Source organism: Microbacterium sp. STRO-2N, from assembly GCF_057747775.1.
Genome location: NZ_CM173223.1, coordinates 3,687,540 through 3,743,518 on the forward strand (window position 1 = coordinate 3,687,540; position 55,979 = coordinate 3,743,518).

56 protein-coding genes and 1 riboswitch (2 of these 57 cut by a window edge) are annotated in these 55,979 nt (G+C 71.6%); of the genes, 21 read left to right on the forward strand and 35 right to left on the reverse strand.

The genetic code is table 11. The annotated features are described in order from the left end of the window. From AC3ANN_RS16930 to AC3ANN_RS16950, 5 genes are all read right to left on the reverse strand, one after another. Positions 1 to 2, reverse strand: partial view of a bifunctional 2-methylcitrate synthase/citrate synthase gene (locus tag AC3ANN_RS16930; protein WP_488338547.1) — a 2-nt sliver only. It extends 1,186 nt beyond the left edge of the window; only 2 of the gene's 1,188 nt are visible here; its start codon straddles the left edge of the window (only 2 of its three bases are visible, at positions 1 to 2); the stop codon falls past the left edge of the window. Between the two features lies 1 nt (position 3). Then, positions 4 to 906: a methylisocitrate lyase gene (prpB, locus tag AC3ANN_RS16935; RefSeq protein ID WP_488338548.1), complete on the reverse strand. Its 903-nt coding sequence runs from the start codon at positions 904 to 906 to the stop codon at positions 4 to 6. A 124-nt stretch (positions 907 to 1,030) separates the two neighbouring features. Further along, the gene (locus AC3ANN_RS16940; RefSeq protein WP_488338549.1) at positions 1,031 to 2,557 is read right to left on the reverse strand and encodes an MmgE/PrpD family protein; all 1,527 of its coding nucleotides are present in this window, start codon (positions 2,555 to 2,557) and stop codon (positions 1,031 to 1,033) included. An 8-nt stretch (positions 2,558 to 2,565) separates the two neighbouring features. Beyond that, a complete protein-coding gene (locus AC3ANN_RS16945) occupies positions 2,566 to 3,201 on the reverse strand; it encodes a GntR family transcriptional regulator (RefSeq protein ID WP_488338550.1) in 636 nt (211 codons plus the stop codon). A gap of 327 nt (positions 3,202 to 3,528) precedes the next feature. Beyond that, on the reverse strand, positions 3,529 to 4,500 hold the full coding sequence (locus AC3ANN_RS16950) for a hypothetical protein (protein WP_488338551.1): 972 nt from the start codon (positions 4,498 to 4,500) through the stop codon (positions 3,529 to 3,531). Between the two features lie 349 nt (positions 4,501 to 4,849). On the opposite strand from AC3ANN_RS16950, the gene AC3ANN_RS16955 reads away from it, so the two are divergent. Genes AC3ANN_RS16955 through AC3ANN_RS16970 form a run of 4 tightly spaced genes read left to right on the forward strand, consistent with a single transcriptional unit; the run spans position 4,850 to position 8,486 of the window. Next, positions 4,850 to 5,809 carry an ABC transporter ATP-binding protein gene (locus AC3ANN_RS16955; protein ID WP_488338552.1) on the forward strand — a complete coding sequence of 320 codons (960 nt, stop codon included), beginning with the start codon at positions 4,850 to 4,852 and terminating at the stop codon, positions 5,807 to 5,809. Further along, entirely contained in the window at positions 5,806 to 7,422 is a 1,617-nt protein-coding gene (locus tag AC3ANN_RS16960) for an ABC transporter permease (protein WP_488338553.1), read from the forward strand. Before AC3ANN_RS16955 ends, AC3ANN_RS16960 begins: the two co-directional genes overlap by 4 nt. A 37-nt stretch (positions 7,423 to 7,459) precedes the next feature. After that, positions 7,460 to 7,930: a GbsR/MarR family transcriptional regulator gene (locus AC3ANN_RS16965; protein WP_488338554.1), complete on the forward strand. Its 471-nt coding sequence runs from the start codon at positions 7,460 to 7,462 to the stop codon at positions 7,928 to 7,930. Positions 7,931 to 7,940: 10 nt separating this feature from the next. After that, positions 7,941 to 8,486 carry a ribonuclease H family protein gene (locus tag AC3ANN_RS16970; RefSeq protein ID WP_488338555.1) on the forward strand — a complete coding sequence of 182 codons (546 nt, stop codon included), beginning with the start codon at positions 7,941 to 7,943 and terminating at the stop codon, positions 8,484 to 8,486. Positions 8,487 to 8,529: 43 nt separating this feature from the next. On the opposite strand, the gene AC3ANN_RS16975 is transcribed toward AC3ANN_RS16970, so the two are convergent. Then, positions 8,530 to 9,996 carry an aminotransferase-like domain-containing protein gene (locus AC3ANN_RS16975; RefSeq protein WP_488338556.1) on the reverse strand — a complete coding sequence of 489 codons (1,467 nt, stop codon included), beginning with the start codon at positions 9,994 to 9,996 and terminating at the stop codon, positions 8,530 to 8,532. A gap of 157 nt (positions 9,997 to 10,153) precedes the next feature. On the opposite strand from AC3ANN_RS16975, the gene AC3ANN_RS16980 reads away from it, so the two are divergent. Next, a complete protein-coding gene (locus AC3ANN_RS16980; protein WP_488338557.1) occupies positions 10,154 to 10,354 on the forward strand; it encodes a hypothetical protein in 201 nt (66 codons plus the stop codon). Here the strand turns inward: AC3ANN_RS16980 and AC3ANN_RS16985 are convergent. From AC3ANN_RS16985 to rlmN, 6 genes are all read right to left on the reverse strand, one after another. Further along, complete coding sequence (locus AC3ANN_RS16985) at positions 10,330 to 10,692, reverse strand: VOC family protein (protein ID WP_488338558.1); 363 nt, start codon at positions 10,690 to 10,692, stop codon at positions 10,330 to 10,332. The two genes, AC3ANN_RS16980 and AC3ANN_RS16985, sit on opposite strands and share 25 nt — an antisense overlap. Positions 10,693 to 10,764: 72 nt before the next feature. Further along, positions 10,765 to 11,244: an NUDIX hydrolase gene (locus AC3ANN_RS16990; protein WP_488338559.1), complete on the reverse strand. Its 480-nt coding sequence runs from the start codon at positions 11,242 to 11,244 to the stop codon at positions 10,765 to 10,767. 25 nt (positions 11,245 to 11,269) lie between these two features. Then, on the reverse strand, positions 11,270 to 12,283 hold the full coding sequence (locus AC3ANN_RS16995; RefSeq protein WP_488338560.1) for an aldo/keto reductase family protein: 1,014 nt from the start codon (positions 12,281 to 12,283) through the stop codon (positions 11,270 to 11,272). Between the two features lie 117 nt (positions 12,284 to 12,400). After that, a complete protein-coding gene (locus AC3ANN_RS17000) occupies positions 12,401 to 14,473 on the reverse strand; it encodes an ABC transporter ATP-binding protein (RefSeq protein ID WP_488340863.1) in 2,073 nt (690 codons plus the stop codon). Positions 14,474 to 14,532: 59 nt separating this feature from the next. Next, a complete protein-coding gene (locus AC3ANN_RS17005) occupies positions 14,533 to 16,266 on the reverse strand; it encodes an ABC transporter ATP-binding protein (protein ID WP_488338561.1) in 1,734 nt (577 codons plus the stop codon). A gap of 267 nt (positions 16,267 to 16,533) precedes the next feature. Continuing rightward, the gene (gene rlmN, locus AC3ANN_RS17010; protein WP_488338562.1) at positions 16,534 to 17,802 is read right to left on the reverse strand and encodes a dual-specificity RNA methyltransferase RlmN; all 1,269 of its coding nucleotides are present in this window, start codon (positions 17,800 to 17,802) and stop codon (positions 16,534 to 16,536) included. Between the two features lie 97 nt (positions 17,803 to 17,899). Here rlmN and AC3ANN_RS17015 point away from each other — a divergent pair, with 97 nt between their 5' ends. The 3 genes from AC3ANN_RS17015 (at position 17,900) to AC3ANN_RS17025 (ending at position 19,997) form a co-directional block, all read left to right on the forward strand. Continuing rightward, the gene (locus AC3ANN_RS17015) at positions 17,900 to 18,370 is read left to right on the forward strand and encodes a GNAT family N-acetyltransferase (protein WP_488338563.1); all 471 of its coding nucleotides are present in this window, start codon (positions 17,900 to 17,902) and stop codon (positions 18,368 to 18,370) included. 104 nt (positions 18,371 to 18,474) lie between these two features. Continuing rightward, a complete protein-coding gene (locus AC3ANN_RS17020) occupies positions 18,475 to 19,110 on the forward strand; it encodes a LysE family translocator (protein WP_488338564.1) in 636 nt (211 codons plus the stop codon). Then, on the forward strand, positions 19,110 to 19,997 hold the full coding sequence (locus tag AC3ANN_RS17025) for an HAD family hydrolase (RefSeq protein ID WP_488338565.1): 888 nt from the start codon (positions 19,110 to 19,112) through the stop codon (positions 19,995 to 19,997). Before AC3ANN_RS17020 ends, AC3ANN_RS17025 begins: the two co-directional genes overlap by 1 nt. Before the next feature lie 6 nt (positions 19,998 to 20,003). On the opposite strand, the gene AC3ANN_RS17030 is transcribed toward AC3ANN_RS17025, so the two are convergent. The 4 genes from AC3ANN_RS17030 to AC3ANN_RS17045 form a co-directional block, all read right to left on the reverse strand. Next, positions 20,004 to 20,381 (reverse strand): VOC family protein, encoded by a 378-nt coding sequence (locus AC3ANN_RS17030; protein WP_488338566.1) that lies wholly within the window; start codon positions 20,379 to 20,381, stop codon positions 20,004 to 20,006. A gap of 24 nt (positions 20,382 to 20,405) precedes the next feature. Beyond that, on the reverse strand, positions 20,406 to 21,260 hold the full coding sequence (locus AC3ANN_RS17035; protein ID WP_488338567.1) for an SDR family oxidoreductase: 855 nt from the start codon (positions 21,258 to 21,260) through the stop codon (positions 20,406 to 20,408). Between the two features lie 105 nt (positions 21,261 to 21,365). After that, positions 21,366 to 22,160: an enoyl-CoA hydratase/isomerase family protein gene (locus AC3ANN_RS17040; protein WP_488338568.1), complete on the reverse strand. Its 795-nt coding sequence runs from the start codon at positions 22,158 to 22,160 to the stop codon at positions 21,366 to 21,368. A 136-nt stretch (positions 22,161 to 22,296) separates the two neighbouring features. Continuing rightward, positions 22,297 to 23,058 carry an SDR family NAD(P)-dependent oxidoreductase gene (locus tag AC3ANN_RS17045; RefSeq protein WP_488338569.1) on the reverse strand — a complete coding sequence of 254 codons (762 nt, stop codon included), beginning with the start codon at positions 23,056 to 23,058 and terminating at the stop codon, positions 22,297 to 22,299. Positions 23,059 to 23,332: 274 nt separating this feature from the next. Here AC3ANN_RS17045 and AC3ANN_RS17050 point away from each other — a divergent pair, with 274 nt between their 5' ends. The 3 genes from AC3ANN_RS17050 to AC3ANN_RS17060 are packed head-to-tail and all read left to right on the forward strand — an operon-like array spanning position 23,333 to position 24,940. Further along, entirely contained in the window at positions 23,333 to 23,683 is a 351-nt protein-coding gene (locus AC3ANN_RS17050; RefSeq protein WP_488338570.1) for a DUF488 domain-containing protein, read from the forward strand. 28 nt (positions 23,684 to 23,711) lie between these two features. Continuing rightward, the gene (locus AC3ANN_RS17055; protein WP_488338571.1) at positions 23,712 to 24,437 is read left to right on the forward strand and encodes a phosphotransferase; all 726 of its coding nucleotides are present in this window, start codon (positions 23,712 to 23,714) and stop codon (positions 24,435 to 24,437) included. Further along, on the forward strand, positions 24,434 to 24,940 hold the full coding sequence (locus AC3ANN_RS17060; protein WP_488338572.1) for an SRPBCC domain-containing protein: 507 nt from the start codon (positions 24,434 to 24,436) through the stop codon (positions 24,938 to 24,940). Before AC3ANN_RS17055 ends, AC3ANN_RS17060 begins: the two co-directional genes overlap by 4 nt. Here the strand turns inward: AC3ANN_RS17060 and AC3ANN_RS17065 are convergent, their stop codons facing one another. The 3 genes from AC3ANN_RS17065 to AC3ANN_RS17075 all read right to left on the reverse strand — a co-directional run bounded on the left by AC3ANN_RS17065 (position 24,941) and on the right by AC3ANN_RS17075 (position 27,834). Continuing rightward, positions 24,941 to 25,732: an energy-coupling factor transporter transmembrane component T family protein gene (locus AC3ANN_RS17065; RefSeq protein WP_488338573.1), complete on the reverse strand. Its 792-nt coding sequence runs from the start codon at positions 25,730 to 25,732 to the stop codon at positions 24,941 to 24,943. Then, complete coding sequence (locus AC3ANN_RS17070; protein WP_488340864.1) at positions 25,729 to 27,108, reverse strand: ABC transporter ATP-binding protein; 1,380 nt, start codon at positions 27,106 to 27,108, stop codon at positions 25,729 to 25,731. The genes AC3ANN_RS17065 and AC3ANN_RS17070 overlap by 4 nt, the downstream gene beginning before the upstream one ends. A gap of 84 nt (positions 27,109 to 27,192) precedes the next feature. Continuing rightward, the gene (locus AC3ANN_RS17075; RefSeq protein ID WP_488338574.1) at positions 27,193 to 27,834 is read right to left on the reverse strand and encodes an ECF transporter S component; all 642 of its coding nucleotides are present in this window, start codon (positions 27,832 to 27,834) and stop codon (positions 27,193 to 27,195) included. Then, positions 27,825 to 27,936: riboswitch (TPP riboswitch) on the reverse strand. It overlaps the preceding gene by 10 nt. Before the next feature lie 38 nt (positions 27,937 to 27,974). Between AC3ANN_RS17075 and AC3ANN_RS17080 the strand changes: the two genes are divergently transcribed. Beyond that, positions 27,975 to 29,561 carry a D-alanyl-D-alanine carboxypeptidase family protein gene (locus AC3ANN_RS17080; protein ID WP_488338575.1) on the forward strand — a complete coding sequence of 529 codons (1,587 nt, stop codon included), beginning with the start codon at positions 27,975 to 27,977 and terminating at the stop codon, positions 29,559 to 29,561. Positions 29,562 to 29,579: 18 nt separating this feature from the next. Here the strand turns inward: AC3ANN_RS17080 and AC3ANN_RS17085 are convergent, their stop codons facing one another. From AC3ANN_RS17085 to AC3ANN_RS17100, 4 genes are all read right to left on the reverse strand, one after another. Continuing rightward, positions 29,580 to 30,506, reverse strand: a complete 927-nt coding sequence (locus AC3ANN_RS17085; RefSeq protein WP_488338576.1) for a J domain-containing protein — start codon at positions 30,504 to 30,506, stop codon at positions 29,580 to 29,582. 66 nt (positions 30,507 to 30,572) lie between these two features. Continuing rightward, complete coding sequence (locus AC3ANN_RS17090; protein WP_488338577.1) at positions 30,573 to 31,121, reverse strand: hypothetical protein; 549 nt, start codon at positions 31,119 to 31,121, stop codon at positions 30,573 to 30,575. Next, positions 31,118 to 31,957, reverse strand: a complete 840-nt coding sequence (locus tag AC3ANN_RS17095; RefSeq protein ID WP_488338578.1) for an LssY C-terminal domain-containing protein — start codon at positions 31,955 to 31,957, stop codon at positions 31,118 to 31,120. The genes AC3ANN_RS17090 and AC3ANN_RS17095 overlap by 4 nt, the downstream gene beginning before the upstream one ends. A 12-nt stretch (positions 31,958 to 31,969) precedes the next feature. Next, positions 31,970 to 33,049 (reverse strand): enoyl-CoA hydratase/isomerase family protein, encoded by a 1,080-nt coding sequence (locus AC3ANN_RS17100; protein WP_488338579.1) that lies wholly within the window; start codon positions 33,047 to 33,049, stop codon positions 31,970 to 31,972. Between the two features lie 122 nt (positions 33,050 to 33,171). On the opposite strand from AC3ANN_RS17100, the gene AC3ANN_RS17105 reads away from it, so the two are divergent. Together AC3ANN_RS17105 and AC3ANN_RS17110 are read left to right on the forward strand one after the other, a co-directional pair. Further along, on the forward strand, positions 33,172 to 34,938 hold the full coding sequence (locus tag AC3ANN_RS17105; protein ID WP_488338580.1) for an ABC transporter ATP-binding protein: 1,767 nt from the start codon (positions 33,172 to 33,174) through the stop codon (positions 34,936 to 34,938). Further along, positions 34,935 to 35,753, forward strand: coding sequence for an ABC transporter permease (locus AC3ANN_RS17110; protein ID WP_488338581.1), 819 nt, complete (start codon positions 34,935 to 34,937; stop codon positions 35,751 to 35,753). The genes AC3ANN_RS17105 and AC3ANN_RS17110 overlap by 4 nt, the downstream gene beginning before the upstream one ends. Positions 35,754 to 35,760: 7 nt before the next feature. Here the strand turns inward: AC3ANN_RS17110 and AC3ANN_RS17115 are convergent, their stop codons facing one another. After that, positions 35,761 to 36,222, reverse strand: coding sequence for a hypothetical protein (locus tag AC3ANN_RS17115; protein WP_488338582.1), 462 nt, complete (start codon positions 36,220 to 36,222; stop codon positions 35,761 to 35,763). Positions 36,223 to 36,325: 103 nt separating this feature from the next. Between AC3ANN_RS17115 and cofG the strand changes: the two genes are divergently transcribed. From cofG to AC3ANN_RS17140, 5 genes are all read left to right on the forward strand, one after another. Next, positions 36,326 to 38,794, forward strand: a complete 2,469-nt coding sequence (gene cofG, locus AC3ANN_RS17120) for a 7,8-didemethyl-8-hydroxy-5-deazariboflavin synthase CofG (RefSeq protein ID WP_488338583.1) — start codon at positions 36,326 to 36,328, stop codon at positions 38,792 to 38,794. Continuing rightward, positions 38,791 to 40,278, forward strand: a complete 1,488-nt coding sequence (locus AC3ANN_RS17125; RefSeq protein ID WP_488338584.1) for a flavin-containing monooxygenase — start codon at positions 38,791 to 38,793, stop codon at positions 40,276 to 40,278. The genes cofG and AC3ANN_RS17125 overlap by 4 nt, the downstream gene beginning before the upstream one ends. Further along, on the forward strand, positions 40,275 to 41,288 hold the full coding sequence (gene fgd / locus AC3ANN_RS17130; protein WP_488338585.1) for a glucose-6-phosphate dehydrogenase (coenzyme-F420): 1,014 nt from the start codon (positions 40,275 to 40,277) through the stop codon (positions 41,286 to 41,288). The genes AC3ANN_RS17125 and fgd overlap by 4 nt, the downstream gene beginning before the upstream one ends. Continuing rightward, entirely contained in the window at positions 41,285 to 42,049 is a 765-nt protein-coding gene (cofC, locus tag AC3ANN_RS17135; RefSeq protein WP_488338586.1) for a 2-phospho-L-lactate guanylyltransferase, read from the forward strand. Before fgd ends, cofC begins: the two co-directional genes overlap by 4 nt. 76 nt (positions 42,050 to 42,125) lie before the next feature. After that, complete coding sequence (locus tag AC3ANN_RS17140) at positions 42,126 to 42,557, forward strand: cupin domain-containing protein (protein WP_488338587.1); 432 nt, start codon at positions 42,126 to 42,128, stop codon at positions 42,555 to 42,557. A gap of 4 nt (positions 42,558 to 42,561) precedes the next feature. Here the strand turns inward: AC3ANN_RS17140 and AC3ANN_RS17145 are convergent, their stop codons facing one another. The 11 genes from AC3ANN_RS17145 to AC3ANN_RS17195 all read right to left on the reverse strand — a co-directional run bounded on the left by AC3ANN_RS17145 (position 42,562) and on the right by AC3ANN_RS17195 (position 55,008). Beyond that, positions 42,562 to 43,305, reverse strand: a complete 744-nt coding sequence (locus AC3ANN_RS17145; protein WP_488338588.1) for a sulfite exporter TauE/SafE family protein — start codon at positions 43,303 to 43,305, stop codon at positions 42,562 to 42,564. Position 43,306: 1 nt separating this feature from the next. Next, positions 43,307 to 44,290 (reverse strand): 2-phospho-L-lactate transferase, encoded by a 984-nt coding sequence (gene cofD, locus AC3ANN_RS17150; protein WP_488338589.1) that lies wholly within the window; start codon positions 44,288 to 44,290, stop codon positions 43,307 to 43,309. Between the two features lie 7 nt (positions 44,291 to 44,297). Further along, complete coding sequence (locus AC3ANN_RS17155; protein WP_488338590.1) at positions 44,298 to 45,140, reverse strand: uroporphyrinogen-III synthase; 843 nt, start codon at positions 45,138 to 45,140, stop codon at positions 44,298 to 44,300. A 158-nt stretch (positions 45,141 to 45,298) separates the two neighbouring features. Next, positions 45,299 to 45,577: a DUF3618 domain-containing protein gene (locus AC3ANN_RS17160; protein WP_488338591.1), complete on the reverse strand. Its 279-nt coding sequence runs from the start codon at positions 45,575 to 45,577 to the stop codon at positions 45,299 to 45,301. After that, positions 45,567 to 45,968: a phage holin family protein gene (locus AC3ANN_RS17165; protein WP_488338592.1), complete on the reverse strand. Its 402-nt coding sequence runs from the start codon at positions 45,966 to 45,968 to the stop codon at positions 45,567 to 45,569. Before AC3ANN_RS17165 ends, AC3ANN_RS17160 begins: the two co-directional genes overlap by 11 nt. Position 45,969: 1 nt before the next feature. Then, positions 45,970 to 46,356: a hypothetical protein gene (locus AC3ANN_RS17170; RefSeq protein ID WP_488338593.1), complete on the reverse strand. Its 387-nt coding sequence runs from the start codon at positions 46,354 to 46,356 to the stop codon at positions 45,970 to 45,972. 99 nt (positions 46,357 to 46,455) lie between these two features. Further along, positions 46,456 to 47,973, reverse strand: coding sequence for a protoporphyrinogen/coproporphyrinogen oxidase (locus AC3ANN_RS17175; protein ID WP_488338594.1), 1,518 nt, complete (start codon positions 47,971 to 47,973; stop codon positions 46,456 to 46,458). Between the two features lie 52 nt (positions 47,974 to 48,025). Then, positions 48,026 to 48,847, reverse strand: a complete 822-nt coding sequence (locus AC3ANN_RS17180; protein WP_488338595.1) for an ABC transporter ATP-binding protein — start codon at positions 48,845 to 48,847, stop codon at positions 48,026 to 48,028. Then, on the reverse strand, positions 48,844 to 49,878 hold the full coding sequence (locus tag AC3ANN_RS17185) for an ABC transporter ATP-binding protein (RefSeq protein ID WP_488338596.1): 1,035 nt from the start codon (positions 49,876 to 49,878) through the stop codon (positions 48,844 to 48,846). The genes AC3ANN_RS17180 and AC3ANN_RS17185 overlap by 4 nt, the downstream gene beginning before the upstream one ends. A gap of 4 nt (positions 49,879 to 49,882) precedes the next feature. Further along, positions 49,883 to 52,627 carry an FtsX-like permease family protein gene (locus AC3ANN_RS17190; RefSeq protein WP_488338597.1) on the reverse strand — a complete coding sequence of 915 codons (2,745 nt, stop codon included), beginning with the start codon at positions 52,625 to 52,627 and terminating at the stop codon, positions 49,883 to 49,885. Next, positions 52,624 to 55,008, reverse strand: a complete 2,385-nt coding sequence (locus tag AC3ANN_RS17195) for an FtsX-like permease family protein (RefSeq protein ID WP_488338598.1) — start codon at positions 55,006 to 55,008, stop codon at positions 52,624 to 52,626. The genes AC3ANN_RS17190 and AC3ANN_RS17195 overlap by 4 nt, the downstream gene beginning before the upstream one ends. Before the next feature lie 99 nt (positions 55,009 to 55,107). Here AC3ANN_RS17195 and AC3ANN_RS17200 point away from each other — a divergent pair, with 99 nt between their 5' ends. Then, positions 55,108 to 55,695, forward strand: coding sequence for an HhH-GPD-type base excision DNA repair protein (locus AC3ANN_RS17200; protein ID WP_488338599.1), 588 nt, complete (start codon positions 55,108 to 55,110; stop codon positions 55,693 to 55,695). A 67-nt stretch (positions 55,696 to 55,762) separates the two neighbouring features. Next, on the forward strand, positions 55,763 to 55,979 hold the 5' portion of the coding sequence (locus AC3ANN_RS17205) for a DUF1801 domain-containing protein (RefSeq protein ID WP_488338600.1). 206 nt of this gene lie beyond the right edge of the window; the window shows 217 of its 423 coding nt (coding positions 1–217); its start codon is at positions 55,763 to 55,765; its stop codon lies beyond the right edge, outside the window.

A 55,979-nucleotide genomic window follows, 5' to 3' on the forward strand; every position in this document is an offset into this window, starting at 1 on the left:
ATGTCAGTCCTTCGTGATCGTGAAGTTGAACACCGAAGTGTCGAAGTGGTTGTACTGCTCGTAGTCGATCAGGTCGTACAGGTCGGCGCGGTGCTGCATCTCACCGAGCTGGGAGGTGAGGTGCCCCTCGTCGATGAGCGTATCGAGAGCGCGGGATGCCGCGCCCATCGCGATCCGCAGCAGCGACACCGGCCAGATCACGATGTTGACGCCGACGTCGCGGAGCTGGTCGACCGAGAACAGGTCGGACTTCCCGAACTCGGTCATGTTCGCGAGGATCGGCACATCGACGGCGGCGCGGATGGCGGCGAACTCCTCGAGCGTCCCCATCGCCTCCGGGAAGATGGCGTCGGCGCCGGCGTCCACGAGCGCCTTCGCGCGGTCGATCGCGGCATCCATCCCCTCCACGGCGCGGATGTCGGTACGCGCCATGATGAGGAAGTCCGGGTCGCGACGCGCATCGACGGCCGCCCGGATGCGCTTGATCGCGGTGTCCTCGTCGACGACGGCCTTGCCGTCGAGGTGTCCGCAGCGCTTGGGGTTGATCTGGTCCTCGATGTGCGTGCCGGCGAGCCCGGCGTCCTCGAGGGTCTGGATGGTGCGGGCGACGTTCATCGGCTCACCGAACCCGGTGTCGGCGTCGATGATCGCCGGCAGGTCGGTCATGCGCGCGATCTGCTGGCCGCGACCGGCCACCTCGGTGAGAGTCGTCAGCCCGATGTCGGGCAGGCCCAGGTCGGCGCTCAGCACGGCGCCCGAGATGTAGACGCCTTCGAAGCCCTTGCGCTCGATGAGCCGGGCGGAGAGCGGATTGAACGCGCCGGGGAATCTCAGCAGCTCCCCGCTCGCGAGCCGTTCCCGGAACGCGCGGCGCTTCTCGTGCACCGGCACGGTGGAGTACAGCATCAGTCCTCCCTTCCTCGCCACGAGTGCGCACAACTCAGGCAGAATCCCGCGGATGTGGCACCGCAGCGGCGCGTATCCAGCGAATAGCCTGAGTTATGCGCAGTGGGGCGCTTCGAAGGTCCCATCAGAACAGGCCCTTCGGCGCGGGAGCGCTCGCGAGCACGCCGAAGTCGGCGACGATCGTGAGCTCCTGCACCTCTTCGGGGCTGAGCTCGGCCAGGCGCTGCGCGAGGTCGAGGAAGCGCTCGATCTCGTCGGCCGCGAGCACGCCCTCAGCGAGCGTGCGGAACTTGCGGACGTAGTCCTCGCGCGCGAACGGACGGGCCCCGAGCGGGTGCGCGTCGGCGACGGCGATCTCGTCCTCGATGACGGACCCGTCCGTCAGTCGGATCTCGACGCGGCCGCCGAAGGCCTTCTCGTTCGGGTCGTCGGAGTGGTAGCGGCGCGTCCACTCCGCGTCCTCGGCCGTGGTGATCCTGCGCCACAGCTCGACGGTGTCGGCGCGGCCCGCGCGCGCGGGGGCGTACGAGTCGACGTGGTGCCATCCGCCGTCCTGCAGCGCGACGGCGAAGATGTACGGGATGGAGTGGTCGAGCGTCTCGCGCGAAGCCTTCGGGTCGTACTTCTGCGGGTCGTTCGCACCCGAGCCGATGACGTAGTGCGTGTGGTGCGACGTGTGCAGCACGATCGACTCGACGTTCGCCGGGTCGGTCAGCTCCGGGTGCTCGCCGTGGAGCTTGCGCGCGAGGTCGATCCAGGCCTGCGCCTGGTACTCCGCCGAGTGCTCCTTCGTGTACGAGTCGAGGATGCCGCGCTTTGGCTCGCCCGCAGCCGGCAGCGGCACGTCGTACGAGGCATCCGGGCCGTCGAGCATCCAGGCGATCACGCCGTCCTCGCCCTCGTAGATCGGGCTCGGCGACGTCTCGCCGCGCATCGCACGGTCGACGGCCTCGACCGCCATCTTGCCCGCGAAGGCGGGGGCGTGCGCCTTCCACGTCGAGATCTCGCCCTTGCGTGACTGCCGCGTGGCGGTCGTGGTGTGCAGCGCCTGCCCCACGGCCTGGTAGATCGTCTCGACGTCGAGCCCGAGCAGCGTGCCGATGCCGGCTGCAGCCGACGGACCGAGGTGCGCGACGTGGTCGATCTTGTGCTTGTGCAGGCAGATGACACGCACGAGGTCGATCTGGATCTCGTACCCCGTCGCGATGCCGCGGACGAGGGCGGCGCCGTCGGCCCCCACGTGCTGCGCTACGGCGAGGATCGGCGGGATGTTGTCGCCGGGGTGCGAGTAGTCGGCCGCGAGGAACGTGTCGTGATAGTCGAGCTCGCGGACCGCGACGCCGTTCGCCCATGCCGCCCACTCGGGGCTCGTCCGGCGGTCGAGGGCGCAGCCGAACACGGTGGCGCCCGACCCGCCGACCGACACGGCGTGGTCGAGGGCCTGCTGGCGCGCCGCGCTCACGGGTGCGCGGGTGAGGGAGGCTGCGGCCACCGCGGCGTTGTCGATGACGCGGTTGATGATCATGTCGACGACGTCGGGCTCGACCGCGACGGGGTCGGCGGCGACTTCGGCGATATGCCACGCGAGCTGCCCCTCGCGCGCGAGGTTCTCGTCGCTGCGGTGGACTCGGAGGTGGTGGATGACGGTCATGCTCGTCCTCACGTCAGGGATTGCAGGATGTTGGTCAATGCGTTGTGCAGGTGCACGTGCGTCGCGTGGGCGGCGAGGTCGGCGTCACGGGCGGCGATCGCCGATGCGATGAGCCGATGCTCGGCGACGGATGCCGCGAGCCGGTCCGGATTGTCGCGCGCGAGGCGCCGCACGCGCACGAGGTGGGTGCGAACGGTGCGCAGCGCCGCGGTGAGGTAGTCGTTCTCGACGGCCGCGTCGAGCGTCTCGTCGAACCGCGCGATGAGGCCGTAGTAGTCGTCACGCCCGTCGCCGTCGCTCCCGCCGCCGAGGTCGACCTCGGCGAAGGCGCGCGCGAGCCCCTCGAACGCCGCTGCGTCTCCCCGCTCGGCGGCCAGGCGTGCAGCGGACTCCTCGAGGGCTCGGCGCACCTCGAAGATCTCGCGGATGTCGTCGGCGTCGATGGCGGTCACCACCGTGACGCGCGGCGACTGCTGAGCCACGAGCCCGTCGGCGGCGAGGCGGCCGAGGGCTTCGCGCAGCGGAGTGCGGCTGACACCGAGGCGCGCGGCCTGCTCGACCTCGCCGAGCACCGCGCCGGGCCGCAGGACGCCGGACTGGATCTCGTCCAGGAGGGTCGCGTACGCGCGGTCGCTCGCTCGCATCCCACATCACCTCCTCGTCACGAGACTCGGCCAGTGTATACATTGATCGTCTATTCTGCGACCTGCCCCTGGGTTGCCAGGGTTTAGGTATACATTTTGCGGGTGGTACGTCGCCGCAATCTCGGGGGAGAGGCGGACCCGATGTCGGATCGCCCGCTCAGCACGTCCCGCAGCGCCGGTCGCGCGACATCGTCGAGAAAGCCCGGGCGCACGTTCCCGAGCTTGGCACCGGGTCTGGCCCGCGGCGCGCGCGTCGAAGTTGTCGAATTCGGCGCGCCCGAGCGGCGCACACGGCCTGCGCGGGCAGCGCCCCTCGGCGCGGGAGGATCAGCCGACGCGATCCGTTCGGTGCACTCGAGCCCGAGCGGCGCGTACGCGTGCCGCGGCCAGCACGCTCAACCCCGCCGCGAGCAGTCCAGCACCCCACATGACGGCTGCAGGGTTCGCGCCGGTCGGAGGCAGCTCGGCCTCGGGAACCGGTGGCGTCGGCGGCGGGGGCGTCGGCGGCGGGGGCGCAGTGAATGTCACGTCGCCTTCGCTGAGCACAGCGTCCTGCGCGGTGACGACGATGCGGGTGACACCGAACGGCACCGGCAGGGAAACCTCGCTGGTCGTGCCGGCATCCACCTCGACCACCTGCGTCTGCATTGTGCCGTCCGGAAGTGTCGTGGCAATCGTGAACGACACGGTGGGCGTCGCCGAGACTGCGGACGCGACGAGCGTGACGGCCGCCGCGCCGCCAGTGGCGGTCGCGGCGCCGGGAGCGATGGATGCCGTAGAGGCGGCGGATGCCGGCACCTCGAAGTCATAGAAGTACTCCGCCGTCGTGCCGTCGCGCACGAGCACTGCGTCGGCGAACCCGACCGCGCCCGCCGGCGCGCCCGAGCCGATGCCGACCTGAATCATGCCCCAGCCGCCGCCTGGGTACTGGGCTGCGAACTCGCTCAGCGTACAACTGGCCGCGATCGTGCAGAAGCCGTCGGAGGCGTTGGACTGAATCACGATCGAGTCCGGGCCGAGTTCCCACGTCTGCCAGACGCCGCCCTCAACGGTGCCGTTGCGACTCGGTTCGAAGGACAGCGTCGTGAAGCCGGTGGGTGTCGGAGTCAACGACTGATAGCCGACGAGCCGCAGCGTCGGGACACGGGATGCCACGTCCGCCCCGTCGGCCGTGTAGGTCGCGTACGACGCACTGAGTCCCGACCACGGCACGGGCGTGGGCAGGTCCTGGCCCGGCGCGCCGGTCGGAACGGCGAAGGCGAGGGCGATGTCGCTCGGTGTCGGAGCGGAGATCGACAAGCTGCCGCGGCCCAGGGGCGGCGTCAGGGGGCCCTCGACAAGTCCGATGACGGACGCGCTGCTCGTGTCAGGATGGCGTCCCCATCCCGCTCCCGCTCCAACTTGGATGGGATCACTCAAGGTGTCGACGACTTCCGGCGGACTGCCGGGAGGCGCAAAGAAGCTGATCGAGGCCACAATCGGCGCCAACGCCGCCAGCATCCGGTTCATAAGGAGCACACTCCCTTTCCCGTCTGCCGAGCCACCATACTCGCGGGCGTCTCATCGGACAAGCGTTTTCCATGCCGACGGCACAAAGGAACCAGATGTCATCTTCACGGATTTGTGAATTCAGTGTACGCTCGCCGCCATGACCACCGTCATCCGCACGAGCGGCCTCACGAAGCACTATGGCCGCGTCCACGCCCTCGATGGGCTCGACCTCTCCGTCGACGAAGGGCAGGTCCACGGTTTCCTCGGCCCCAACGGCGCGGGGAAGTCGACCACGATCCGCGTGCTGCTGGGGCTCGCGCGCAAGACCGGCGGCGAGGTATCCGTCTTCGGCGGCGACCCGTGGCGCGACGCCGTGGCCCTCCACCGCCGCATCGCGTACGTCCCCGGCGACGTCAGCGTGTGGCCGAACCTGTCGGGCGGCGAGGCGATCGACCTCATGGCCCGGCTGCGGGGTGCGCCCCGGCGAGACGCCGCCTACCGCGCCGAGAAGGAGCGCCTCATCGACGCGTTCCAGTTCGACCCCCGCAAGAAGGGTCGCGCGTACTCGAAGGGCAACCGCCAGAAGGTCGCGCTCATCGCCGCGTTCGCGGTGCCCGCCGACCTGTACATCCTCGACGAGCCGACGAGCGGCCTCGACCCGCTCATGGACGTCATGTTCCGCCGCGAGGTCGCCCGCGCGCGCGCCGCGGGGGCCACCGTGCTGCTGTCGAGCCACATCCTCTCGGAGGTCGAGCAGCTGTGCGACCGCGTCTCGATCATCCGGGCCGGGAGGATCGTCGAGTCCGGAACGCTGTCCGAGCTGCGTCATCTCACGCGGACCGAGATCTCGTTCGAGGGGACGGATGCCGCGGGCGCCGCGGGCATCGCGGGCGCACACGATCCGGTGGCCGAGGACGGGCGGGTGCGGTTCACCGTCGACAGCGACGTCGTGGCATCCACCCTTCCCGAGCTCGGCCGGCGGAACGTCGCGGGCCTGCGCATCGCCCCGCCCTCGCTCGAGGAGCTGTTCCTGCGCCACTACGGCGACGAGCTCAGGATCGATAGGACGGCGGTCGGCGAGCAGAGCTCTCTCGAGGCGTCCGAGGCGACCCGATGAGGTTCCTGGCGCTCCTCGGTCAGCGCGCGCGGCGCGACTGGCTGCAGATCGTGCTGTGGGCGGCCGGCACCGCGCTGCTCGCGTACGCCTCGTTCGTGGGTGTGAGCGACGCGTACGGCACGGAGCAGGATCGCACGTCGCTGTTGGCCGCGGCCCTCGCGAACCCCGTGATCCTGCTGTTCCGCGGCCTGCCATCGGGCACCGCCGAGGGTGCGTTCATGGTCTTCCTCATCTTCCCGTGGCTCGCGATGCTCGCCGCGTTCATGAGCACGTTCCTCGCCGTCCGCCACACCCGAGGCGACGAGGAGGCCGGCCGAGCAGAGCTCGTCGCCTCGACGCCGGCGGCGCGCACGCTCCCCTTCCTCGCCACTGCGACCCACGGTCTGCTGGCGAACCTGCTCCTCGGGGTGCTCACCGCCGCCGCATTCCTGGCGGTGGGGCTCGACGCCGAGGGCGCCCTCCTCGCCGGCGCGGCCGTCGGCGCGGTCGGCGTGACGTTCCTGGGCGTCGGTCTCTTCGCGGCTCAGCTGATGCGCACGTCTCGCGGGGCGAACTCCGTCGCGGTGTGGGTGCTCGTCGGCACGTTCGTGATCGCGGGCCTGGGCAACGCCATCGGCACGCCCAGCGACGATCTCACCCGCATGGAGAGTTCATGGCTGACCTGGCTCTCCCCGTTCGGCTGGGGTGAGAACACGCGAGCGTTCGACGAGAACCTGTGGTGGCCGGTGATGCTGTGCACGGGCGTGGGCGTTCTCCTCGCGGCAGCCTCCACGGCGCTCGTGTCGGCGCGGGACCTGGGCGGCAGCTTCATCGCGGAGCGCGCCGGCCGGTTGAACGCCACGGCCGCGCTGTCGACCCCTTTCGGGCTCGTGTGGCGGCTCACCCGCGGCGCCGTGATCGGCTGGACGGTCGGCGGGCTCCTCGTCGGGGTGCTGTCGACCTCGCTCGCATCGATCGTGGCGGAGATCGGCGCGTCCAACCCGGCCGTCGAGCAGGTCCTGCAGCAGATCTCGGGTGAGGGGAGTGTCGAGCAGGGCACCGTCACCACGTTCTTCACCATGCTCGGCGTGCTCGCCGCCTGCTGTGCGGTGCAGGTGGTGTGCCGAGCGCGACAGGAGGAGGTGCACGACACCGCCGAACCCGTGCTCGCCGCGCCGATCGGACGGGTCCGCTGGCTGTCGGGCTATCTCGTCGTCGCGCTCGCCGGCATCGTGCTGGTGGTCGCCGCCGCGGTCGGCGGCGCCGCGATCGGCATCGCCGGCCAGGACGGCGACTGGGACCTCATGCGCACCGTCGCCGTGACGGGCGCGGGCCAGGTGGCCGCGGCATCCGTCTTCCTCGTCGTGACGGCTCTCGCCTTCGTGCTCGCGCCGCGCCTGACCATCGTGCTCGGCTGGTCGCTCGTGCTGCTCGGCATGACGCTCGGGCTCTTCGGCCCGCTCTTCCAGTTCCCCGACTGGCTGGTGCACCTGTCGCCGATCGCCGCCACGCCGCTCGTCGACGGCGATGACGTCGACCTGCGCGGGCTGGGGTGGCTCGTGCTGGCGAGCGGCGTCGGGGCCGCGGCGTCCCTCGCGCTCATGCGCCGCCGCGAGCTCGCGCCGGGCGGCTAGCCGGCGCACGGCCGATAGATTCGAGGGGGGAGGCAGGATGACGCGCACGCACCCGGGGATCGAGCCGGCCGAGCAGGCTGCGGCGATGCTCGCGGCGGCCGGAATGGCGCGCATGCCCGCACGCGTCATGATGGCCCTCGTCGGCTCGCCCGACGAGGGGTACACCGCCGCCGAGCTCGCCGATCGCCTGGGCGTCTCGGCGGCCGCGGTGTCGGGGGCGGTGCGCTATCTCGTGTCGATGCGCCTCATCCAGCGCCTCTCGCGGCCGGGCGACCGCCGCGACCGGTACGACCTCACCGACGATGCGTGGTCGGGCATGATCACGTCGAACGCTCCGCTGTACGCCGCGCTCGCTGCGCACATGGACCGCATCGCGGACGAGAACACCGACGCCCCGATCTCGGTCGCACGCGCGCGCGAGATCGCCGACTTCCTGCGGTACCTCACCGGACGGATGCCGCAGCTCGTCGACGAGTGGCGCGCCGAGCGGGCGTCGGGAGCACGGTAGCCTTGCCCGAGTGACCGACGCACCCCGCTCCTCAGAGGCCCCCTACATCGTGGCCACCGATGGGGCCTGCAAGGGGAATCCCGGCCCGACCGGGTGGGCGTGGGTCGGCGAGGACGGGCACTGGGCGGCGGGCTCCATCCCGGTCGGGACCAACAACATCGGCGAGCTCACCGGGCTGCTGAAGGCGATCGAGGATCACGCCGACGTCGCGCACCTCGTCGTTCAGGCCGATTCGCGGTACGCGATCGACACTTACGAGAAGTGGATGGACGGCCACCGCCGTCGCGGCTGGAAGACTTCGACCGGCGCTCCCGCGAAGAACATCGACCTGCTCGAACAGCTCATCGCCGCCCGCGACGCCCGTCGCGCGGCGGGCCTTCCCGACGTCGTGCTGGAACACGTGCGCGGACACTCCGGGCATGTGCTCAACGCCTGGGCCGACGAGCGCGCCGTCCGCGCCTCGGAGCATGCGGCGAAGGGCGTCGCGAGCGCGTGGTCGTCACTCGGCGCGCAGGACCGGATCGACGTGGCGGAGCGCCCGAAGAACGGCCGCTGACCCCGGCCTCGACCCACCGGATGGCCGCGCGTCGGGCTCCTCGTCAGAGCTGCGAGCGGTACTCGCGCCAGGCCTCGCCGAGGCGTCGCATGCCCTCGTGCAGCATGGCCTCGGGCGCGGTGTACGGCAGCCGGATGTGGTCGTCGTAGGTGATGGATGCCGTGAACTCGGTGCCACCGGCGACCGAGACGCCGTGCATGGCGGCGACACGTGCGAACGCGGTCGCCGAGCCGACCGGCAGCCGGGCCCACATCGCGAGGCCGCCACGGGGCGGGGTCGCCTGCCACCCCGGCAGATGCTCGTCGATCGCCGCCGCGACCTGCGCGGCGGCGATCGCGTGCGTCTCGCTCACCGCGAGGCGCAGCGCGTGTGCCTGGTCCACGAGATCGAGCGCGAGCAGCTGGGCCGGCACGCTCGTGGACTGGTCGACGAGCTGCCGCACACCGCGAAGACGCCGCACCAGCACGGGATCGGCCCGCAACCAGCCGACCCGCAGGCCCGACCAGCACCACTTCGACAGCGAGTCGACCACGATGACGGGGGCGTCGCGACGGAGGGCGGCGAGCGTCGGCGGCACGACGCCGTCGAACGAGATATGTGCGAGCACGCGGTCTTCGAGCACCGGCACGCCGTACTCGGCCGAGAGGTCGGCGAGCCGCTGCCGCGCCGGCGCGGGCAGTCGCGTGCCGGTCGGGTTGTGATGGTGCGGGTTGACGGCGATGAGCACGGGCCGCAGGGCCACGATCGCGGCCTCGAGCTCGTCGACGTCGACGCCGTCGGGACCGATCGTGATCCCGTGCACGCGGCCTCCGCGGCGACGCACCGAGTCGGCCAGCCCGGGCCACGTGACCGACTCGGTGAGCACGACGTCCCCCGGCGACACCATTTCGTCGACGACGAGGCTGATCGCCTGCTGCGCACCGTGCGTGACGAGGATCTGGGCGGCCGTGGCGGGCGTGCCCTCTTCTTCGAGCAGGGTCGCGATGCGGGCGCGGAGCATCGGCAGCCCGGCTGGATCGGTCTCGGCGAGCGTGATGGGATCGAGCGTGGGCGAATGGGCGGCCACGATGTCGAGGGCGAGCTGCGGCATCGCCGGCACCGCCCGCAGCAGGTCGATGCCCGACGGCAGGGCCGAGAACAGTCCCTCGCCGCGCGCGGTGCGCTCGCGCGCCGGCAGCGCAGCGCCGACATGACCGGCGACGCGCGTACCGCTCCCCTGCCGCCGTTCGACGAGGTCGTCTTCGGCGAGGAGCGCGTAGGCGGCGACGACGGTCCCGCGTGAGACCGAGATCGCCGTCGCGAGGCTCCGCTCGGCGGGCAGGCGGTCGCCCGGGCGCAGCTCACCCCCTTGAACGAGACCGGCGATGGCCTGCGCCAGCCGAACGGTCAGCGTGCCGTCGCCGTGCGCCCAGCGTCCGAGTCGTGCGGCGAGTCGAGATGCCTCCACCGTGCCGCCGAGGGCCATCCGATGGTCCACCAGCCGCTCATTGGCCCTGTCGACAGTTGTCATCACACCGCATTCTGGTCCAATGTTCCGCACTCACACCAGTCTTCCCGCTCCTCTCGGTCCAGTTTCCACCGATTGGACCATTCGCAAACTCCTGGCATGGATCGCGGCGGACGACGCCCGGTGCCACGACGAATCGCTGCGTTCCGTGCTCTCCGCCGTGACAGACGCACTCGACCCGAGCGACGGGCTCCGCCCGGCGTCGCCGATCGTGCTCGTGCGCACGCTCACCGCGCGCCTGGAGGCCGAGCCGGCGCTGCGCGACCTGCGCGTGCGCGACATCGTCGCACGCACAGCGCTTTCGGGTCAGCCCCGGATGCGCGAACCGCGACGCGGTCAGCCCTCGGTCGTGCCCTCGTAGAGACCGATCGAGTTGCCGTCGGGGTCGGCGATAACCGCCCACCAGCTGGTGGGCGAGATCTCGGACTTCTCCATGAGCACCGTCGCCCCGGCGTCCCGCGCCGCCGCGACCGTCTCGTCGATCGAGTCGACCTCGACGTACGACCGAGGCTGCGTGAACCCCTCGTCGCGCGGGGCCAGTCCGCCGCCCGAGATCTTGTTGGGCGCCTGCCACATGGGGTAGCCCTCGAACCCGGGCACCTCTGCGATCTCCCAGCCGAAGAGCCCGGAGTAGAACTGCTTCGCCCGGCCGAAGTCGCTGACCGGGATGTCGATGTGCGTGATGTCGCCGTGAGCCATCGTGGATCCTCTCGTGCGTAGCCGACGCGTCCAGTGTGATCCGCGGGCCGGTCGGTCACAAGGGCTTCGCCGTCAGCCCTCGGCCGCCTGCGAGAGATGCTCTTCGAGCCGGTCGATGGCCGGGCGCTGGCCCTTCACGAGCTTCTCGCGAGCCTCGTCGAGAGGCATCCATTCGACGCGGTCGACCTCGGGGAACGACGCGGTCCTGCCCGACCGAGGCGGCCATTCCAGCTCGAACTCGCCGAACTCGAGGTCGTCGAGCGAGAAGCCGGCGCCGTCGGCGATGAACACCGTGACGCGCTTGCCCGACGAGTACGGGAACGTGCCGAGTTCGGCGAACGGTCCCTCGGGGGCATCGACGCCCAGCTCCTCGCGGAACTCGCGCTGAGCCGCATCGAGCGCGGACTCCTCACCGTCGACGTACTCGCCCTTGGGGATCGACCATGCGCCGGCATCCTTGCTCGCCCAGTACGGACCGCCCATGTGGGCGATCAGCACCTCGGGCTGCGGCTGGAGCCGGTAGAGCAGGATGCCGGCGCTGGTGGTCACCATGACGGTCGCTGAGCCTGTTGAGGCGTCACACCAGGCGCGTCTTCGGCGACACCGTGTAGGTGTCTTCGGGGTCGTTGTACACGGTGTCGCCGAGCGCGGTGTCGATCGCGGCGAGCGTGTCGGCATCGAGCACGACACCCGAGGCCTTGACCGTGTCGGCGAGCTGCTCGGGACGGGACGCCCCCACCAGGGCCGACGCGACGTTCTGGTTCTGCAGCACCCATGCGATCGCGAGCTGCGGCATCGTGAGCCCAGCCTGCTCGGCGATGGGCTTCAGCCGCTGGACCGCCTCCAGCACGTCGTCGCGCAGGAAGCGCTGGATGAAGTTCGCGCCGCTCTTCTCGTCGGTCGCGCGGGACCCCTCCGGCACGGGTTGGCCGGGCAGGTACTTTCCGCTCAGCACGCCCTGCGCCATCGGCGACCATACGATCTGCGAGATCCCGAGCTCCTCCGAGGTCGGCACGACCTTGCCCTCGATGACGCGCCAGAGCGCCGAGTACTGCGGCTGGTTGGAGATGAGCTGGATGCCGTAGCTCTTCGCGAGCGCGTGACCCTCGCGCAGCTGCTCGGCCGTCCACTCCGAGACGCCGATGTAGAGCGCCTTGCCCTGCCGCACGACGTCGGCGAACGCCTGGAAGGTCTCTTCGAGAGGCGTCTCGTGGTCGAAGCGGTGCGCCTGGTAGAGGTCGACGTAGTCGGTGCCGAGGCGGCGGAGCGACGCGCCTATCGACTCCATGATGTGCTTGCGGCTGAGGCCGGTGTCGTTCGGGCCCTTTGGTCCTGTCGGGAAGTAGACCTTCGTGAAGATCTCGAGGGACTCGCGACGCTGACCGCTGAGAGCCTTGCCGAGCACCTCCTCGGCGAGCGTGTTGGCGTACACGTCGGCGGTGTCGAACGTCGAGATGCCCGCGTCGAGCGCGGCGTGGACCGTCGCGATGGCGGCCGAGTCGTCGACCTGCGAGCCGTGGGTGACCCAGTTGCCGTAGGTGATCTCGCTGACCTTGAGACCGCTGTTTCCGAGGTACCGATAGTTGACCATGAGAAAACGCTACCCGCCCTCGTCGACACCTCGGTTCGCATGACGGATGCCGCGACCGCGGTGAGACGGCGGCGAGGCCCGGACGTCCGTCCGGGCCTCGCGTTTCGCGTACCGGCGTCAGGCGACGGGCGCGGTCTCGTCCTCGCTCGCGTCGACGGCCGGCTCGCCCGCGGCCGTGTCGCCGACGATGGCGCCGAACTGCTCGTCGAGGTCGGTCGCGGCCTGCTCGAACTGCGAGCTGTAGAGGCGGAAGTACGCGCCCTGCGCTTCGATGAGCTCGTCGTGCGTGCCCTTCTCCACGATCCCGCCGTTCTCCATCACGAGGATGAGGTCGGCGTCGCGGATCGTCGAGAGGCGGTGGGCGATCACGAACGACGTGCGGCCCTTGCGGAGCGCAGCCATCGCATGCTGCACCAGCAGCTCGGTGCGCGTGTCGACCGAGCTCGTCGCCTCGTCGAGGATCAGGACCGAGGGCTGTGCGACGAACGCGCGCGCGATCGTGATCAGCTGCTTCTCGCCGGCCGAGATGTTCGACGCGTCCTCGTCGAGGAGCGTGTCGTACCCGTCGGGCAGGGAGTGCACGAACCGGTCGACGTAGGTCGCGCGGGCGGCGGCGAGGATCTCGTCGTCGGTCGCGTCCGCGCGTCCGTACCGGATGTTCTCGCGGATCGAGCCGGCGAACAGCCACGGGTCCTGCAGGACCATGCCGGTCTTGGCCCGGATGTCGCGCCGCGTGAGCTCGGCGATGTTCTGGCCGTTGAGGAGGATGCGACCGCCGTCGAGCTCGTAGAACCGCATGATGAGGTTCACCAGCGTCGTCTTTCCTGCGCCCGTCGGCCCGACGATCGCCACCGTCTGCCCGGGCTCGACGCGGAACGACAGGTCGTGGATGAGCGGGCGGTCGGGCGTGTACGAGAACGCGACGTCCTGGAACTCGATCGTGCCGTCGCCGTCCACGGGGGCCGGCGCGTCGGCGGCATCGGGCTCCTGCTCCGGCACATCCAGCAGCTCGAACACCCGTTCGGCCGAGGCGGTGCCCGACTGCACGACCGCAGCCATGCCGCCGAGCTGTGCGAGCGGCTGCGTGAACTGCTGCGAGTACTGGATGAACGCCTGCACGTCGCCGAGGCGCAGCTGGCCGCCGGCGACCATGAGAGCGCCGAAGACCGCGATGCCGACGTACGTGAGGTTGCCGATGAACATCATCGCGGGCTGCATGATGTTCGACAGGAACTGCGCCTTGAACGACGCCTGGTAGAGCTCCTCGTTCTCGACGCGGAACGCCTCGCGCGCACTCTTCTCACGCCCGTACACCTTGACGAGCGCGTGACCCGAGAACGATTCCTCGACGCGCGCGTTGAGGCGGCCGACCTTGCGCCACTGGATGCCGAAGGCCTTCTGCGAGCGGGGTCCGATGACGCCGAACAGGACGCCCATCAGCGGGAAGCTCACCAGCACCACGAGCGTCAGCTGCCACGAGATCGACAGCATCATGATGAGCACGCCGACGACGGTGAGCACGCTCGTGAGCGCCTGCGACAGCGACTGCTGCATCATCTGCGTGATGTTGTCGATGTCGTTCGTGACGCGCGAGATGAGCTCGCCCCGCTGGACTCGGTCGAAGTAGCTGAGCGGCAGGCGGTGGATCTTGGCCTCGACCTGCTCGCGCATGCGCCACATCACGCGGACCATCACGACGTTCATCACGTAGCCCTGGATCCACATCAGCAGCGACGATGCGAAGTACAGCGCGAGGACGATGAGAAGGACCCGGCTGAGCGCCATGAAGTCGACACCGGCTCCGGGCACGAAGTGCTGCATCGCCGAGACGATGTTCGCGAGATCCTGCTGACCCGTGTCGATGAGCCCCTGGACCACCTGCTCCTTGGTGGCACCCGCCGGAGCCATCGCCGAGACGACGCCTTCGAACAGGATGTTCGTCGCCTCACCGAGCACCTTGGGCGCGGCCACGGCGAGCACGACGCCGATCGAGCCGAGCAGCGTCACGAAGATGAGGGCGAACGCGTGCGGCTTGAGCATGCCGAGAAGTCGTCGGAACGACGTCCCGAAGTTCGAGGCCTTTCCGGGGGCCACACCACCGCTCCAGTCGTCGGCGGCGAGGCGCGCCTGCTCGGCGAGTTCGAGCTCGAGCTTCTCCTCGGGGCTGAGCTCCGCGACGGCCGCTTCCATCTGGGCGCCGGCACCGCGCTTCCGGCGCGACGCGCGGCGAGTGGTCTTGTTGTCGTCGCTCATCGTGCGACCTCCGCTCCGAGCTGGGATTCGACGATCTCGCGATAGGTCTGGCTGGTCTCGAGCAGCTGCTCGTGGGTGCCGAGACCCACGATGCCGCCGTCGTCGAGCACCACGATGCGATCGGCGTCGGTGATGGTGGACACGCGCTGCGCGACCACGATCTTGGTCACCTCCGGCAGCTCGCGCCACAGCGCCTGCCTGAGCCTCGCGTCGGTGGTGAGGTCGAGGGCAGAGAACGAGTCGTCGAACACGAGGACGCGAGGGCTGTGCACGATCGCGCGTGCGATCGCCAGCCGCTGGCGCTGGCCGCCCGAGACGTTCGTGCCGCCCTGGGCGATGCGCGCGTCGAGGCCGCCCTCCATCTGCGCCACGAAGTCGCTCGCCTGTGCGATCTCGAGGGCGTGCCACAGCTCGGCATCCGTCGCCTCCTCGCGACCGAACCGCAGGTTCGACGCAATCGTGCCGGAGAAGAGGAAAGGACGCTGCGGCACGAGGCCGATCGTTCGCCACAGCGCGTCGAGGTCGGCCTGGCGTACATCGACGCCTCCGACGAGGACCGCGCCGTCGGTCACGTCGAACAGCCGCGGAATGAGCGAGATGAGCGTCGTCTTGCCGGCACCCGTCGATCCGACCACGGCCACCGTCTCGCCGGGTTCGGCGCGGAAGCTGATCGCCGACAGGATCGGGTGCTCGGCACCCGGGTAGGTGAATGTCACGTCGCGGAACTCGACGGCGCCCGGCTCGGGGAAGTCGGCTCGGGCGTCGACCGGCCGATCGAGCGTCGACCGCGTGTCGAGCACCTCGCCGATGCGCTCGGCCGACACGGCGGCGCGAGGGATCATCAGCGTCATGAAGCTCGCCATCATGACGCCCGACAGGATGATCATGACGTACTGCATGAAGGCGAACAGCGTGCCGATCTGGATGTCGCCGGCATCGACCTGGATGCCGCCGAACCAGATCACGCCGATCACGGTGACGTTGAGGATCAGCATGACCGCCGGGAAGAGCACCACGAAGAGCGAGCCGACCTTGCGGCCGACGACCATGATGTCGGTGTTCGCGACGTCGAAGCGCTCCTCTTCGATCGGCTCGCGGACGAACGCGCGGATGACGCGGATGCCCGTGAGCTGCTCGCGCATCACGCGGTTCACGGCGTCGAGCTTGACCTGCAGGGCACGGAAGAGCGGCACCATGCGAACGATGATGAGGCCGGCGACGATGAGGAGGATGGGCACGGCGACGGCGATGATCCACGAGAGGCTCGGCCCCTGCGTGACGGCGAGGATGATGCCGCCGATCGCGAGAAGCGGCGCCGACACCAGGAACGTCGCCGACATCATGGCCAGCATCTGCACCTGCTGCACGTCGTTGGTGTTGCGGGTGATCAGCGATCCGGCCCCGAACCCGGTGACCTCACGCTCCGAGAAGCCCGAGACCCGCTCGAAGATGTCGTCGCGCAGGTCGCGCCCGGCCCGCATCGCAGCGCGGGCGGCGAACCAGGTGGCGATGATCGACGCCACGATCTGGCCGAGCGACACCGCGAGCATGAGCAGGCCCGTGTTGAGGATGTACTCGGTGTCGCCCTGCACGAGACCGTTGTTGATGATGTCGGCGTTGAGGTTCGGCAGGAAGAGCATGGCGAGCGCCGACGCGAACTGGAACACCAGTACGCCGAGCAGCAGCCAGGCGGATGGCCGGAGGTAACGGACGAGGAGTTTGGCGAGCACGGAGTTCTCCAGGGCGCGTGAGAGCGCACGAAAGCGCGAGGGATTGTGGAGACGACCTTTCCACGAACCGCCGACATCCATCAGGCCGGTTCGCGGAGGGCGAAAGGCGGCCGCCGAACCCAGAACCGGCGACCGCTCAGCACTCTAACACGATATATCGCGTGCTGTGAACCCCGAAGGATGCCGCGGCCGCGGCTGGGCCCACGCGCCCGGAGGCTCCGGGCGACGCGCCAGCGGCGCCTGGAGGGGGCGTGGGGACCGGAACCGTCAGACCTCGAGCGGGGTGACGGCGGCGACCGCCTGGTCCTCCTCGGTCGCGACCAGCTGGCCGCATGCGCCGTCGATCTCCTTGCCTCGCGTGTCGCGCAGGGTCGTCGGGATGCCGGCGTCGTTGAGGCGGCGCACGAACTCGTTCTGCACCGAGACGTCGGAGGCCGTCCAGATCGAACCGGGCGTCGGGTTCAGCGGGATCGGGTTGACGTGCACCCAGCCGCGGCCGCGCGCGTTGAGCTTCTCGGCGAGGAGGTCGGCGCGCCACGCGTGGTCGTTCATGTCCTTGATGAGCGCGTACTCGATCGAGACCCGGCGGCCGGTCTTGTCGAAGTAGGCGCGCGCCGCGTCGAGGGCCTCGTCGACCTTCCAGCGGGAGTTCACCGGGATGAGCTCGTCCCGCAGCCTGTCGTCGGGCGCGTGCAGCGACAGCGCGAACGTGACCGGGATGTCTTCGTTCGCGAGCTTCGTGATGGCGGGCACGAGACCGACGGTCGAGACCGTGATGCCGCGGGCGCTCATGCCGAGGCCGTGCTGCTTGTCGGTCATGACGCGCACGGCCTGCATGACGCGCGCGTAGTTCGCCAGGGGCTCGCCCATGCCCATGAAGACGATGTTCGAGACGCGGTCGGCGGAGTGGTCGTCCTTCTTCTTGCCGCCCAGGCCGCCGTCGGCGATGAGGCGGTTGGCGCGGACGATCTGCTCGACGATCTCGGCCGCCGACATGTTGCGCGTGAGACCGGCCTGTCCGGTCGCGCAGAACGGGCAGTTCATGCCGCAGCCGGCCTGCGACGACACGCACAGCGTGATGCGGCCGGGGTAGCGCATGAGCACCGACTCGACCAGCGCGCCGTCGTGCAGCTTCCACAGGAACTTGATCGTGTCGCCGCGGTCGGTCTCGAGGCGGCGCACCTCGGTGAGCAGCGGCGGCAGCATGCCGTGCACGAGCTCCTCGCGACCGGCTGCCGGGAGGTCGGTCATGTCTGCCGGGTCGTGCGTCCAGTGCTGGAAGTAGTGCTTCTCGAGCTGCTTCGCGCGGAAGCCCGGCATTCCCAGCTCGGTGACCTTCGCGACGCGCTCGGCGGGTGTCAGGTCGGCGAGGTGCACCGGCGGCTTGCCGCGCTTGGGGCTGGCGAACTGCAGGAGCGGCCGGCCCTCGGCATCCTTCTTCTGAGTCCACCCCTCGGTCGCCGGCCGCACCTGGCGGGGTTTCGTGCTTCGCACCGCGCCGAGCTCGGCCGTGGGCGCAGGGGAGGACTCCGTCATGCGATCCAGGGTAGGCGACCCGCCTGGACGGATGCCGATGCCGCCGGCCGAGTCAATCCCCGGGGCCGGATGGGCCGGGGCCGCTAGCGTGGCCCACGTGAGCGAGGTGACCGTACGACCCATCCGAGCCGAGGACGCCGGCGAGGTGCTGACCCTCCAGCGCGCGGCGTTCGTGCAGGAGGCCCTCATCTACGGCACGCCCGATATGCCGCCGCTGACCCAGTCGCTCGAAGAGCTCGAGGCGGAGCTGCGCGAGAACCTCGGCTGCGTCGCCCTCGCCGGATCGCGCATCGTGGGTGCGGTCCGTGCGCGCCGCGACGGCGACCTGCTGCTCGTCGGACGCATCGCGATCGCACCGGACCAGCAGGGCCGCGGCATCGGCACGACGCTGCTCGCCGCCGTCGAGGAGCGAGGCCGAGCGGCCGGGGCCACCGAGGCGGAGCTGTTCACGGGCTCCCTGAGCGAGGCGAACCTGCGTCTCTACGAGCGCGAGGGCTACACCGAGACGCAGCGCGTGCCCGGCGACGACGGGATCGAGCAGGTCTTCCTCCGCAAGCAGCTGTCCTGAGCCGAGGAGAAATCGCGAAGCGAGGATCGACAGAGCACGGCGGTCCTCGCCTCGCGATACGTCCTCGTTCCGCCACGACACGGCACGCGGTTAGGGTGGCGTTCGTGGTCCCTCCTGAAAACCTGCTGGCGTTCACCCTCGCGGCGCTGGTGCTGATCGTGATACCGGGCCCGAGCGTGCTGTTCACGATCGGGCGCGCCCTCGCGCTCGGCCGCGTGGGCGGACTGCTCAGCGTGCTCGGCAACGCGCTGGGCCTGCTGCCCGTGATCGCGCTCGTCGCTCTCGGCGTCGGCGGCATCGTCGCGCAGTCGGTCGTTCTGTTCACGACCCTCAAGGTCGCCGGCGCGCTGTACCTCATGTACCTCGGCGTGCAGGCGATCCGCCACCGCGGCCGCGCCGCGGAGCAGGCGAACAGTGCGCTCCCGCGCTCCGCCTGGCGCCAGCTCGGCGAAGGGTTCGTCGTCGGCATCACCAACCCCAAGACGATCGCGTTCTTCGTCGCGGTCCTGCCCCAGTTCGTCGACCTGTCGAACGGCTCGGTTCCGCTCCAGATGATCGAGCTCGGCCTGGTGTTCTTCGTGATCGCGCTGATCTCGGACGGCATCTGGGCGCTGGTCGCGGCATCCGCGCGCACGTGGTTCGGCCGCTCGCCCAAGCGCATCGCGACGCTCTCGGCGACGGGCGGCGGGCTCATGATCGGCCTCGGCGGGATCCTCCTCTTCACCGGGAACGAGCACTGATGACCGCTTCGACAGGCTCACCGACCGGCTCGCTGGGCAACGGACGCCGGCGCATCGTCTTCCTCGACGTCGACGGCACGATCCTCGAGCACGGTTCGCACGTCGCACCGTCGACCGGCCCGGCCATCCGCGCGGCGCGCGCTGCCGGGCATCTCGTCTACCTGAGCACAGGGAGGTCGGCCTCCGACATCCACCCCAGCGTCGCCGAGATCGGGTTCGACGGCGCAATCACCAATTCCGGCGCCCTGGTGACGTCGGGCGACGCCGTCGTGATCGACCGGCCCCTCGCCTCGACCCAGACGGAGCGTCTGCTGACGGTGCTGCGCGGGCGCGGCATCCGCTTCTTCCTGCAGACCCACGACGGCGTCTACGCCAGCGACGACATGGCCGAGCTCATGGCGTCGCACGCGCAGGCCCTGCGCGACCGCGACGCCGGACACGGAGTGCGACCCGAGGACTCGATCGCCGGGCTCGCGGGGCGCGACTTCCCGAGCACCGACGAGGCCGACCTCACCCGCATCGCCAAGGCCGTGTTCGTGAGCGACCGCGCCGACGGGCTCGAGGTGCTCCGCGCCGATCTCGGCGAGGAGTTCCTCGTGGTACCGGGGAGCATCCCGCTGCCCGGCGGTTCGAACGGCGAGATCAGCGAACGCGACACGACGAAGGGCTCGGCCATCGAGCTGCTGCTCGAGCACCTCGGCCGCGACGCCGCAGACGCCGTCGCGATCGGCGACAGCTGGAACGACGTCGAGATGTTCGAGGTGTGCGGCGTGTCGGTCGCGATGGGCAACGCCCACGACGAACTCAAGGAGCTCGCCGACTTCGTCACGACGAACGTTCTGGACGACGGCGTCGCCAACGCCTTCCGCAGGCTCCGACTGATCTGATCCGCCCTACGCGGCCTCGGCCTCCGCGCCGAGGTTCACGAGGTTTCCGTCGGGATCGCGCACCTGCGCGACGCGCTCGCCCCACGGCATGTCCTCGGGCGCCTGCTCGGCGCGTCCACCGGCCTGCGTCCAGGCCGCGAAGGCCTCGTCGACGTCGTCGACGTAGATCCACAGCGCGATGCGGTCGCCGACCGAGGGCGGCAGGGCGTCGGGGTCACGTCCGATGCCGAGCGAGACCTCGCCGATCTGCAGCGAGACGTAGTCGTCCTCCTCGCCGCTGCCGAAGTGGTACCCGATCTCCGCGCCGAGAGCGCTCTGGTAGAACCGCACGAGCCCCGGCAGATCGCGCGATAGGAGGATCGGGAACAGGCTCCGCACCGCCACGCCGCTCACCCTACGCCGACGCCGTCAGTCCAGGAAGATGTCCGGGAACAGCTGCTCGTCGGGGGTTCCCGGCACGGCCGCGTACCGCGCGAAGTCGGTGATGCCGGCATCCGTCAGCACGTCCTCGACGATGAGCGTCTGCCCGGTGTACTCGCGCGCGGGCTTGGTGAAGATCTCGTACGCGGCATCGGCGTAGATCTCGGGCGTGCGGCTGACCTTCATCATGCGGCCACCGCCGAGCGCGAACTGCACGGCCGCCGTTGCGATGGTCGTGCGCGGCCACAGCGTGTTGGCGGCGATCCCGTCCCGCGCGAACTCGGCCGCCATCCCCAGGGTGGCCATCGTCATGCCGTACTTCGCCAGTGTGTACCCGGTGTGGGCGCCGAGCCACTTCGGCGACAGGTTGAGCGGCGGCGAGAGCGACAGGATGTGCGGGTTCGCGGCATCCTTCAGGATCGGAACCGCCGCCCGCGACAGCATGAAGGTGCCCCGCACGTTGACGTCCTGCATCAAGTCGTACTTCTTCGCCTCGAGGTCGAGCGAGCGCGACAGGTCGATCACCGACGCGTTGTTGACGACGATGTCGATGCCGCCGAACTCGCCCTCTGTCTTCAGCACCGCCTCGGTCACGTCGTCGTCGTTGCGCACGTCGCCGACGATCGGGAGCGCGTGGCCGCCGGCCTCGCGGATCTGCTCGGCCGCGGTGTGGACGGTGCCCTCGAGCTTGGGGTGCGGTGTGTCGGTCTTGGCGAGCAGCGCGATGTTCGCGCCGTCGCGCGCCGCGCGCAGCGCGATCGCGAGGCCGATGCCGCGGCTGCCGCCTGACATCAGGATGGTCTTGCCCGCCAGAGGCCTGGCGTCTGTCGAGGGGTTGGTCACTGTCGTCCTCCGATGGTCATGTCCCGATGTCTTGCCTTCATGTCCCGAGATCCGCTGCAACGACGCTTGCTTGCGAACGAAAGTGGGACATGCCGGCGCGGGGGGTCAGGATCCTGCGGCCTTGGCGGCTGCGGCCTTGGCGGATGCCGCGGCGAACGCCGCGACGCGGGCTCGGGAATCGTCGGTGTCGAAGCGCGCGCCGATCGAGGCGGCCTCGTCGGCGAGGTTCTGCTCGAAGGTCCGGCCGGCGCCGGTGCGGACGAGGCGCTTGGCCTGCCCGAAGGCGGCGGTGGCGCCTGCGAGCCAGAACTGCGCGACCTCGTTCGCGCGCGACGCGACATCGGCGCCCGGCACGACCTCGGCGACGAGACCCCACTCCAGCGCGGTCGCCGCGTCGATCATGCGGTCCTGCAGCAGCACCTGCAGCGCGCGGCGCTGCCCGACCGCGGCGGGCAGCAGCGTCGAAACCCCGAGGTCGGGCGTGAGGCCGATGTTCGCGTACTTGCTCACGAACTTCGCGGCGTCCGAGGCGACGATGTAGTCGGCGGTCAGCATGAGGCCCAGTCCACCGCCCGCGACTGCGCCCTGCACGGCGGCGACGATGGGCTTGTCGGACTCCACGAACGTGCGGATGCCCTCGTGGATGATGTGCGCCGTCGCGGTGACCTCGGAGCCGGAGGCCCCCGACGTCGCCATCGCGATGACGTCGCCGCCGGCGCAGAACGCGGGGCCCGCTGCATCCAGGATCACGGCGCCCACGGCCGGGTCGGACGTGACGGTGCGCGCGACATCACGCCACCGCTCGCCCATCTCGAAGTCCATCGCGTTGAGGAACGCGGGGCGGTTGAAGGTGACCCGGGCGAGGCCGCCCTCGACGTCCAGAAGGATCGAATCGCTCATGCTCTGTGCTCCCGATGTCATCGCGGTGCTCCGCCCGCGGGATACCAGCGCGGACTGCTCCCTGTTTCGCCGGCGGTCATCGCGGTGCTCCGCCCACGGGATACCAGCGCGGACTGGTCCCCTGTTCGGCCGGCGGTCATCGCGGTGCCATCCGGATGGCCCCGTCGAGGCGGATGGTCTCGCCGTTGAGGTAGCCGTTGTCGACGATCGACATGACGAGGGCCGCGTACTCGTCGGGCCGGCCGAGCCGCTGCGGGTACGGCACCTGCTGACCGAGCGAGTCCTGCGCGGCCTGCGGCAGGCCCTTGAGCATCGGGGTCTCCATGATGCCCGGCGCGATCGTGCACACCCGGATGCCGTACCGTGCCAGTTCGCGCGCGATCGGCAGCGTCATCGCATGCACGCCGCCTTTCGACGCCGAGTACGCGGGCTGGCCGATCTGTCCGTCGAACGCCGCGACGCTCGCAGTGCTGACGATGACGCCGCGGTCGCCCGACTCGGTGGCGTCGGTCTTCGCCATCACGGCCGACGCCTGGGCGATGACGTTGTAGGTGCCGATGAGGTTGATGCGGATGATCCGCTCGAAGTCCCCCAGCGGCGTCGGCTCGCCCTCGCGATCGAGCACTTTGGCCGGCGGCGCGATGCCGGCGCAGTTCACCACGACGCGGAGGGGGCCGGATGCCGCGGCCGCCGCGACGGCGTCGGCCACCTGCTCGACGGACGTGACGTCGGCCGGGGCGAACGTGCCGCCGAGCTCGGCGGCGATCTCGGCGCCGGCGGATCCGGGAAGGTCGACGATCGTCACCGCGGCGCCCGCGGCGGCGAGGCGACGAGCCGTGGCGAGGCCCAGTCCGCTCGCTCCCCCGGTGACCAGGGCGGAGGCGCCGGTGAGATCCATGTGTTCTCCTTCGAACTGATATCGCGTTCCACCATACGTGACACTGCGTCCCACTCTAGGCCCCGCCGTGCAGACACCACGCTACCCAGCGGGGAGGGCGTGCGCATCAGACCAGGAGGTGCTGCCACACCGCCGTGCGTCACTCCCGAAGAACGGCCGCCATGCGCGACGCAGCGTGCGGACGTCCGCGGTGTGCCGCGCGCACGCCTCCAGAGATCAGGAGTTGCGCAAACGAACAGATGCGGTCGGCCGCCGAGCGAGGTTGGATGGGGGCATGGAGCTGCGGCTGAAGCGCGTGTACGACGAGCCGGGTGCCGGCGACGGGTTCCGGGTGCTCGTCGACAGGCTGTGGCCGCGCGGGCTCACCAAGGAGCGCGCGGCACTCGACCTGTGGGCCAAGGAGGTCGCGCCCTCGACCGAGCTGCGCAAGGCCTTCCACCACGGCGACATGTCGTGGGGCGACTTCGCCGATGCCTACCGCGCCGAGTTGGCCGGCCAGGCGCGCCCGGCCGTCGACGCGCTGCGACAGGAGCTCGCGCCGCACGACGTCGTGACGCTGCTGCACGCCGTGAGCGACGAGACCCACAACCACGCACTGGTCCTCCGCGCGGCGCTCGAGGACTGAGCCCTACCCGCGCGGCAGGATGGAGTCCGTGTCGATTCCCCTCGAAGCGGTCGAGATCCCGGAGCAGGTGCTCGAGCTGGCGGCGGGCGCGACGCTCGAGCCGGTGTGGCGCAACGACTACGGCGGCGTGACGTTCCGCACGGACGACGGCCGCTACATCAAGCACGGTCCGCGAAACGCCGAGACCTCGTTCGCGGGCGAGGCCGCGCGGCTCGCCTGGGCTGCGCCGCATGCCCGCGTGCCGCGGCTGATCGACGTCGGCGGCGACGCGTCGCACGAGTGGATCGCGACGGCAGCGCTGCCCGGCCTGTCGGCGGTCGACCCGCGCTGGATCGCCGAGCCGGCAGTGGCCGTCCGCGCGGTCGGCGAAGGACTGCGAGCCCTCCACGACGCGCTGCCGGTCGAGGACTGTCCGTTCGACTGGAGCGTGCCCTCGCGCATCGCGAACGCCGCGGGCCGCGGCATCCGTGTTCCCGATGCGCTGCGCGAGCCGCCCCCGATCGACCGGCTCGTCGTGTGCCACGCCGACGCGTGCTGCCCCAACACGCTGATCGGCGACGACGGCCGCTGGAGCGGCCACGTCGACCTCGGCGGACTCGGCACGGGCGACCGCTGGGCCGACATCGCCGTGGCGTCGATGTCGACGGCGTGGAACTATGGCGATGGATGGGAAGACGCCCTCATCGAGGCGTATGGGATCGACCCCGATCGCGAGCGCCTGTCGTACTACCGAGACCTCTGGAACGCGACATGACCACCATCACCGGCACCGTGGCGAAGATCGACGGGCACCCGAACCTCGTGATCCTGCGTCGGTTCCGCGCGACGGCCGACGAGGTGTGGCGCGAGCTCACCGAGTCCGAGCGGCTCGAGCGGTGGATCGGCCGCTGGGAGGGCGACCCGAAGACCGGGCACGTCACGTTCTTCATGACGGCGGAGGGACAGGAGCCCGAGCCCGAGGAGTACACGATCCTCGAATGCGACCGTCCGCGCCGCTTCGCGGGCGACACCTCGCAGGGCGAGGGCTCGTGGCATCTGTGGTTCGAGCTGGCCGAGGAGACCCCCGGCGACACGGTGCTGACGTTCGGCCAGCGGCTGAACCCCGGCGAGGATGTCGGCTCCATCGGGCCTGGCTGGGAGTACTACCTCGACCGCCTCGTCGCGGCTCAGGCGGGCCTGGACGCCGACGACGTCCAGTGGGACGACTACTTCCCCGCGCTGCAGGTGCCGTACGAGCGGCTGGTCGCCGCGGACTGATCAGGCGCCCGGCCCGAGGATGAGGTTCCACGTGCCGAAGACGACGGATGCCGCGACCGCCGTGAGCGCGATCGCGAGGCCGATCGCCATGAGCGCCCACTCCCGCCCGCCGAATCGCGACTCGCGCGCCCACGTGCGGCGCACCGGTGCGCCGAAGCCGCGCGACTCCATCGCGGTCGCGAGCTTCGCGCCCCGGCGGATCGACAGCACGAGCAGCGCGAACGCCATGCCGAGGAACCGGCGGAGACGGCCTCGATCGGCGACGCCGCGTGCGCGGCGCGCGAGTTCGAGAGCACGCCAGTCGTCGAGGAACAGTCCGACCATCCGCAGGCCCGCGAGCGCGCCGAGCACGAACCGCGCGGGCAGGTGGACGACCTGCGCGAGCCCGTCCGCGAGGTCGGTGGGATCGACGGTCACGAACAGCACGACCGACGGCAGTGCAATCGCGAGCACGCGCAGCATCGTGGCGAGGGCGAGTTCGAGCGATCCGTCGCTCACGCGCACGACGAACCAGTCGACATAGACGGTGCCGGATGCCTCGCCGTACAGCGCGATCGTGAGTCCGGTGAGCGGCGCCGCCAGCCACACCGGCCACGTGCGCGCCCAGAACTCGCGCCATCCCAGGCCCGCGAACGGGATGAGCACCAGCTCGAGGACGAGGGCGACCGCCGCCGAGAGCCAGTCGAGCGTGAGCACGAGCGGGATCGCGATGAGGGCGCTCGCGCCGAGCTTGGCGACGGGGTTGATGCGGGCGACCGTGCCGGTGCGCGCCCGCGCGTCGAGCAGCGTCATGCGGGCGCGCCCTCCAGCTCGAACCGCTCGGCGTGCAGCGCCTGGACGACATCGAGGTCATGGGTGATCGCGACGATCGCCGAGCCCTCCTCGCGCAGCCTCGCGAGCAGCGCCACGAGCTCGGCCCACGTACGCGCGTCCTGGCCGAACGTGGGCTCGTCGAGCACCAGCACGCGCGGCGCGGTCGCGAGGGCCGCGGCGACGGTGAGCCGCCGCTTCTCGCCGCCCGACAGCGTGTAGGGGTTCGCGGCGGCGAGCCGGTCGAGACGGAGTCGCCCGAGCAGCTCGTCGACGCGGCGCGCGATGTCGGTGTCGGCGAGGCCGAGGGCACGCGGCCCCACCTCGAGCTCCTCCCGCACGGTGCGGGCGAGCAGCTGATGCTCGGGGTCCTGGAACACCGTGCCGATGCGCGTCAGCAGCTGCCGCGACGACCAGCGGATCGGGGTCGCGCCCGCACCCGCCTCGAGAGCGACGGATGCCTCGACCCGCCCCGCTGCGGGAGGCAGGAGGCCGGCGAGCGTCAGCCCGAGCGTGGACTTGCCGGCGCCGTTGGGGCCGGTGATCGCGAGCGCCGCGCCCGCCCGCACGTCGAGGTCGATGCCGCGCGCGACGGGATGGCCCTTGACCCGCTCGACGGCGAGATCGCGCGCGCTCAGCAGCGACTCGCCGGCACCCGAGCGCGGCGGCGCGGGATGGGCCGGCGGGATGCCGGGCACCCAGACGCCGGCTGCCGCGAGCTCGGCGCCTCGGTCGCGGAGCACGGCGTCGGGGGAACCGTCGGCGATCACGCCACCCTCGCCCAGCACGATGACGCGCGACACGAGCGGCAGCCACACCTCGACCCGGTGCTCGACCACCACGAGCGTCGAACCGGTCGCTGCGAGCATCGCGCTCACGGCGTCGCGCACCTCCGCGACGCCCTCCGGGTCGAGGTTCGCCGTCGGCTCGTCGAGGAGGAGCAGCCCGGGCCGCATGGCGTGTGCGCCCGCGAGCGCGAGCCGCTGCTTCTGGCCACCCGACAGGGCCTTCGTGGGACGGTCGAGCGGCACGTCGAGACCGACCGCGTCGAGCGCGTCGCCGACGCGCCGCCAGATCTCGTCGCGCGGGACGCCGAGGTTCTCGCAGCCGAACGCGACGTCGTCGCCGACGCGCGCGAGGATCACCTGCGAGTCCGGATCCTGCAGCACGAGCCCGGCACGACCGCGCGCCTGCGCCGCCGGCACCCCGTCGATGAGGAGCGAGCCCTGGGACTCCCCCTCCTCGTCGCCGCCGAGCACGCCGGCCAGACCGTGCAGGAGCGTCGATTTGCCCGAGCCCGACGCGCCGAGCAGCAGCACGCGCTCCCCGGGATCGATGCGGAACGAGGCATCCGTCACCGCCCACGCGTGCCGCGACGCGTGGCGCCATCCCCACCCGCGCGCCTCGACGGCGGCGGGCAGGGAGTCGTGCCGGGTCACGGGCTAGACACGGGCTCGGGCCTCGCGGCCCGACGCGAAGCGGTCGAGTGCGCCCGTCGCTGCCAGGCCGCGGGCGATGAGCCACGACCCTGCGCCGGCGATGACCGCACCCGAGAGCACCGTGCTGATGAGGTACACCGTCGTGAAGAGGGCGTCGGCGCCGGCGAACCACAGGATGAGGTTGTTGATGCCGCCGGCGAGCGCCGCGCCGGCACCCGCGAGGATCGCGACCGGCAGGCTCCAGCGGCGGTAGAAGAAGAGCAGGAAGATCAACTCGGCGCCGAGACCCTGCACGAGGCCCGCCTCGATCGTGAGGAAGCCGCCCCACGTGTTGCCGACCAGAGCCGACACGACCGCGGCGAGCGTCTCGGTGTAGATCGCGGCTCCAGGCTTGCGGATGATGAGCGCGCCGAGGACTCCGGCGAACAGCCACGGCCCGTCGAGGAGGCCCTGCAGGCCCGGGGTGAGCGGCTCGAGGAGCGCCTTGGGCCCGAGATAGCCGATGTTCCACAGCAGGAAGATCAGGCCTGCCGCGACGCCGAGGACGCTGGCGACGACGATGTCGACGACGCGCCAGCGGAGGCTGCGGCGAGGACGCTGCTCCTCGGCCCGGTGCGACGTGGATGCGGACGTGGACGCGTGCATATGAACTCCTCCCTGCGCCGGCATGATCCGGATCAGGTTCGACGGTCGAAGCGTGGGTCGCTTCCTCTCAGCCCGGCTCACCGGACTCCCGTGGTTGTGGCGTTCAGTATAACGCCGCCCGCCCGGGGTATCGTGGCCGGGTGCACCAGGACGATGCCGGAATGCCGACGCGCCGTCAGCGTCGCGCGCAGACGGCCGACGTCCCGGTGCAGCACGACGGCGCCCCGGAGAGCGGCGTCCTCACCCTCGACGAAGGGGCGGCGCCCGCCGCGGCGGTGAGCGCGACGAGGGCTCCCGGTGACGTCGTCTCGAGCCCGTCCACCCTCGCCGCGGTTCCCCTGGCGGCAGCGACGACGCCGGGCACGTTCGATCCGGCTCGGCCGGCGTCGCGACCGACCGCCCTCGCGTGGGTCGACGAGCGGGCCGTCGGCCGGATCGCGGCGCCGGGAGATCTCACCGCCGCGGCGACGCCCTACGTCACGGTCGACGTCGATCTGCTCGCCGATGCCCCGCGTCGTTCGCCGTTCCGGGCCGGCGTCCTGGTGCCCACGCTCGTGATCGCCGGACTCGTGGCCGCCTACTCCGGCACGACGCTGCTGTGGCCGCTGCATGCCGTGGCCCCCACGGTGACCGCGATCCAGGTCCAGCCCGCCGCCGCTCCGGCGTCGGCGCCGGCGTGGCCGGCCCAGGGGAGCGCCGCGATCGGAGTGCAGGGCATGGGAGCGGCGCTGTCATCGTCGCCCGACCCGAGCGAGATCGCGAGCATCACCAAGATCGTGACGGCTCTGGTGGTGCTCGACGAGATGCCGCTGGCCGTCGGTGAGCAGGGGCCGGAGTTCCACTTCACGTCAGCCGACAGCGCGCAGTACTGGCAGTACCGCAGCAACGGCGAGTCGGCGCTCGACGTGCCGGCCGGGGGATCGCTGACGCAGTACCAGATGCTGGAGGGCATGCTCATCGGCTCGGCGAACAACTACGCCGATCGGCTCGCGCAGAACCTGTGGCCGTCGGACGCCGTGTTCGCGGCGGCTGCGAGCGACTGGCTCGCCTCCCGCGGTATCGAGGGCGTGACGATCGTCGAACCGACCGGGATGGACGCCCGGAACGCCGCCACCCCGGAGGGGCTCATCACCCTCGCGCAGAAGGCCCTCGACAATCCGGTGATCGCCGAGATCGTGGCCAAGCCCGCCGTCGACCTCCCCGGTGCGGGTCACGTCGAGAACACCAACGGGCTGCTCGCCGACCCCGGCGTGGTCGGCATCAAGACCGGCACGCTCGACTCGTGGAACCTGCTCACGGCGAAGGACGTCGTCGTCGGCGACACCACGGTGCGCCTGTACGCCTCGGTGCTCGGGCAGCCCGACAACGCCGCGCGCCTCGACGCCTCCCGCGCGCTCTACGCGGGCCTCGAGCAGGAGCTGCAGCTGAAGCCGTCGGTGACGGACGGCACCGTCACGGCCCAGGTCGACACGCTGTGGGGCGACCCGGTCGACGTCGTGACGTCGGGCGACGCGTCCGTGGTGCTGTGGAACGGCGGCGCGGGAACCGCGCAGACGTCATACGACCTCGACGAGAGCCGCGACGCCGGTGACGTCGTCGGCACGCTCACGGTCACGGGCCCGCTGAACTCGGCGAGCGTCGACCTCGAGCTGGCCGGCGACATCGAGGAGCCGTCGCCCTTGTGGCGCCTGACCCACCCGCTGGATCTGTTCGGCCTCAACGGCTGACGCTGATCCGGCCCCGGTCTACGCGAAGCGCACGGTCTGCTGCAGGCGGGTGCGGATGTCGAACACCTCGTTGCCGCCGACATCGCGTGCCCCGGTGATACCGCGCCGCAGGACGGTGGCGAGCGCGCTGCGCGACACGATCGCGACGCGCACGCCACGCACCTTGCCGAGCTCCTCGATCGGCTGCAGCACGTCCTCGTCGGGGAGCACCACGATCGCGCCGCTGAACCGCACACCCGCCGCGCGCGCAATGCCGCGCATGCTCCCGAGCAGCTCGGCGATGGGAGCGCCCGGCACGCCGTCGCCCACGAACTCACCGCGGCGCACCCCCACCGGCCCTCCGAAGTCCTCCGACAGCACGCCGTAGAGCCCGCTCGGGCCGAGGACGATGTGGTCGATCTTCGCGTCGGGGTCAGCCCCGCGCCCAGCGGCTGCGACGTCGTGCCACACGGTGTACCCCATGCCGAGGTCCGCCACGATGCGCGCCGTCGCCTCTTCGGCGAGCGCGTCGGCCAGCAGCCGCCGCAGGTGATGCGGGGCGGACCGCACAAGCGCGGGGTCATAGGGATCGTCGAGGGTCACGCCGCGGCCGGCCCACTCGCGGATCAGCGCGAGATACCGTTCGCGGCGCCAGCCGCCGGGGTGCCCGTACGAGCGTGCACGCGGACGCGTGTCGGTGCGCGCTGCGGGCGGGCGCCAGCCCGACCATTCCGGTGCCTGAGCCTCACCGAAGCCGTGGCCGCGGTCGTAGGCGGCGCGGGCCTCGGGCGTGCCGACGAGCTCCCATGCCCGCTGCACCTGGATGAACAGCGCCGCATCGCCGCCCGTGTCGGGGTGGGTCTGCCGCAGCCGGAGGCGGTACGCCTTGCGCAGGCTCTCGTCGTCGGCCTCAGGCTCGACCATGAGCACTTCGTAGGCCGAAGCCGACAGCGGACTGTCGAACACGCATCCTCCCCGGCTTCAGCGATCCACAGCGGGATTCAGGCTACGTCACCGGCGGGCCCGTCCGGGTCAGCGCCGCTCGTGCCGTCGCGCGTACGCGGCCGCGCTGCGGCTCGAGAGTGCGAGCAGCACCAGGATGTCGAGGCTCAGCGACACGAACGTGGTCTCGACCTTGATCTCCTGCCCCTGCGCCCACCACGCGAAGAACGACGTGCTGATGGAGCCGACCGAGACGACCATGACGATCACGCGGGCCCAGTTGTGGCCGCGGAACACGAAGATCGCGAGCAGCAGGTCGATCAGAAGCACCGTGCCGCCCGCCGCGAGCACGAACCACAGCGCCGCCTGCGAACCCGCCGGCGACGGATCGAACCCGTCGAGCACGGAGTCGGGGTCCGCGATGATCGCGTCCCAGCCCACGGCGATGCCGGTGAGCACCGCGACCCCGGCCAGCACGCGCAGCAGCACGAGCGCCGCTCCCGCGACGATTGTCGTCGGGCGCCGCATGTCGGGGTGGTAGCCGGTCGGCTTGAGCAGCCTCCCGGGAGGCTCGAAGGCCGGCCGCTTGTGCGGCACCGGCTGCTCCGGCTGTCCCGAGATCGCGCGATCGTGCGTCACGCGACCACCGCCTCGACCGCGCGCACGTCGACGATGGGCAGGTCGCCGTCGGTGCGGATGCTGTCGCCGCCGCCGTTGCGCGCGTGATAGCCGGTGGCGAAGTCGGCGATGACGTCCACGGCGACGCGGGGATCGGCATCCGTCACCGTCTTCACGATGTGGTCGCGCTCGACATCGGTGTCGGCGTCGATGCGGTGGGTGACCTGCAGCGTGAACAGCGACAGCCCGACGCTCGTGTCGAACGTTCCGGCCGCGAGCCAGTCGACGCGCCGCCCGCCGGGCAGCAGCCAGCCGTCCGGGCACTGCCAGAAGCGGACGTGGTGACGCTGGGCGGGATTGCCGTCGACCTCCTGCTGGTAGGCGAAGTCCTGCTGGCGCCCGAACAGGAACAGCGGGCTCACCGGAGCCTCGTGGTAACTGCGTCGCCGCAGCGTCGACGTGATGATGCGCCACGACGACGCCGGCGTCACCGGGTCGGCCTTCGTCCAGCCCGCGGACCGCATGGCCGACTCGATCTGCTCCCCGGAGCCGAGGAACGCGAGGTTCACCGGGTCGCCGAGCAGTCCGTCACTGGTGCGGGTGCGGCCGATGAAGTAGTCGGGAACGTAGATGGTCGTGAGGATCCGGTGCAGCCGCGGCAGCACGAGGTAGGCCAGCAGCACCCAGAACACGATGAAGAACGGGATCCCCCACCACCCGAGCGTGAACGTCTCGGTGAGGCTGAGGTACGCGAGCCACAGCGCCGCGACCCCGGCGAAGACGAAGAAGAACCAGTCGACCGCGATCCCGATCGAGTAGGCGCGGCGGCGGCGGCGGCGCGGCTCGGTGTCGGTCACGGGGTGCTCCCGTCAGTCCCAGAGCGGCGGGTCGTGGCGGAAGGCGAGGGCGGATGCCGCGGCATCCGGATCCAGTTCGTCCAGGGTCGCGGGCTGCCAGCGCGGCGAGCGGTCCTTCTCGATGACCTGTGCGCGGATGCCCTCCGGCAGGTCGGGCTGGCTCGTCGCGAACCACATCACGAGCCCGTACTCGTGCTCGAGCGCGGCGCGCAGGCCGGGCAGCTCGCGCGAGCGGCGCACCGACGCGAGCGTCACGGCGAGTCCCGTCGGGGAGAGCTCGCCGAGCAGTTCGGCGGTGGCGGACGCCTCGGGCTCGGGGCGCGCCCGCAGGCGCTCGACGATCTCGGACACGGTGTCGGCGGCGAAGGCGTCGTCGATCCAGGTGCGGGCTGCGATGAGCTCCGACGGCGGCGGGGTCTCGTCGAACAGCAGCACGAGTTCGGTCGGGCTCGACGGATCGGCCCGGGTCTCGAGCGCGTCACGGAGGCCGTCGAGATTCTCGGAGGGGACGAAGTGGTCGGCGAATCCGGCGTAGATCGCGTCGGAGGCATCCATCGTCGCGCCGGTCAGCCCGAGGTACTCGCCGAGGCGACCGGGCGCGTGGGCGAGCAGCCACGTGCCGCCGACGTCGGGCGTGAAGCCGATGCGGGTCTCGGGCATGGCGAGCTTCGAGCGCTCGGTGACGATGCGGATGGCGGCGTGGCCGGCGAGGCCAATGCCGCCCCCCATCGTGATGCCGTCCGCGAGCGCGACGATCGGCTTCGGGTACTCGGCGATCCGGGCGTTGAGCGCGTACTCGTCGCGGAAGAAGACCGCCGATTCCTCGGCCTGTCCGCCGTTCACGCGCTCGGCGAGGCCGCGCACGTCGCCGCCCGCGCAGAGCCCGCGCTCCCCCGCGCCGTCGAGCACGACGATGTCGACCTCGCTGTCGTGCTCCCACGCATCCAGCGCGGCGTGCAGCAGGTGGATCATGTCGAGGTCGAGCGCGTTGATGGCGCGCGGCCGGTTGAGCGTGAGCCGGCCGAGTCCGCCGCTCGAGCGGACGAGGACAGGCGGCTCGGTGGGCTCGGCGGCGTCGGTCGGCTCGGTCACGAGCGCAACGTTACCGGGACCGCCGCGGGCGCCACGGCGGTCGGCGGGAAGAATCTTCTGCGGCCGAGCGGGTATTTCCGCAAAGATGGGGAGAACTGCTCACGAGGACGAGAGGGTTCGGCATGCCCGACGGCCAATCGCTGGAATTCTCAGGTGTCACCAAGCGCTTCGGCGCCATCACAGCGGTCGCAGGGCTCACCGCCCACATCGAGCCGGGTCGGGTGACCGGATTCCTGGGGCCCAACGGCGCCGGCAAGACGACGACCCTGCGCATCCTCCTCGGCCTCGTGCGCGCGACCGACGGCCACGCGACGATCGGCGGCAAGCGCTACGCCGACCTCGCACACCCGCTGCAGACCGTCGGCGCTGTGCTGGAGGCATCCAGCTTCCATCCCGGACGCACCGCCGCCGCGCACCTGAAGGTGTACGCGCAGGCGGCCGGGCTCCCGAATCGTCGCGTCGACGAGGTGCTGAGCCTGGTGGGGCTGGCGGATGCCGCGGGCCGCAAGGTCGGCGGATTCTCGCTCGGCATGCGCCAGCGGCTCGGCCTCGCCTACGCCCTGCTCGGCAACCCCGGCGTGCTGGTGCTCGACGAGCCCGCGAACGGCCTCGACCCCGAGGGGATCCGCTGGATGCGCGGATTCCTGCGCGACCTCGCCCGGGAAGGACGCACGGTGCTGGTCTCGTCGCACCTCCTCGCGGAGGTGCAGCAGACCGCCGACGCGCTGCTGATCATCTCGCAGGGCCGCCTCGTCTTCCAGGGATCCGTCGATGAGCTCGCCGACCCGTCGGAGTACGCCACGGTCGTCGACGCACCCGACCGGGCCGCGCTGAGCGCCGCTCTGCGGTCCTCCGGTGTGTCGTTCGAGGTGCTGCGTTCGGGGCTCACGGTGCGCGGCGTGGAGCCCGCCGCCGTCGGCGCGGCGGCGGCCGCCGCCGGCGTCGCGCTGTCGTCGCTGCACCGCCGCGGGCCGGCGCTCGAGGAGGTGTTCCTCGATCTCGTCAACGGGGCCCGGGTCCATCCGAGCGCCGCCGGCCTCGCCCCGGCGAGCGGTGCCGCGCTGGTGACCGAACAAGCGGCGCCCACCGAGACGACGGATGCCGAGACCGCGGCCGCCGAGGAGCCTGCTGTGGCAGAGGCGGACGCGGCGGCGGAAGTTGAGGCGGTCGCTGAGCCGGAGGTGCTGGCCCCGCCTGCGATCGCCGAGCCCGAGGTGGCAGCCGAGCCCGACGCGGCGGCGGAGCCCGACGTGGCAGCCGAGCCGGGCATGGTGGCCGAACCGGAGCTGGTCGCCGAGCCTGAGGCCGTTGCTGAGCCCGACACCTCGGCCGAGGCCGAGGTCGCCGCCGAGACGACGCCCGAACCCGCGCCCGAGCCTGAACCGACACCGGAGCGCGAGGACGTCGCCGAGCCCGACGCGACGATCGAGCCGGAGAGCCCCGCTGCCGTCGATGTCGATGTCGCCGAGGCCGTCGTGGCGGCGGGCGTGCCGGACGAACCCGACACGACCGTCGAGCACGAGTCGTCGAACGACTCCGAGCCCGGAACGGGTACAGCGGCTTTCGCGGTGGCGAGTACGGGCATCATCGACATCGTCCCGCCGTCGCATCCCGACGATCCCCCGCCCGACCCCGACCCGGACGTCGAGGAGCTCGGCGACATCGACGAGGAGCTGTCGGCGTCCGAGCCGGCCGACGACGATGAGGCGCGCCCATGGGAGAACCGCGAGAAGACGGAGGCCGATGTCGAGGCCGACCGCTTCTTCGCCGCGTTCGACGCCGGCACCGAGGAAACCGGCTTCGACGAGCCGGCCGCAGCCGAGGCATCCGTCGCCGACGCGCCATCGGAAGAACCCGCCCGGGCGGACGAAGGGGGTGACGAGCGATGAGCCTGACCGCAGCGACCCGCGCCGAGACCACGAAGCAGTTCACGACATCGATGTGGTGGATCCTCGCGATCGTCCTCGCCGCCTATGTCGGATTCACCGCCACCGTCCTCGGGCTGGTGCTGGGTGGCGCCGCGAGCGGCTCCCTCCCGGGCGAAGCGCCTCCGCTGCCCGAAGAAGGCCTGACGGCGGCGCTGTACAGCGTTGCCACCGCCGTCGGCTACGTGTTCCCGCTGCTCATCGGCACGCTCGTGGTGACCGCGGAGTTCCGCCACCAGACGCTCACCCCGACGTTCCTCGCGACACCGAAGCGCGGGCGGGTGCTGATCGCCAAGCTCGCTGTCGGCGCGCTGCTCGGCATCCTGTTCGCTGTCATCGGGATCGTGGCCTCGGTCGGTCCTTCGGCGGCGTTCCTCGCGTCGTTCAGCCTCGACACCGACTTCACGTCCGTCGAGACGTGGGCGATGATCGGTCGGATGCTGCTGGCCTACGTCCTGTGGGCGCTCATCGGCGTCGGGATCGGAGCTCTCGTGCGCAACCAGGTCGCAGCGATCGTCGGGGTGCTCGTGTTCACGCAGTTCGTGGAGCCGATCGGCCGCGCCGCCTCCGGGTTCGTCGAGGGACTGGCGGACTTCACGCAGTACCTGCCGGGGGCCGCGAGCGATGCCCTCGTCGGAGCGAGCGTGTTCACCATGAGCATTCCGGAGGAATCGCTGACGCAGCTCGAGTGGTGGCAGGGCGGCCTGGTGCTGCTCGGCTACGCCGTCGTGCTCGTCGTGCTGGGTCACATCGTCAGCTGGCGTCGCGACGTCAGCTGAGCCGCGTTCAGAGGGCGGGAGCGGGCGACGGAGCCTTCTTCTTGCGCGGCTTCTTCTCGGCCGCCGTCGGGGTCGTGCCGGTCTCGGCGATCTCGGCGACGTCGGCCGGCTGCTCGTCCACCTCGAGACGCAGTGCCTGCACGAGAGCGAGCCCGTGGCGGGTCGTCAGGATGACTCGCTCGAAATCGGGGTGACCCTCGAGATCGATGACGACACTCGGCCGCCGGCGGCGGATCACCGCGAAGTCGTCGCCTCCGGCCGAGCGCCACGTACCCATCGCGACGACGCCGCGGAGGTGGGTGCCCGGGCTCGGGACGCCGCGCAGCCACGTCCATGCGTCGTCGGTGAGCTGCACCTTCGCGATGGTCGAGCGCTCGATGACGACGTTCGCCTTGCGGAACGACATGGCGCGCTCGGCTCCCGACAGCACGACCTCGAGCTGCGTCGAGTCGAGCAGCAGCGTCACCATGCGACTAGTCTGCCAGCGGCTACCCGGCGAACCAGGCTCATTTGCTTACAGGAGGGCAACGATCCTCGGCCCTGCGCCGCACCGGCGGTGCAAGACTGGTTCGGTGACCGTCGTCGCGTCCTCCCCCGCCGTGCTGCCTGCCGTCGACCGCGTGCTCGAGCGCGCGGCGTCGGGCGAGCGCCTCGACACCGCCGATGCGGAGGCACTGCTCACCGCGACCGGGGAGCAGTTCGACCGGCTGCTCGCGCTCGCCGGAGCCCTTCGCGATGCCGGGCTCGCGGCATCCGGTCGCCCTCGCGTCATCACGTACTCCCGCAAGGTGTTCGTTCCCCTCACGACGCTGTGCCGCGACCGCTGCCACTACTGCGTGTTCGTCGACACCCCCGGCCAGCTGCTGAAGAAGCACAAGCCCGCGTACATGTCGCCCGAGCAGGTGCTCGGCGTGGTGCGGCAGGGTCAAGCGATGGGCTGCAAGGAGGTGCTGCTGACGCTCGGCGATCGCCCCGAGGAGCGCTGGCCCGAGGCGCGCGCGTGGCTCGACGAGCACGGCTTCGCCTCGACGCTGGACTACGTCGCGCACATCGCTCGGCTCGTCACCGCCGAGACCGGCCTGCTCGCGCATGCGAACCCCGGCGTGATGAGCGCGGAGGAGTTGCGGGTGCTGCGCCCCACGGCTCCTTCGATGGGCATGATGCTCGAGACCACCTCGCGCCGGCTCTTCGAGGTGCCCGGGCAGGTGCACTACGGATCGCCCGACAAGGACCCCGCGCTGCGGCTCGAGGTCATCGATGCGGCGGGCCGCGAGCGCGTGCCGTTCACCACCGGCATCCTCGTGGGCATCGGCGAGACGCTGCACGACCGCGCCGAGTCGCTCGTCGCGATCCGCGAGGCGCACGAGCGGCACGGGCACGTGCAGGAGGTGATCGTGCAGAACTTCCGCGCGAAGCCCCGCACCGCGATGCAGGGCGCGCCCGACGCCGACCTGCTCGAATACGTCGCCGCGGTGGCGGTCGCGCGGCTCGTGATGGGCCCGCGCATGCGCATCCAGGTGCCGCCGAACCTGTCGGACCCCGCCGAGTTCGAGCTCTTGGTGCGCGCCGGCGCCGACGACTGGGGCGGGGTCTCACCCCTCACTGCCGACCACGTCAACCCCGAGCGTCCGTGGCCGCACCTGGACGACCTCGCCGAGCGAACCGCCGAGCTGGGCTTCGAGCTGCGCGAGCGCCTGACGGCGCAGCCCGAGTTCGTCCTCGACCCCGAGACCTGGATCGACCCCGCCCTCCGCCCCGCGGTCGCGACCCTGGCCGACCCGGCCACCGGCCTGGCCCTGGTCGGTGCCGTCGAGGCGGCCGGCCGGATCGCCGTTTCGGCGGCGTCGGGCACCGGTCCTGGGCGATCCGTCCCCGGGCTTTCACCGCAGTACGTCGAGAAAACAGGAGACACGCCGGCGGGAGGGCCTGCGAGCGACCCCGGCGGGCCGGATCTCCTGAATTCTCGACGCGGGCCGGACGTGCGACGCCTCGCGGAGGCCGCCGCGGCCGACCCGCTCGCGCTCGACGAGGCGGAGTGGGTCGCGCTCCTCGAGGCCACCGGCGACGACCTCGACGCGCTCGCGGCGACCGCCGACGACGTCCGCCGTTACACGGTCGGCGAGGCCGTCACGCTCGTCGTCAACCGCAACCTCACCTCCAGCGGCCTCCGTACGCGTCCTCAGGTGGCTGGGCCTGCCGAAGCACCCGCCACGTTCACCCTCGACGACGTCGCGGCGATCGCCGCCGACGCGTGGGACCTCGGGGCCACGGAGCTGTGCGTGCAGGGCCGCCTCCCCGACGACGTCGACCCGTCCGGGTATCTCGACATCGCCCGGGCCGTGAAAGCAGCGGCCCCCGGCATCCATCTGCATGCCTACCGGCCTCAGGACGTGTGGGATCTCGCCGATCGCGGCGGGCTCGGCCTCGATGGAGCCCTCCGGGCGCTGCGCGAGGCGGGCGTCGACACCGTTCCCGGCACGGGCGTCAAGGTGCTGAGCGAGCGCGTGCGCGGGCTCGTCGCGCCCGCCGATCTCGAGATCGACCGCTGGATCGAGGGCATCACGGCCGCGCATCGCGCGGGCTTCCGCTCGACGAGCGTGCTGTTCTACGGCCACGTCGAGACCGCCGCCGAGCGCATCGCGCACCTGCGGCGTCTGCGCGACATCCAGTCGGCCACACGCGGATTCACGGAGTTCGTGCCGATTCCCCTCCCGGGCCCGGCGGGCGGCGTGCCGCTCGTCGCGGGCCGCAGTCCGCTCGACGAGCACCGCGCGATGGTCGCGATGGCGCGGCTGCTGCTGTCGGGCAGCATTCCGCACCTCCAGATCCCCTGGACCCGCGTCGGGCGCGAGGCATCCGTCGTCCTGCTGCAGTCGGGCGGCGACGACCTGGGAGGCACTCTGCTCGACGGCAGGGTCAAGCCAGAGGCGGGGATCGAGCACGGCCTCGAACTGCCGGTGACGGATGCCTCGGCCCTCGTCGCTCCCCTCTTCCGGCCGTTCCGCCTGCGCACGACCACGTACGGCCAGGTCCGGTCATGACGCGCGTCGAGGTGGCGATCGTCGGCGCGGGCTTCGCCGGCATCGGCATGGCGATGGCCCTCCGGCGCGCGGGCCACGAGGATTTCGTGCTGCTCGAGCGCGCGGCATCCGTCGGTGGAACGTGGCGCGACAACACCTATCCCGGCGTCGCGTGCGATGTGCCGTCGCACCTGTACGGCTTCGCATCGCACCCGAACCCGTCGTGGTCGGGCACCTACGCGAGGGGCTACGAGATCCGCGAATACCTCGAACGCGTCGTCGACGCCGAGGGACTGCGCGACCGGCTCCGCCTCGGCGCCGGGATGCAGTGGGCGGACTGGGATGCCGAGCACGAGGCCTGGCGCATCGGCACAGGCACGGCGATGGTGCTGGCCGACGCGCTCGTGCTGGCCTGCGGGCGGCTGACCGAGCCGTCGATTCCCGATGTCGCAGGGCTCGAGACGTTCCGCGGACCGCTCTTCCACTCGGCGCGCTGGGACCACGGCGCCGACCTCGCGGGGCTTCGCGTCGGCGTCGTCGGCAGCGGGGCGAGCGCGGTCCAGCTCGTTCCCGAGCTCGCGCGCACCGCCGCCCACGTGACGTTGTTCCAGCGCACCCCCGCGTGGATCGTGCCGCGCGGCGGCGGCGCGTACTCCGATGCCGATCGTGCGCGCTTCGCCGATCATCCCGACGAACTCGCGCGCCTGCGCACCGAGCTCTACGCCGAGGGCGAGGCGCGCTTCGCGTCCCGGTCGGGGGATGCCGAGGCATCCGCCCGCGCGCAGGCCGAGGCGCTCGCGCACCTGCACGCGCAGGTCGCCGATCCTGCCCTGCGCGCCGCGCTCACCCCCGACTACGCGTTCGGGTGCAAGCGCGTGCTGCTGTCGGACGACTTCTACCCAGCCGTCGCCTCCGACGCCGTGACGCTCGTGCCGGCGGCTCTCGAGTCGGTACACGGATCGACCGCCGTCGCCGCCGACGGCTCGGTGCACGACGTCGACGCCCTCGTGCTCGCGACCGGCTTCTCGTCGACGCGGCAGCCCTACGCCGATCTCGTCGTCGGCGAGCACGGCGAGACTCTGGCGCGGCACTGGTCGACCGGCATGACGTCGTTCGCGTCGACCGTGGTCGCGGGGTTCCCGAACCTGTTCGTGCTCAACGGACCGAACGCGTCGCTCGGCCACTCGTCGTCGGTGCTCATGATCGAGGAGCAGGCGGCGTACACGGCGGGCGTCCTCGCCCGGCGGCAGGACGTCGGCGGCGTGCTGCGCGTCGACGCCCGTGCCGAGCAGGCGTACACCGACGAGATCGCGGCGGCCGCGGCATCCACCCCCTGGATGACCGGCGGATGCCGCAATTGGTACGTCGACGAGCGCTCGGGCCGGCTCACCCTGCTGTGGCCGGGCACCGTCGACGCGTTCCGCGCGCGGCTCGCCCGCGCCGACGGCTCGGAGTTCCTGCCCGCGCCCGCCCTCGAACCCGCCCTCGAAGGGAGACCCGCATGACCATCCCGTTGCGCTTCGGATACAAGGCCTCGGCCGAGCAGTTCGGTCCGGCCGAACTGCTCGACTACGCGATCCTCGCCGAGGAGGTCGGATTCGACTCGGTCTTCATCTCGGACCATCTGCAGCCGTGGCTGCACGAGGGAGGTCACGCCCCGGCATCCGTCCCGTGGCTGGGCGCGCTCGGCGCGAAGACCTCGAAGGTGCTCATCGGCACGTCGGTGCTGACGCCGACCTTCCGCTACAACCCGACGGTCGTCGCGCAGGACTTCGCGACGCTCGGGGTCATGTACCCGGGGCGCGTGATCCTCGGCGTCGGCACGGGCGAGGCGCTCAACGAGGCCAATCTGGGCATCGCGTGGCCGGATCCGCCGGAGCGCTTCCAGCGGCTGAAGGAGGCGATCGGCCTCATCCGAAGGCTGTGGTCGGAGGACCGCGTCAACTTCGAGGGCTCGTACTACACGGCCCGCAACATCACGATCTACGACAAGATGGACGACCCGGTCCCGATCTACATCGGCGCCGCGGGCCCCGCCGCGACGCGGCTCGCCGGCCGGATCGCGGACGGCTTCATCACGACCAGCGGCAAGAAGCGCGAGCTGTACACCGACACGCTGCTCCCCGCGCTCGAGGAGGGTCTGTCGAAGGCCGGTCGCACCCGCGGCGACCTCGACACCCTCATGGAGATCAAGGTGTCGCTGGCCGATTCCATCGAGGCGGCGCGTGAGAAGACGCGCTTCTGGGCGCCGCTCGCGCTCACCCCCGAGGAGAAGATGGGCGTCGACGACCCCATCGAGATGCAGCGCCTCGGCGAGGAGCTGCCGATCGAGCGCGCTGCGTCGCGGTTCATCGTGTCGGACGACCCCGACGAGCACGTCGAGCGGATCGGCTGGTACATCGACCTCGGCTTCCGGCACCTGGTCTTCCACGACCCGGGGCACGACCAGGCCGCGTTCCTGCGGCTGTACGGCGAGGAGATCCTCCCGCGCCTGCGCGCGAAGTACGGCGCGTGAGGGGTCTGTTCCGGCGGCGCGGAGCCGTCGGCCCTGACGGCACTGCGGGCGACAGCGCGGGCGAAAGTCCTGAGAAGCGGCATGCCACCTCGCCTCCACGCGGCGCGTCGCCTGATTCCGGCCCCGCTTCTCAGGAGCTCGGCACGCCCCGGTGGATCGTCGTCGTCCCGGTCAAGCCTCCCGCACGGGGAAAGACGCGGCTCGACGTCGCGGGGGTCGACCGCGCGACGCTCGCCCGCGCGATCGCGCTCGACACCCTCGAAGCGGCGACGGCGTGCGAGCTCGTCGCGCAGGTCGTCGTCGTGACGGACGACCCCGCGCTCGCGCGCGAGTCGGCCGCGATTCCGGCGCTGCGGTTCGTGCCCGAGGGCGACGGACGCGGCCTCGACGCCGCGGTCGCCACCGGGATCTCAGCGATGGATCCGAACGACCGGATGCCCCGCGCCGCGCTCCTCGGAGACCTTCCGTCCCTGCGGCCCGCCGATCTCGCCGACGCGCTGCGGGCGGCGGCATCCGTCGACCGCGGCGTCGTGGCCGACGCCGAGGGCGCCGGCTCGACACTGGTCACGGCGCGGGCCGGTGTCGCGTGGCAGTCGTCGTTCGGCGACGGGTCGTTCGAGCGGCACGTCTTGCTGGGGTGCACGCCGTTGGCGGTTCCGGATGCCTCGACCCTGCGCCGCGACGTGGACACCGCAGAGCAGCTCGCCGCCGCACGGGCTCTGGGTCTCGGGCCGCGCACGGCGGAGCTGCTGGGCGCCTGAAATCCCGTCGGCCATTCGTGCGAGGGAACCTGCCACACCCGGCAGCCGCCGCCGGAGAGGCCGCTAGCCTGGCGGGATGAGCGACTATCAGGTGCTGGAGATGGGCGGACTCGACGAGTGGCGCGAGCACTACGGCGGCTTCCGGCCCGAGAGCTCGCGCGACGGGCGCCGGGTCGTCGATCACGACATGACGATGCAGTACATCGGCATGACTGCGAACGCCCTCGAGCCCGGGGAAGAAGCCGGATACTGGCACCAGCACGCGCGTATCGAGGAGCTGTACGTGTTCCTCGCGGGTCGCGGGCAGATGGGCCTCGACGACGACATCGTCGACGTCGGTCCGGGAACCGTGGTCCGAGTCGGGCAGGGCGTGTGGCGCACGTGGCGTGCGACGCCCGACAGCCCCGATCAGCTACGGTGGCTGTGCATCCGCGCCGGCGGCTACGAGCTGCCGCAGTTCCCCGACGACAGCACGCGCGACAACGACCGTCCCTCGCCCTGGTCCTGACCGGTCACACGACCAGCAGGTACACCGCGCCGACCACGGTGAACACGATCACGAGCTTCTCGAAGAGGGCCTGGGGCATGCGCGCCGCGAGCCATCGGCCGAGGAACGCCGACGCGACGACGAACGGCACGAGCACGAGGTCGATCACGAGCCCCGGCACGGTGATGATGCCGATGCCGATCGAGAACGGCACCTTGAAGAGGTTCACGATCGCGAAGAACCACGCCGCCGTGCCGAGGAATGCCTTCACCTCGAACCGCGCGGCGAGGAAGTACATCGACATCACCGGGCCCGCCGCGTTCGCGACCATCGTCGTGAAACCGCCGAGAGTGCCGTAGGTCGCGAGCGCGACGCGATGCGAACCGCCCGCTTCGACGGTCGACGCGAAGCGGCGCCGCAGCAGCGTGATCGCGATCACGACGAGCAGGATGACCCCGATCGTGCGCTTGACCCACGCGTCGTCGGCGAGCCAGAGGAACACGACCCCGACCAGCACTCCGACGACCACGGCCGGCGCCAGGCGGAGGAGAGTGCGCCAGTCGGCGTGACGCCGGTACATCGCGACGGCGAACAGATCCGCGACGATCAGCAGGAGCAGCAGCACGCCGGTCGACTGCTTCGCCGGCAGCACCGCCGCGAAGATCGCGACCGCGATCGTTCCTGCGCCGGGCACGGCGGTCTTCGAGAGTCCGACGACGACCGCGGCGACTCCGAGGAGCGCCCACGCCCACCACGCGAGCTCGGGCACGTCAGAGACCGGCCGTCACGAACGCCGCCTCGGCGAGTGCGGTCGAGCGCGCGGCATCCGTCATCCACAACGGCGCCACGATAGGACGGATGCCGAACCCGGCGACCTCGCTCGCCAGAGCCTCGTCCTCTTCGGCCAGCAGCCAGGCGTCGATCAGGCCCCCGTCCGAGCGCGGACCGTACAGGCGGGCGACCGCCGCCGCGGACGTCTCGACCCCGATCGCCGTGAGGCAGACGTCGGCCATGCCCCGCACGACGCGTCCGCCGATGATCGGCGAGACGCCGACGACCGGTGCGGGTGTTTCGCGGAGCGCCTCGCGCACCCCGGGGACGGCCAGGATCGGGCCGATCGACACGACCGGGTTCGAGGGCGCGAAGAGCACGGCATCGGCCCGCGCGATCGCCTCGACGACGCCGGGCGCGGGCGCCGCGTCGGCGATCCCCGGGTTCTCGAACCGCGACGGCGGCAGCGTCGCGCGGTGCCGCGTCCACCACTCCTGGAAGTGCAGGCGCGAGCCGTCGCCGAGCACGACGACGGTGTCGACCTCGGCATCGGTCATCGGCAGCAGGTGCGCGCCGAGCGACCAGCGGTGCGACATCCGCTCGATCACCTGCGTCGGGGTGAGCCCCTCGCGCAGCCAGCCGGTTCGGGCGAGGTGCGTGCCGAGATCGAGGTCGCCGAGCGTGAACCACGGCCAGCCGGCGCCCCAGGCCTGCAGCTCCTCGTTCACGCGCTCGGTGTCTCCCTGCCGACCCCAACCGCGCTCGGTGTCGTTGACCCCGGCGAGCGCGTAGGTGATCGAGTCGACGTCGGGCTGGAGCCGCACGCCCGACAGCCACAGGTCGTCGCCGGTGTTGACGACGACGGTGAGCGCCGAGGCGGTGTCTGATATGCCACGGGCGCGGAGGGCGTCGCGCACGCCGAGGACGAACCGCGAGCCCCCGACGCCGCCGGCGAGCACGACGAGGCGGGGCGAGCCGCTCATGCGCTCGTCAGCCTCGCTGCTCGGTGCCCGGCAGCCGGAGCGCGGCGGTTCTGGGGGCGAACTCGTCGGCGGCGTGCGGCAGCGAGAACTTCCCCACCGCGTCGATCAGCGCGTCCACGGTCTGCACCTCGGCGACGACATCGACGTCGAGTCCCGCGCGCTTCGCGTCGCGCGCTGTGCGCGGCCCGATCGCGGCGATGAGTGTCGTCGCGGGGATCTCGGGGAACTGCAGATGCACCTGCTCGGCGACCGAGCCGCTGGTGACGAGGATCGCGTTGATGCGGCCGGAGCGCACGTCCTCCGCGATGCGGTCCGTCACCGGCACCCCGACGGTGCGGTAGGCGACGACACTGCGCACGCGGTGCCCGGCGTCGGACAGCATGCGAGTCAGGACGGGTTTGGCGATCTCGCTGCGGAGCGTGAGGATGTCGCGCGGCTCGGGCTCGAGGGCGATCATCTGCTCGGCCATGCCGGCGGCGGAGTTGTCCTTCTCGGGGACGAGATCGACGTGGTACCCGACGGCGAGAAGAGCCGCGGCGGTCGTCTCGCCCACGGCCGCGATCTTCGTTCTCGTCGGCACCGAGGCCCGGTAGGCGTAGAGCACATCGACGGTCGTGGCGCTCGTCACGGTGAGCCAGTCGAACCTGCCGGCCGCCAGATCGGCCAGCGCGTCGTCGAGCGCGGCCTGGTCGTTCGTCGGCGCGAAGTTGATGAGCGGTGCGATCACCGGCGTCGCACCCTGCCGCCGCAGCGTCGCCGCGACGCCGTCACCCCATGGCCCGCCGCGAGGCACGAGAACGCGCCAGCCGGCGAGCGGCTTGGCAGGTTGGTGCTGGGGGGCTGTGTTCATGAAGGGTCGACTCTCGTGATGCTCAGTCGGCCGCCCAGGACGTTCGAGCAGCCGATGCGCGGATCGAATCGGGTTCGCGCGATCGGCAGCATACGCACCATTGCACTGCCTTGACTCCCGAGCATACCCCTCCCTCCCGAAAGGTCTTCCCCGGTGCTTCAGCGCGTGTAGAGCCGCACCAGCCCCCACACCGCGGCGCCGATCGCGGCCGCACCCACGACGACCGCGACCGCGGCCGCGGCGGGATTGCGCCGCTGGAAGGCGCGCGCCTTCTCGACGCCGTCGTCGACCGCTCGGCCGACGCGTCGCGGCACGTTCGCCTTCTCTTCGATCGCGGCGAGCGCCGCCTTCAGCTCTGCCCTCGCCCGCTCGACCGGATCGTCGATCCCGAGCGGAACGGCGGTGCGGGGCACCGGCACGGGAGCCTCAGAGCTCATCGCGCACCTCCTTCACGTCCTGGGCGATCGACTGCACGGGATTCTGGCGCTGACCGATGCGCTTGAAGCGCAGGATGCCGAGCAGCGCCAGCACGGCCGTCACGATGAGCATCGCGAAGAACACCACGAGCGCCGACAGCCACACCGGCCACCACGACGAGAGCCCGGCGATCACGAAGGTGCCGAGCACGGGTACCGACCAGAACAGCACGAACAGCGCGGCGAACACCCACAGCGCTCCCCACCCGCCGTCCTTCGCCGTGCGCGCGAGCCATGCCTTGGCCGCATCGATCTCGGCGATGACCAGGTTGCGGACGAGCTCGGGGATCTCGCCGAGCAGCGTCAGCAGGCTGTCGTCCGCGCGGTCGCGGAAGCCACGCGGCGTCGTCACGTCACGCTCCGCCCCGGCCGTCGGCGGTGTCATCGACCGCCTCGTCGACGGCGTCCTTGACCGCCTTCGCCGAGGTCTTGGCGGCAGCCTCGACGTCGTCGGTCGAGTCCTTGCCGACCTTGAGCGCCGCGTCGAGCTTCTGACCGGGTGTGCCCTTCGCCCCCGCCGCCTGAGCGACCTTCACCGCGGAGTCCCACAGCGTCGACGGCAGCGCCATCGCCTGCGACTTCGCGAAGTCCTTGACCTTGCCCACCTGTTCCTGGACGGGGTCGAGGTTCCACACCTTCAGCCACTGCGTCTTGATCTGCTCGTAGCGTTCGCGGCCCGCCCTCGTGCCGAGCACGTACCCGATGGCGAGTCCGACGACGAGTCCTGCTTTGCCCCTCATGGGGTCTCCTCACGCTCGGTGTGCACCTGACGACCCTCCCAGGGTAGCCCTGTATTCCGATTCCGGCATCCACCCTTGACAGCGGGTGCCCGAACGCACTCACTCCGGCGTCGAACCGCCGAAGAGCGCGGCCGTGCGCACCCGATCCGCCTCGGCGCGGGCGTCCGCGACGACCTGGGCCAGGCCGCTTCCCGAGAGCCACGCGCCGACCGCCGCGAGCCCGGGGTGGGCGGCGACGCGCGAGCGCACGACGGTCGCGGCTGTTTCGTGCCCGAGAGCCGACGCCGGCGCGGCGAGCTCGAAGCGCGCGGTGTGCGCCGCGACGATGGCGCGCTCGTCGAGCGTGACGCCGAGGAGGGCGGATGCCTCCTCCCGCGCGCGCTCCACGGTCGCAGCGTCGGGAGCGCCGGTCTCCCCGGGCGCCGCGCCGGGCCAGAGGCTCTCAGCGGGCCGGTCGAACGCGACGCTCAGCACGTGCCGGCCTGGCCCGGCTTTCCGCGCGAGCCAGTCCCACCGCGCGGTCTGGTGCACGAGGCCCGATGCGCGGCGGGTGCCCGGGACCGGGTAGGCCTGCGCACCGCGAGGCGCCTCGTCGAGCGCGGGCTCGTCGACGACGAGCGTCACGATCTCCCTCACGACCGCTTCGGGTCCGGACGTCGCGTCCGCCGGTGCCACGCCGACGGCGTCGAGGAGGCGCAGCGCATCGACGCGCCCGGTCGCCACGATCACGATCTCGGCGTCGGCGCGTTCTATGGAGCCGACATCGTCGCCCGCGGTGCTCTCGACCTCGAGCCGCCACCCTCCGCCGTCGAGCCGCGACATCGCGGTCGCGCGGCTGTCGAGGACGATCTCGGCGCCGAGCAGCCGGAGCCGCTCCTCGAGGGCGATCACGAGCTGCGGCATCCCGCCGTCGAGGCTCTCGACCGTCGCGGCGCCCTGGGCTTCCCGGTCGACCAGCACGTCCGCGGCGGCGCCGGCGAGGGATCCCGTCCGCGTGAGCGCGGAGGTCAGGCCGGGCGCCGCCGCGACGACGTCGACGTCTTCGGGCGCGAGGCCGAACCGCCCCGCCGTGAGCGGGGCGACGAGGCGGTCGTGGACGGCGGCCCCCATGCGCGACCGGACCAGCTTGCCGAGGTTGCGCTCGGTGCCGATGGTGAGAGGCGGCCGGAGCCGGTCGACGTAGGCGCGCCACGCGCCGCGCCAGCCGATGATGCGCCGAACGCCCTCGTCCCACGGGTTCGCGGGGATCCCCAGCACGTTCTCGTCGGGCAGCGGTGCCGCCGTGCCCTTCGGCAGGCCCGCGATCCAGGTGCGGTCGGTGCGCGGAGCGACGACCCGGTCCTCGAGTCCGAGCTCCTCGACGAGCGCACGGACGGTTCCGCCGCTGGTCGACCAGCACGTCGCCCCGAGGTCGAGCGACAGCCCGTCGACCTCGGCGCTCGCGATCGTGCCGCCGAGCCGCGATGACGCCTCGACGACGGTGACCGGCATCCCGACCTTGGCGCACTCGAGCGCCGCCACGAGGCCGGCGATCCCGCCGCCGACCACCAGCGCGCGCGTCTCATGGGCGTGCGAGACGAGCCCTTCGAGCGGTTCCGGGTCGGTCACAGCACCCATCCTCGCATCCGCTCTTCGCGGTGCCCGCCTCGGGGGCAGCCGGGGCGCGCCGTCAGTCGTCCGCGTGGCGGAGCTGGTCGCGCGCTTCGGCGCGCGTGCGCGGAACAGCGGGAGCGACGGATGCCTCTGACCCTTCAGAATGCGTGTGCCCGGCCTCGGCCGCGGCCTCCCTCCCTGTCGCGGCGACCGGCCGACCGTCGACGGACGTCACCCGCCCGTCGTGCAGCTCGATGACACGGTCGGCGCGCTGCACGAGGAGCGGATCGTGCGTCGAGACGATCGCGGCGAGGCCCTGCGAGTGGACGAGGTCTCCGATGAGGTCCATCACCGTGGCCGCGGTGCGGGAGTCGAGCTGGCCGGTGGGCTCGTCTGCGATCAGCACGTGCGGACGCGCCGCGATCGCGCGGGCGATCCCGACGCGCTGCTGCTGCCCGCCCGACAGCTCGCCGGGCCGCTGCGCGGCGTGGTCGGCGAGCCCGACCAGGCGCAGCGCCTCGGCGACGCGCGCGTCGCGCTCAGCGGGCGGGGTCTTCGCGATCCGCAGCGGAAGCTCGACGTTCTCGGCGGCCGAGAGGATCGGGATGAGTCCGAACGACTGGAACACGAACCCGAGCCGCTCGCGGCGGAGCGCCGCGAGGTCCTCCTCGTCGAGGGCCGTCGCCTCGACGTCGCCGAGCCACACCTCGCCCGAGGTCGGACGGTCCAGCCCGCCCAGGAGGTTCAGCAGCGTGGTCTTGCCCGCTCCCGACGCGCCGCGCACCACCACGAGTTCACCCGCGGCGACGTCGATGTCGATGTCGACGCACGCGTGGACGTCTCCGGCGGGGGACGAGAACGTGCGAGTCAGCTTCTCGCCGCGCAGTGCGCTGGTCATGACGGCTCCTCCGTGGGGGTGTCGGATGCCGGGGGTCGGGGCGCCTCGACCGGCTCGGCGGCCGGGGCATCCGTCGCCTGTCCGGGCCACACGCCGACGTGATCGGCTTCGAGGGCGAGACGCACACGGTCCCGCAGATCCAGCGCGGTGACGAAGTCGTCGGGCAGCTGCAGGCGGCCGACGCGGTCCAGCACCGCGTACTCCTCGGCGACATGCTCTTCGGTGCCGTGCTCGTCGACCCGCGTCGATCGCAGCACCTCGGTGGACGTGCGGCCGTCGCGGATCTGAACGGTGCGGGCGACGTGCTCCGACACGGCGGGGTCGTGGGTCACGATGAGCGTCGTCACGCCGAGCTCGCGGTTGACCGAGCGCATCGCCTCGAGCACGTGGGCGCTGGTGAGGTCGTCGAGTTCTCCGGTGGGTTCGTCGGCGAGCAGCACACGCGGGCTGTTGGCGATGCCGACGGCGATCGCGACGCGCTGCTGCTCGCCGCCCGACATCTCGGCAGGCTTGCGGTCGGCGCAGTGCGAGACCTCGAGGAGGTCGAGCAGCTCTGCGACGCGCGCGCGTCGCGCGGCCGTGCCGCGAGCGGATCCCGTGATCGCCAGTGCGGCCGCGACGTTCTCGCTCGCCGACAGGTACGGCAGGAGGTTTCGCGAGGTCTGCTGCCAGACGAAGCCGACGCTGCGACGGCGGAACTGAACGCGCTCCTTCTCCTTCATCGTCAAGAGGTCGTGGCCGGCGACCCACGCCACGCCCGCGGTCGGCTGGTCGAGGCTCGAGAGGATCGACAGCAGCGTCGACTTGCCCGAGCCCGATGCCCCGACGACGGCGACGAGCTCGCCTCGATCGATGCGCAGGTTCAGTCCCTGCAGTGCCTGCACCTCGACACCGGCGCCGTTCGCAGCCGGCACCTTGAAGATGCGCACCAGGTCGGTGCAGAGGATGTCGGCATCAGGCGGTGTCGCCCCCGGTCGGTGAGCCGCCCCCGGTTGGTGGGCCACCCCCGGTCGGTAAGCCTGTCGAACCATGGTCCTATCCTTCCTCCACCGTGCGCAGGGCTCCCGCGGCGCGCACACGGCGCGAGAGGAGCAGGGCGATCACGGTGAGAATGACGGCGAGCGCGACGAACCCTCCGAGGGTGAGGAGGAGGATCGCGGGGTCGATCACGTACGCGGGCGCGACCGACGACCCGGTGAAGGGTCGCAGGTCGACTGCGGCCATCACGACGAGCGGGACCACCGCGCCGAACACGGTGCCGGCGATGACGGCGGCGGTCGCGGGCGGCCCGATCTCCCACAGGGCGAGCGACGACGACGAGCGGCGAGGCGCACCGAGCGTGCGCAGCAGGGCCAGCACGCGGGCTCGCGGCCCGGCTGCCAGCGTCAGCGTCATGACGATCGCGAGTGCGCTCAGCAGCGCCGCCACGCCGGTGGCGAGCAGGAGCGCCCAGCGCACTCCCTGCACTGCGGGGCCGGACTCGATGTCGGCGGCCACCTGCGCCGCGTCCTCGATGCGCACGGTCGGGCCCAGCACCTCGCGAACACCCTGCACGACGGCATCCGTCGATGTCTCGTCGTCCACGCTCACGAGGATCGTGCGGTCGCTCTGGTCGCGGCCGAGCACGGCTTCGGCGTAGGACGAGTCGACCGCCACCCAGTTCTCGCGACCCCCGATGGGGACCGGGCCGCGGGTGACGCCCACCAGCTCCGCGTCGACGCCGTCGAGGCGCAGCTCGTCGCCGTCGCCGATGAGGTCCGCCGCGGCGCCCGATGCGACCAGCGGCATCGGCCCGTCGGCCACCGGCTCGAGCGAGACCCCGGACGGCAGCATCCCCGGTCCGTCTCCCTGCGCGGCGCGCAGGTCGGCGGCGTCGACCAGGAACACCGAGGTGCCCTCTCGCACGCCCCCGATGTCGAGGGTCGCGGGCTCGGCGCCCGAGATGCCCGTCGCGAGCTCGACGCCGTCGACCTCGTTCACGCGGTCGAGCTGCTCGCGCGTGAACAGACCGCCGTCCACGCGCAGGTCGGCGCCGACCTGCGCGCGCGAGGCCTCGGTGACACCGGTCTGCAGGGTCGACAGCAGCACGCCCGACGACATCGCCACCGACACGCCCACGACGAGCGCGAGCACGGGGGTGATCCCGAGCGTCGGTTCGCGCAGGGCACGGGCAGAGCCGACGAATGCGTCGAGGTCGGGCCCGCGGCTCGCCCGCGCGTGCGCCGCGGCGAGCGGCAGCGGATACACGCGGATCGTGAGGAGGCAGGCCACGAGCGCCAGCAGCAGCGGGGTCGCCGCGAGGAGCAGATCGACGCCCCCGCTGTAGCCGCGGAGGAACAGCAGCGCTAACGCGATCGCCGCGAGGCCCGCGACGACCCCCTCGGTGATGAGCCGCAGGCGGGACCCGCGACGACCGAGATCCGTGCGGGACTGCCGCTCGGCGACCGAGGGGGCGAGCACGAACAGGATCGCGATGGGCGCGAGCCCCGTCAGCAGGGCCGTCGCCACACCCGCGGCGTTCGGTGCGGCGCCGAACCCGATCGACGCGACGACCGTCGCGACCGCGATTCCGACGAGCGCGGGGATCACGCCCACGATCGCGCCCTCGGTGGCGAGCAGACCGCGCAGCTGGCCGAGCGACGCACCGCGCGCCGACAGCAGCCGCAGGCTCGGCCGCCGGCCCTCGAGGATCAGCCGGCAGCCGAGCAGCAGCACCGCGGCGGCCACGCCCACGGGACCCGCGACGAGCATCGCGATGACTCCCGCCGTGGAGCGCTGCTGCGCGAGCGCCGACTCGATCGTCGCGGTGATGTCGGCGTCGAATCCGAGGCTGAGCAGACCCGCACCGTCGGCCATCGTGCCGATCGTGTGTGAGACGGCGGCCAGCTTGTTGAGCGCCGCGACCGTCGACTCGGCGTTGTCGCCGTCGATGCGGTCCGTGTCGACGGGGTACCAGACGAGCGTCGAGCGCTCGTCGCGGAGGGTTCCGATGGTGACGAGCGAAGCCGGGTGCGCATACGCGGTGGCGGTGACCCGTCGCGGCTGGTCGCCGTCGTCGAAGACGAACGGCTCGAGCACGGAGGTGACATGGTCCCAGTACCCGGACTGCGGATCGATCGCGTCGAAGATCCCGACGAGCTCGAGCTCGATGAGGAAGCGCCGCGTGTCACCGACGGTTCTGACCTCGCCGACGTCCCACTCCAGCTCGGCCGCCGACTCCGGCGAAAGGATCACCTCGATGCGGTTGCCGATGAGGAAGCCGCCGATGCCGGTCGGGGACTCAGGAAGGTGACTGACCGCGGGCTCCGGCATCCGTCCCTCGACGATGCGGATCTCGTCCTCGTATGCCGGGTCGAAGGCGATCGTCGCGGCACGCGTGCCGTCGCCCTCGAGGATCTGGTTGTCGAGGCTGCGCGTGATCATGCGGCCGGGCCCCAGCACGTCGGGGAGGGGTGCGTCCGCGCCCTCGCGGATGTCTTCTACCGACGCGCTGAAAGTTCCCCAGATCTCCTCCGTCGTCGCCGGCTCCGGGGCTCGCTCCTCGCCGAGCTGCGGAAAGGCGGTCACGCCGACGTTCTCGGACACGACGTCTCGCACCGTCGGCGGAACCGCGTCGAGCCGATCGCGCAGCGTCGCGTCGCCGAGAGCGCTCAGCGCCACCGGCGCGGCGGCGGCGAGCACCGCGAGCACGAACACGAGCAGCGCCACGATCGCGCCGCCACCCGCGTGCGATCGGACGTGGTGCGCGACGAGCGCGCGCGTCGAGACGCGACGGCTCATCGGGATTCCTCCCCCACCGTCGCGGTGCGGGAGGCACGCGAGACACTCACCGCGACCGCAGCGACGATGACCGCGAGGCCCGCGGCGAGGGCGGCCGCGGCGATTCCGAGCGGCGCCCACGAGAACGAGATCCCGCCCGCGAGCGGAAGGATGCCGGGAGTCACCGCCCGCACCAGCTCGGGCACGATGAGCCCCGAGGCCAGCCCACCGGCCACGGCGCCCAGCACGAGCGCGGCGCCGAAGACGCCGCCGAGCTCGGCGGCGCGCATCCGCCCCTGGGTCGCGGCCGCGATGCCGAGCGCCCGCAGCACGCCGAGCTCGCGGCGGCGCGCTATCGCGAGCGTCTGGACGATCGCGAACGCCGCGACCAGCGACAGCGCCATCGCGCCCGCCGTCGCGATCCACCACCCCGGCACGAGGGCCTCCACGACGTCGGCGGTCACACCCGGCGCCGCCGTCGCGACCGGGCGATCGCCCAGCGCTGCGCTCACGGTGTCGTCGGCCGCCGGATCGCCCGCCGCCCAGACCGAGTTCGGGGCGACGTAGGACGCACCGCGCTGCAGCTGCGAGACCAGCAGGTTCTCCATGGGGACGAACAGAGCCAACGGCGAGACCGCGCCGGGCACGACATCGACGATCGACGAGACGACGACATCGCCGCGACGGCCGGTGCCGGCGTACCGGAACTCGAACGAGTCGCCCTCGACGATGCCGAGATGCGCGGCCAGTCCGCTCGTGACCGCGGCGGCGACGGGGGGTGCCTCGGTGTCGGGCCCGGTGCCGGCGAGCACGCCGCCATCCGCGAGCCACAGCGTCGCGTCGTTCGTGCCGCTGTGGAACTCTGCGGTGGATTCCGGGATGTCGAGCGGTCCGCCGCCCACGGCGTGCACAGACTCCAGGGTCACCTGAACCGTCGCGAACGAGGAGGCGCGGGCGCGGGTCACCCCGATCGCCAGCACGTGCCACGGGGCAGCCCCGCCGGGCAGCGCCCCCTCTGCGACCACGGTCGCAGAACCGTCCGGGCTCAGCATGGTCTCGCCGTCGAGGGCGACGAAGGCGGGGGCACCGGTCGCATCGAGGAGCACCGCGACGAGCTCGATGCTCGGGGACAGGTCCGTGTCGAACACGAGCCGAGTCGTCATCCGCAGGCCTGTCGCCGCGTCACCCAGCGGAACCGGGTCGGCGACGACGGTCCCGTCGACGTCGGAGGCCGCTTCGAGAGCGGCCTTGTCGACGAGACCACCCGCCGAGCTCACGACCGGGGCGATCTCGGATGCCGGCACCGCGATGATCTGGGCATCGGCATCGCCGATCTCGATGATCTCGACGAATGCGGGGGCCGCGGCATCCACCCCCTCGACAGCGGCGGCGGCTGCCACATCGTCGGGTCCGGCGTCCTGCGGCGACATGTCGACGCGCAGGTCGGCGCCGGCACGCACCGCGGCGGAGTCGGTGACCATCGCGGTCCACGTCGAGCCGTACGCCGACGCGAAGACGGCCTGAGCGACCGTGAGCGCGACGAGGAGCACGGCCACGGCGTAGATCGGTATGCGGCGAGCAACCTGCCGCGCGGGGTATCCGGGCTGCGCCGACGGGAATGCGGCGGCCGGCCGCGCCCACGCCACCGCGGCCGCGCCGAACACCGCGAGCGCCACGAGCGAGCCGGCCATGAGGACCACGGCGGGCGCGATGGCGACGATGGGGTCGAAGCCCGCGCCACGCGCGAGCGGCAGCTGCCACACGACCAGCGCGGAAGCCAGCAGCACGACCACGACGGCCGCTGTGGTGGTGGCACGACCGACGCGCGCACTCATGCGGGTCCGCTCACCGCGGCGGAGAGAGACGGCGAAGACGACGGCCAGCACGACGGCGGTCGCGAGCGCCCAGGGCCACGCCGCGAGCGCGTCACCCGGGGCGGCGCCGACGACGGCCGCGAGGCCCGCGGCGAGCGCCACACCGACCACAGCGCCCGCGAGCGCGACGACGACGGCTTCTGCGGCATCCGTCGTCCACGCCTGCGCGCGAGAGGATCCGCGCGCGCGGATCGTCGCGGTCTCGTGCTCGCGCGCCGCGGCGACGAGCCGGGCGAGCTGGGCGACCGCGGTGCCGGCGAGGAGCGCGACCATGAGGACGAGCGCGGGAGCGGCCGCGGCGAGCGCCGCGGCACCCGCCTCGACCTGATCGGCGACGTCGTCCGCCGGAACCCCGGGAGGCGGCGGGTCGCCTGCGGCGGCGACGGCGCTCTGGAGCCACGCGAGCACGACACACACCGTGGCGACCGCGACCGCGACGGTGGCCGCGGCGCTCGCGAGCAGTCCCGCACGAGCCCGCGCCCGCAGTGCGAGCAGTCGCGCCGGCGAGAGCGCGCGGCGATCGGGCATGGGCTCGGTCCTCCGCGGTTCGTCGGGCGTTGACGTAGGTCCTGCAAACCTAGCCGAACCGGCTCCCACAGAGCGGATGCCGGGTGCGAGACTGGAGCCATGACGCTCCACATCACGGGCGACGACGCCGCCGACCGCCTCCTCACCGACGACCCCCTTGCGCTGCTCATCGGGATGCTGCTGGACCAGCAGGTGGCGATGGAGACGGCGTTCGCGGGACCGCTGAAGATCTCGGAGCGCGCCGGCACGCTGGATGCCGCGGCCATCGCGACCTTCGACCCCGACGCGTTCGTCGAGCTGTTCAAGGCGACGCCCGCGGTGCACCGGTTCCCCGGATCGATGGCGGCCCGCGTGCAGGCCCTGTGCGCTGCCGTCGAGCAGGAGTGGAGCGGCGATGCGGCCGCGATCTGGCGAGACGGCGACCCCGACGGCGCCACGGTGCTGAAGCGACTCAAGACTCTGCCGGGCTTCGGCGAGCAGAAGGCGAAGATCTTCCTGGCCCTCCTCGGCAAGCAGTACGGCTTCACGGGAGAAGGCTGGCGTGAGGCATCCGCTCCCTACGGCGAGGACGGGTCGTTCCGCAGCGTCGCCGACATCGTGTCGCCCGAGTCGCTCACGAAGGTGCGCGAGCACAAGCGCGCGATGAAGGTTGCCGCGGGGCGGAGCAATGCGACGAAGGAGCGTTGATGCGCTCCGGGGCAAGGTCGAGTAGGCGAGGAACGAGCCGTATCGAGACCCTGAAGGTGGAGGCGTCATGAAGAAGACGGGTGGCAGCGTCGGCGCGTTCGTGGCGGGTGTGACGCCGGAGAAGCGGCGACGGGATGCCGAGACCATGGTCGCCCTGATGTCGGAGGTGACCGGGCGCGAGCCCGAGCTGTGGGGCACGATCGTCGGGTTCGGCTCGTGCCACTACCGGTACCCGACCGGCACGCAGGGCGATGCTCCGATCGCCGGGTTCGCCCCGCGCAAGC

Coding starts and splice junctions, on each gene's coding strand:
- prpB (WP_488338548.1), bottom strand. CDS start 906: ATGCTGTACTCCACCGTGCCGGTGCACGAGAAGCGCCGCGCGTTCCGG.
- AC3ANN_RS16940 (WP_488338549.1), bottom strand. CDS start 2,557: ATGACCGTCATCCACCACCTCCGAGTCCACCGCAGCGACGAGAACCTC.
- AC3ANN_RS16945 (WP_488338550.1), bottom strand. CDS start 3,201: ATGCGAGCGAGCGACCGCGCGTACGCGACCCTCCTGGACGAGATCCAG.
- AC3ANN_RS16955 (WP_488338552.1), top strand. CDS start 4,850: ATGACCACCGTCATCCGCACGAGCGGCCTCACGAAGCACTATGGCCGC.
- AC3ANN_RS16960 (WP_488338553.1), top strand. CDS start 5,806: ATGAGGTTCCTGGCGCTCCTCGGTCAGCGCGCGCGGCGCGACTGGCTG.
- AC3ANN_RS16965 (WP_488338554.1), top strand. CDS start 7,460: ATGACGCGCACGCACCCGGGGATCGAGCCGGCCGAGCAGGCTGCGGCG.
- AC3ANN_RS16975 (WP_488338556.1), bottom strand. CDS start 9,996: ATGACAACTGTCGACAGGGCCAATGAGCGGCTGGTGGACCATCGGATG.
- AC3ANN_RS16985 (WP_488338558.1), bottom strand. CDS start 10,692: ATGGCTCACGGCGACATCACGCACATCGACATCCCGGTCAGCGACTTC.
- AC3ANN_RS16990 (WP_488338559.1), bottom strand. CDS start 11,244: ATGGTGACCACCAGCGCCGGCATCCTGCTCTACCGGCTCCAGCCGCAG.
- AC3ANN_RS16995 (WP_488338560.1), bottom strand. CDS start 12,283: ATGGTCAACTATCGGTACCTCGGAAACAGCGGTCTCAAGGTCAGCGAG.
- AC3ANN_RS17000 (WP_488340863.1), bottom strand. CDS start 14,473: ATGGAAGCGGCCGTCGCGGAGCTCAGCCCCGAGGAGAAGCTCGAGCTC.
- rlmN (WP_488338562.1), bottom strand. CDS start 17,802: ATGACGGAGTCCTCCCCTGCGCCCACGGCCGAGCTCGGCGCGGTGCGA.
- AC3ANN_RS17025 (WP_488338565.1), top strand. CDS start 19,110: ATGACCGCTTCGACAGGCTCACCGACCGGCTCGCTGGGCAACGGACGC.
- AC3ANN_RS17040 (WP_488338568.1), bottom strand. CDS start 22,160: ATGAGCGATTCGATCCTTCTGGACGTCGAGGGCGGCCTCGCCCGGGTC.
- AC3ANN_RS17045 (WP_488338569.1), bottom strand. CDS start 23,058: ATGGATCTCACCGGCGCCTCCGCCCTGGTCACCGGGGGAGCGAGCGGA.
- AC3ANN_RS17050 (WP_488338570.1), top strand. CDS start 23,333: ATGGAGCTGCGGCTGAAGCGCGTGTACGACGAGCCGGGTGCCGGCGAC.
- AC3ANN_RS17060 (WP_488338572.1), top strand. CDS start 24,434: ATGACCACCATCACCGGCACCGTGGCGAAGATCGACGGGCACCCGAAC.
- AC3ANN_RS17065 (WP_488338573.1), bottom strand. CDS start 25,732: ATGACGCTGCTCGACGCGCGGGCGCGCACCGGCACGGTCGCCCGCATC.
- AC3ANN_RS17075 (WP_488338574.1), bottom strand. CDS start 27,834: ATGCACGCGTCCACGTCCGCATCCACGTCGCACCGGGCCGAGGAGCAG.
- AC3ANN_RS17105 (WP_488338580.1), top strand. CDS start 33,172: ATGCCCGACGGCCAATCGCTGGAATTCTCAGGTGTCACCAAGCGCTTC.
- AC3ANN_RS17110 (WP_488338581.1), top strand. CDS start 34,935: ATGAGCCTGACCGCAGCGACCCGCGCCGAGACCACGAAGCAGTTCACG.
- AC3ANN_RS17115 (WP_488338582.1), bottom strand. CDS start 36,222: ATGGTGACGCTGCTGCTCGACTCGACGCAGCTCGAGGTCGTGCTGTCG.
- AC3ANN_RS17125 (WP_488338584.1), top strand. CDS start 38,791: ATGACGCGCGTCGAGGTGGCGATCGTCGGCGCGGGCTTCGCCGGCATC.
- fgd (WP_488338585.1), top strand. CDS start 40,275: ATGACCATCCCGTTGCGCTTCGGATACAAGGCCTCGGCCGAGCAGTTC.
- AC3ANN_RS17140 (WP_488338587.1), top strand. CDS start 42,126: ATGAGCGACTATCAGGTGCTGGAGATGGGCGGACTCGACGAGTGGCGC.
- cofD (WP_488338589.1), bottom strand. CDS start 44,290: ATGAGCGGCTCGCCCCGCCTCGTCGTGCTCGCCGGCGGCGTCGGGGGC.
- AC3ANN_RS17155 (WP_488338590.1), bottom strand. CDS start 45,140: ATGAACACAGCCCCCCAGCACCAACCTGCCAAGCCGCTCGCCGGCTGG.
- AC3ANN_RS17160 (WP_488338591.1), bottom strand. CDS start 45,577: ATGAGCTCTGAGGCTCCCGTGCCGGTGCCCCGCACCGCCGTTCCGCTC.
- AC3ANN_RS17170 (WP_488338593.1), bottom strand. CDS start 46,356: ATGAGGGGCAAAGCAGGACTCGTCGTCGGACTCGCCATCGGGTACGTG.
- AC3ANN_RS17175 (WP_488338594.1), bottom strand. CDS start 47,973: ATGGGTGCTGTGACCGACCCGGAACCGCTCGAAGGGCTCGTCTCGCAC.
- AC3ANN_RS17180 (WP_488338595.1), bottom strand. CDS start 48,847: ATGACCAGCGCACTGCGCGGCGAGAAGCTGACTCGCACGTTCTCGTCC.
- AC3ANN_RS17185 (WP_488338596.1), bottom strand. CDS start 49,878: ATGGTTCGACAGGCTTACCGACCGGGGGTGGCCCACCAACCGGGGGCG.
- AC3ANN_RS17190 (WP_488338597.1), bottom strand. CDS start 52,627: ATGAGCCGTCGCGTCTCGACGCGCGCGCTCGTCGCGCACCACGTCCGA.
- AC3ANN_RS17195 (WP_488338598.1), bottom strand. CDS start 55,008: ATGCCCGATCGCCGCGCGCTCTCGCCGGCGCGACTGCTCGCACTGCGG.
- AC3ANN_RS17200 (WP_488338599.1), top strand. CDS start 55,108: ATGACGCTCCACATCACGGGCGACGACGCCGCCGACCGCCTCCTCACC.